At 63.2% G+C, this 53,279-nt stretch carries 63 protein-coding genes and 3 pseudogenes (1 of these 66 running past the window's edge); 27 read left to right on the top strand and 39 right to left on the bottom strand.

Features of this window, described 5'->3' with window-relative positions; genetic code table 11:
- From JQK88_RS23005 to JQK88_RS23030, 6 genes are all read right to left on the bottom strand, one after another.
- Positions 1-468: adenylate/guanylate cyclase domain-containing protein (locus tag JQK88_RS23005; RefSeq protein ID WP_203279533.1), on the bottom strand; the 468-nt coding region annotated here is incomplete at its 3' end.
- A gap of 316 nt (positions 469-784) precedes the next feature.
- Positions 785-1,030, bottom strand: coding sequence for a MoaD/ThiS family protein (locus JQK88_RS23010; RefSeq protein WP_192259254.1), 246 nt, complete (start codon positions 1,028-1,030; stop codon positions 785-787).
- A gap of 64 nt (positions 1,031-1,094) precedes the next feature.
- Complete coding sequence (locus tag JQK88_RS23015) at positions 1,095-3,365, bottom strand: xanthine dehydrogenase family protein molybdopterin-binding subunit (RefSeq protein WP_192259255.1); 2,271 nt, start codon at positions 3,363-3,365, stop codon at positions 1,095-1,097.
- Positions 3,366-3,368: 3 nt separating this feature from the next.
- Complete coding sequence (locus tag JQK88_RS23020; protein WP_203279534.1) at positions 3,369-3,845, bottom strand: (2Fe-2S)-binding protein; 477 nt, start codon at positions 3,843-3,845, stop codon at positions 3,369-3,371.
- A complete protein-coding gene (locus tag JQK88_RS23025; RefSeq protein ID WP_203279535.1) occupies positions 3,845-4,705 on the bottom strand; it encodes an FAD binding domain-containing protein in 861 nt (286 codons plus the stop codon). Before JQK88_RS23025 ends, JQK88_RS23020 begins: the two co-directional genes overlap by 1 nt.
- A 141-nt stretch (positions 4,706-4,846) precedes the next feature.
- Positions 4,847-5,803, bottom strand: coding sequence for an SDR family oxidoreductase (locus JQK88_RS23030; protein WP_203279536.1), 957 nt, complete (start codon positions 5,801-5,803; stop codon positions 4,847-4,849).
- A gap of 95 nt (positions 5,804-5,898) precedes the next feature.
- Between JQK88_RS23030 and JQK88_RS23035 the strand changes: the two genes are divergently transcribed.
- Positions 5,899-6,807 (top strand): LysR family transcriptional regulator, encoded by a 909-nt coding sequence (locus JQK88_RS23035; RefSeq protein ID WP_192259259.1) that lies wholly within the window; start codon positions 5,899-5,901, stop codon positions 6,805-6,807.
- Here the strand turns inward: JQK88_RS23035 and JQK88_RS23040 are convergent.
- The 3 genes from JQK88_RS23040 to JQK88_RS23050 form a co-directional block, all read right to left on the bottom strand.
- Entirely contained in the window at positions 6,771-7,928 is a 1,158-nt protein-coding gene (locus JQK88_RS23040) for an MFS transporter (RefSeq protein ID WP_210388369.1), read from the bottom strand. The genes JQK88_RS23035 and JQK88_RS23040 overlap by 37 nt on opposite strands.
- Before the next feature lie 449 nt (positions 7,929-8,377).
- Positions 8,378-8,686, bottom strand: a complete 309-nt coding sequence (locus tag JQK88_RS23045) for a DUF1244 domain-containing protein (protein ID WP_192259260.1) — start codon at positions 8,684-8,686, stop codon at positions 8,378-8,380.
- Positions 8,683-9,495: an N-formylglutamate amidohydrolase gene (locus JQK88_RS23050; RefSeq protein ID WP_203279537.1), complete on the bottom strand. Its 813-nt coding sequence runs from the start codon at positions 9,493-9,495 to the stop codon at positions 8,683-8,685. Before JQK88_RS23050 ends, JQK88_RS23045 begins: the two co-directional genes overlap by 4 nt.
- A 245-nt stretch (positions 9,496-9,740) precedes the next feature.
- On the opposite strand from JQK88_RS23050, the gene JQK88_RS23055 reads away from it, so the two are divergent.
- On the top strand, positions 9,741-10,229 hold the full coding sequence (locus tag JQK88_RS23055; protein WP_246501904.1) for a DUF1036 domain-containing protein: 489 nt from the start codon (positions 9,741-9,743) through the stop codon (positions 10,227-10,229).
- The gene (gene pyk, locus JQK88_RS23060) at positions 10,226-11,671 is read left to right on the top strand and encodes a pyruvate kinase (protein WP_192259263.1); all 1,446 of its coding nucleotides are present in this window, start codon (positions 10,226-10,228) and stop codon (positions 11,669-11,671) included. The genes JQK88_RS23055 and pyk overlap by 4 nt, the downstream gene beginning before the upstream one ends.
- A gap of 8 nt (positions 11,672-11,679) precedes the next feature.
- Here pyk and JQK88_RS23065 read toward each other — a convergent pair whose 3' ends face one another.
- The 4 genes from JQK88_RS23065 to ykgO all read right to left on the bottom strand — a co-directional run bounded on the left by JQK88_RS23065 (position 11,680) and on the right by ykgO (position 14,163).
- The gene (locus tag JQK88_RS23065) at positions 11,680-12,144 is read right to left on the bottom strand and encodes a hypothetical protein (RefSeq protein WP_203279538.1); all 465 of its coding nucleotides are present in this window, start codon (positions 12,142-12,144) and stop codon (positions 11,680-11,682) included.
- A gap of 7 nt (positions 12,145-12,151) precedes the next feature.
- The gene (locus JQK88_RS23070; protein ID WP_203279539.1) at positions 12,152-13,219 is read right to left on the bottom strand and encodes an alpha/beta fold hydrolase; all 1,068 of its coding nucleotides are present in this window, start codon (positions 13,217-13,219) and stop codon (positions 12,152-12,154) included.
- A gap of 118 nt (positions 13,220-13,337) precedes the next feature.
- The gene (locus tag JQK88_RS23075) at positions 13,338-13,925 is read right to left on the bottom strand and encodes a tetratricopeptide repeat protein (RefSeq protein ID WP_192259266.1); all 588 of its coding nucleotides are present in this window, start codon (positions 13,923-13,925) and stop codon (positions 13,338-13,340) included.
- 112 nt (positions 13,926-14,037) lie between these two features.
- Positions 14,038-14,163: a type B 50S ribosomal protein L36 gene (gene ykgO / locus JQK88_RS23080; protein ID WP_006203764.1), complete on the bottom strand. Its 126-nt coding sequence runs from the start codon at positions 14,161-14,163 to the stop codon at positions 14,038-14,040.
- 453 nt (positions 14,164-14,616) lie between these two features.
- On the opposite strand from ykgO, the pseudogene JQK88_RS37515 reads away from it, so the two are divergent.
- Positions 14,617-14,942 (top strand): annotated as a pseudogene (locus tag JQK88_RS37515) (lysozyme inhibitor LprI family protein).
- A 45-nt stretch (positions 14,943-14,987) separates the two neighbouring features.
- On the opposite strand, the gene JQK88_RS23090 reads toward JQK88_RS37515, so the two are convergent.
- From JQK88_RS23090 to JQK88_RS23140, 11 genes are all read right to left on the bottom strand, one after another.
- A complete protein-coding gene (locus tag JQK88_RS23090; protein ID WP_203279540.1) occupies positions 14,988-16,064 on the bottom strand; it encodes a 5-(carboxyamino)imidazole ribonucleotide synthase in 1,077 nt (358 codons plus the stop codon).
- On the bottom strand, positions 16,061-16,558 hold the full coding sequence (gene purE, locus JQK88_RS23095; protein WP_203279541.1) for a 5-(carboxyamino)imidazole ribonucleotide mutase: 498 nt from the start codon (positions 16,556-16,558) through the stop codon (positions 16,061-16,063). The genes JQK88_RS23090 and purE overlap by 4 nt, the downstream gene beginning before the upstream one ends.
- A 96-nt stretch (positions 16,559-16,654) precedes the next feature.
- Positions 16,655-17,539 carry an anti-sigma factor family protein gene (locus tag JQK88_RS23100; RefSeq protein ID WP_203279542.1) on the bottom strand — a complete coding sequence of 295 codons (885 nt, stop codon included), beginning with the start codon at positions 17,537-17,539 and terminating at the stop codon, positions 16,655-16,657.
- Entirely contained in the window at positions 17,536-18,075 is a 540-nt protein-coding gene (locus tag JQK88_RS23105) for a sigma-70 family RNA polymerase sigma factor (RefSeq protein WP_203279543.1), read from the bottom strand. The genes JQK88_RS23100 and JQK88_RS23105 overlap by 4 nt, the downstream gene beginning before the upstream one ends.
- 46 nt (positions 18,076-18,121) lie before the next feature.
- Positions 18,122-18,322 carry a hypothetical protein gene (locus JQK88_RS23110; protein WP_203279544.1) on the bottom strand — a complete coding sequence of 67 codons (201 nt, stop codon included), beginning with the start codon at positions 18,320-18,322 and terminating at the stop codon, positions 18,122-18,124.
- 140 nt (positions 18,323-18,462) lie between these two features.
- Positions 18,463-19,668, bottom strand: coding sequence for an aminotransferase class V-fold PLP-dependent enzyme (locus JQK88_RS23115; protein WP_203279545.1), 1,206 nt, complete (start codon positions 19,666-19,668; stop codon positions 18,463-18,465).
- Positions 19,669-19,689: 21 nt separating this feature from the next.
- A complete protein-coding gene (locus JQK88_RS23120) occupies positions 19,690-20,151 on the bottom strand; it encodes a RidA family protein (RefSeq protein WP_192259274.1) in 462 nt (153 codons plus the stop codon).
- A gap of 93 nt (positions 20,152-20,244) precedes the next feature.
- On the bottom strand, positions 20,245-21,039 hold the full coding sequence (locus tag JQK88_RS23125; RefSeq protein WP_203279546.1) for an amino acid ABC transporter ATP-binding protein: 795 nt from the start codon (positions 21,037-21,039) through the stop codon (positions 20,245-20,247).
- A 4-nt stretch (positions 21,040-21,043) separates the two neighbouring features.
- The gene (locus JQK88_RS23130) at positions 21,044-21,694 is read right to left on the bottom strand and encodes an amino acid ABC transporter permease (protein WP_203279547.1); all 651 of its coding nucleotides are present in this window, start codon (positions 21,692-21,694) and stop codon (positions 21,044-21,046) included.
- 1 nt (position 21,695) lies between these two features.
- Positions 21,696-22,361, bottom strand: a complete 666-nt coding sequence (locus JQK88_RS23135) for an amino acid ABC transporter permease (protein ID WP_192259277.1) — start codon at positions 22,359-22,361, stop codon at positions 21,696-21,698.
- 78 nt (positions 22,362-22,439) lie between these two features.
- Complete coding sequence (locus JQK88_RS23140; protein WP_192259278.1) at positions 22,440-23,309, bottom strand: transporter substrate-binding protein; 870 nt, start codon at positions 23,307-23,309, stop codon at positions 22,440-22,442.
- A gap of 116 nt (positions 23,310-23,425) precedes the next feature.
- Here JQK88_RS23140 and JQK88_RS23145 point away from each other — a divergent pair, with 116 nt between their 5' ends.
- On the top strand, positions 23,426-24,229 hold the full coding sequence (locus tag JQK88_RS23145) for an IclR family transcriptional regulator (protein ID WP_203279548.1): 804 nt from the start codon (positions 23,426-23,428) through the stop codon (positions 24,227-24,229).
- Between the two features lie 24 nt (positions 24,230-24,253).
- Here the strand turns inward: JQK88_RS23145 and JQK88_RS23150 are convergent, their stop codons facing one another.
- On the bottom strand, positions 24,254-24,457 hold the full coding sequence (locus JQK88_RS23150) for a YdcH family protein (RefSeq protein WP_112559568.1): 204 nt from the start codon (positions 24,455-24,457) through the stop codon (positions 24,254-24,256).
- Between the two features lie 239 nt (positions 24,458-24,696).
- On the opposite strand from JQK88_RS23150, the gene JQK88_RS23155 reads away from it, so the two are divergent.
- From JQK88_RS23155 to JQK88_RS23185, 7 genes are all read left to right on the top strand, one after another.
- A complete protein-coding gene (locus tag JQK88_RS23155; protein WP_095487303.1) occupies positions 24,697-24,876 on the top strand; it encodes a YdcH family protein in 180 nt (59 codons plus the stop codon).
- Between the two features lie 297 nt (positions 24,877-25,173).
- Entirely contained in the window at positions 25,174-26,427 is a 1,254-nt protein-coding gene (gene ispG, locus JQK88_RS23160) for a flavodoxin-dependent (E)-4-hydroxy-3-methylbut-2-enyl-diphosphate synthase (RefSeq protein WP_203279549.1), read from the top strand.
- 244 nt (positions 26,428-26,671) lie between these two features.
- A complete protein-coding gene (locus tag JQK88_RS23165) occupies positions 26,672-27,430 on the top strand; it encodes a transglycosylase SLT domain-containing protein (protein WP_376740445.1) in 759 nt (252 codons plus the stop codon).
- A 16-nt stretch (positions 27,431-27,446) separates the two neighbouring features.
- Positions 27,447-27,998 (top strand): chloramphenicol phosphotransferase CPT family protein, encoded by a 552-nt coding sequence (locus JQK88_RS23170; RefSeq protein ID WP_203279550.1) that lies wholly within the window; start codon positions 27,447-27,449, stop codon positions 27,996-27,998.
- 163 nt (positions 27,999-28,161) lie between these two features.
- Positions 28,162-29,298: a sterol desaturase family protein gene (locus JQK88_RS23175; protein WP_192259283.1), complete on the top strand. Its 1,137-nt coding sequence runs from the start codon at positions 28,162-28,164 to the stop codon at positions 29,296-29,298.
- 106 nt (positions 29,299-29,404) lie between these two features.
- Complete coding sequence (locus JQK88_RS23180; protein ID WP_203279551.1) at positions 29,405-30,151, top strand: Stf0 family sulfotransferase; 747 nt, start codon at positions 29,405-29,407, stop codon at positions 30,149-30,151.
- Positions 30,152-30,170: 19 nt separating this feature from the next.
- Positions 30,171-30,908, top strand: a complete 738-nt coding sequence (locus JQK88_RS23185; RefSeq protein WP_203279552.1) for a class I SAM-dependent methyltransferase — start codon at positions 30,171-30,173, stop codon at positions 30,906-30,908.
- 4 nt (positions 30,909-30,912) lie between these two features.
- Here JQK88_RS23185 and JQK88_RS23190 read toward each other — a convergent pair whose 3' ends face one another.
- On the bottom strand, positions 30,913-33,255 hold the full coding sequence (locus JQK88_RS23190; RefSeq protein WP_203279553.1) for a response regulator: 2,343 nt from the start codon (positions 33,253-33,255) through the stop codon (positions 30,913-30,915).
- Between the two features lie 128 nt (positions 33,256-33,383).
- Positions 33,384-33,599 carry a tautomerase family protein gene (locus JQK88_RS23195; RefSeq protein ID WP_192259286.1) on the bottom strand — a complete coding sequence of 72 codons (216 nt, stop codon included), beginning with the start codon at positions 33,597-33,599 and terminating at the stop codon, positions 33,384-33,386.
- 111 nt (positions 33,600-33,710) lie between these two features.
- Here JQK88_RS23195 and JQK88_RS23200 point away from each other — a divergent pair, with 111 nt between their 5' ends.
- From JQK88_RS23200 to JQK88_RS23215, 4 genes are all read left to right on the top strand, one after another.
- Positions 33,711-34,604, top strand: a complete 894-nt coding sequence (locus tag JQK88_RS23200; RefSeq protein ID WP_192259287.1) for a LysR family transcriptional regulator — start codon at positions 33,711-33,713, stop codon at positions 34,602-34,604.
- Positions 34,605-34,726: 122 nt separating this feature from the next.
- Entirely contained in the window at positions 34,727-35,206 is a 480-nt protein-coding gene (locus JQK88_RS23205; RefSeq protein ID WP_203279554.1) for a carboxymuconolactone decarboxylase family protein, read from the top strand.
- On the top strand, positions 35,206-36,063 hold the full coding sequence (locus JQK88_RS23210; protein ID WP_203279555.1) for a sigma-70 family RNA polymerase sigma factor: 858 nt from the start codon (positions 35,206-35,208) through the stop codon (positions 36,061-36,063). Before JQK88_RS23205 ends, JQK88_RS23210 begins: the two co-directional genes overlap by 1 nt.
- 126 nt (positions 36,064-36,189) lie before the next feature.
- Positions 36,190-37,083 carry an aminoglycoside phosphotransferase family protein gene (locus JQK88_RS23215; RefSeq protein ID WP_203279556.1) on the top strand — a complete coding sequence of 298 codons (894 nt, stop codon included), beginning with the start codon at positions 36,190-36,192 and terminating at the stop codon, positions 37,081-37,083.
- Positions 37,084-37,185: 102 nt separating this feature from the next.
- Here the strand turns inward: JQK88_RS23215 and JQK88_RS23220 are convergent.
- A pseudogene (locus tag JQK88_RS23220) lies at positions 37,186-37,392 on the bottom strand (hypothetical protein); the annotation flags it as partial.
- Positions 37,393-37,450: 58 nt separating this feature from the next.
- Positions 37,451-38,035, bottom strand: coding sequence for a TetR/AcrR family transcriptional regulator (locus JQK88_RS23225; protein ID WP_192259291.1), 585 nt, complete (start codon positions 38,033-38,035; stop codon positions 37,451-37,453).
- 102 nt (positions 38,036-38,137) lie between these two features.
- Between JQK88_RS23225 and JQK88_RS23230 the strand changes: the two genes are divergently transcribed.
- Both JQK88_RS23230 and JQK88_RS23235 read left to right on the top strand, forming a co-directional pair.
- Positions 38,138-38,953, top strand: coding sequence for an oxidoreductase (locus JQK88_RS23230; RefSeq protein ID WP_203279557.1), 816 nt, complete (start codon positions 38,138-38,140; stop codon positions 38,951-38,953).
- A gap of 105 nt (positions 38,954-39,058) precedes the next feature.
- Entirely contained in the window at positions 39,059-40,060 is a 1,002-nt protein-coding gene (locus tag JQK88_RS23235; protein ID WP_203279558.1) for an NADP-dependent oxidoreductase, read from the top strand.
- 99 nt (positions 40,061-40,159) lie between these two features.
- Here the strand turns inward: JQK88_RS23235 and JQK88_RS23240 are convergent, their stop codons facing one another.
- Positions 40,160-41,077, bottom strand: coding sequence for a polyprenyl synthetase family protein (locus JQK88_RS23240; protein WP_203279559.1), 918 nt, complete (start codon positions 41,075-41,077; stop codon positions 40,160-40,162).
- A 79-nt stretch (positions 41,078-41,156) separates the two neighbouring features.
- On the opposite strand from JQK88_RS23240, the gene JQK88_RS23245 reads away from it, so the two are divergent.
- The 4 genes and pseudogenes from JQK88_RS23245 to JQK88_RS23260 all read left to right on the top strand — a co-directional run bounded on the left by JQK88_RS23245 (position 41,157) and on the right by JQK88_RS23260 (position 43,975).
- Positions 41,157-41,915: a biosynthetic peptidoglycan transglycosylase gene (locus JQK88_RS23245; protein ID WP_203279560.1), complete on the top strand. Its 759-nt coding sequence runs from the start codon at positions 41,157-41,159 to the stop codon at positions 41,913-41,915.
- Positions 41,916-42,068: 153 nt separating this feature from the next.
- Positions 42,069-42,251 carry a 50S ribosomal protein L32 gene (rpmF, locus tag JQK88_RS23250; protein WP_008834724.1) on the top strand — a complete coding sequence of 61 codons (183 nt, stop codon included), beginning with the start codon at positions 42,069-42,071 and terminating at the stop codon, positions 42,249-42,251.
- Positions 42,252-42,468: 217 nt separating this feature from the next.
- Positions 42,469-43,411, top strand: a pseudogene (locus JQK88_RS23255) (arginase family protein).
- Between the two features lie 162 nt (positions 43,412-43,573).
- Positions 43,574-43,975 (top strand): hypothetical protein, encoded by a 402-nt coding sequence (locus JQK88_RS23260; RefSeq protein WP_192259296.1) that lies wholly within the window; start codon positions 43,574-43,576, stop codon positions 43,973-43,975.
- Positions 43,976-43,983: 8 nt separating this feature from the next.
- Here the strand turns inward: JQK88_RS23260 and JQK88_RS23265 are convergent, their stop codons facing one another.
- The 3 genes from JQK88_RS23265 to JQK88_RS23275 form a co-directional block, all read right to left on the bottom strand.
- Entirely contained in the window at positions 43,984-44,415 is a 432-nt protein-coding gene (locus tag JQK88_RS23265) for a GlcG/HbpS family heme-binding protein (protein ID WP_203279561.1), read from the bottom strand.
- Positions 44,416-44,595: 180 nt separating this feature from the next.
- Positions 44,596-44,835 carry a hypothetical protein gene (locus tag JQK88_RS23270; protein ID WP_142869345.1) on the bottom strand — a complete coding sequence of 80 codons (240 nt, stop codon included), beginning with the start codon at positions 44,833-44,835 and terminating at the stop codon, positions 44,596-44,598.
- Positions 44,836-45,040: 205 nt separating this feature from the next.
- Positions 45,041-45,553: a winged helix-turn-helix transcriptional regulator gene (locus JQK88_RS23275; protein ID WP_192259298.1), complete on the bottom strand. Its 513-nt coding sequence runs from the start codon at positions 45,551-45,553 to the stop codon at positions 45,041-45,043.
- A gap of 165 nt (positions 45,554-45,718) precedes the next feature.
- Between JQK88_RS23275 and JQK88_RS23280 the strand changes: the two genes are divergently transcribed.
- On the top strand, positions 45,719-46,489 hold the full coding sequence (locus JQK88_RS23280) for an alpha/beta fold hydrolase (RefSeq protein ID WP_203279562.1): 771 nt from the start codon (positions 45,719-45,721) through the stop codon (positions 46,487-46,489).
- Between the two features lie 93 nt (positions 46,490-46,582).
- Positions 46,583-47,239: a glutathione S-transferase family protein gene (locus JQK88_RS23285; protein ID WP_203279563.1), complete on the top strand. Its 657-nt coding sequence runs from the start codon at positions 46,583-46,585 to the stop codon at positions 47,237-47,239.
- Here JQK88_RS23285 and JQK88_RS23290 read toward each other — a convergent pair.
- From JQK88_RS23290 to JQK88_RS23305, 4 genes are all read right to left on the bottom strand, one after another.
- Positions 47,211-47,579, bottom strand: a complete 369-nt coding sequence (locus JQK88_RS23290; protein WP_246749991.1) for a hypothetical protein — start codon at positions 47,577-47,579, stop codon at positions 47,211-47,213. The genes JQK88_RS23285 and JQK88_RS23290 overlap by 29 nt on opposite strands.
- A 113-nt stretch (positions 47,580-47,692) precedes the next feature.
- Positions 47,693-47,956 carry an ArsR/SmtB family transcription factor gene (locus JQK88_RS23295; RefSeq protein WP_023706277.1) on the bottom strand — a complete coding sequence of 88 codons (264 nt, stop codon included), beginning with the start codon at positions 47,954-47,956 and terminating at the stop codon, positions 47,693-47,695.
- A gap of 32 nt (positions 47,957-47,988) precedes the next feature.
- On the bottom strand, positions 47,989-49,332 hold the full coding sequence (locus JQK88_RS23300; RefSeq protein WP_376740446.1) for an MFS transporter: 1,344 nt from the start codon (positions 49,330-49,332) through the stop codon (positions 47,989-47,991).
- An 8-nt stretch (positions 49,333-49,340) separates the two neighbouring features.
- The gene (locus tag JQK88_RS23305) at positions 49,341-49,535 is read right to left on the bottom strand and encodes a DUF1192 domain-containing protein (protein ID WP_112559543.1); all 195 of its coding nucleotides are present in this window, start codon (positions 49,533-49,535) and stop codon (positions 49,341-49,343) included.
- Between the two features lie 113 nt (positions 49,536-49,648).
- Between JQK88_RS23305 and JQK88_RS23310 the strand changes: the two genes are divergently transcribed.
- The 3 genes from JQK88_RS23310 to JQK88_RS23320 all read left to right on the top strand — a co-directional run bounded on the left by JQK88_RS23310 (position 49,649) and on the right by JQK88_RS23320 (position 52,042).
- Positions 49,649-50,659 carry an NAD(P)H-quinone oxidoreductase gene (locus JQK88_RS23310; protein WP_203279565.1) on the top strand — a complete coding sequence of 337 codons (1,011 nt, stop codon included), beginning with the start codon at positions 49,649-49,651 and terminating at the stop codon, positions 50,657-50,659.
- Between the two features lie 224 nt (positions 50,660-50,883).
- Entirely contained in the window at positions 50,884-51,024 is a 141-nt protein-coding gene (locus tag JQK88_RS23315) for a DUF1127 domain-containing protein (protein ID WP_023670143.1), read from the top strand.
- A gap of 322 nt (positions 51,025-51,346) precedes the next feature.
- Complete coding sequence (locus JQK88_RS23320) at positions 51,347-52,042, top strand: DUF1013 domain-containing protein (protein WP_192259304.1); 696 nt, start codon at positions 51,347-51,349, stop codon at positions 52,040-52,042.
- A 78-nt stretch (positions 52,043-52,120) separates the two neighbouring features.
- Here the strand turns inward: JQK88_RS23320 and JQK88_RS23325 are convergent, their stop codons facing one another.
- Together JQK88_RS23325 and JQK88_RS23330 are read right to left on the bottom strand one after the other, a co-directional pair.
- Positions 52,121-52,840, bottom strand: coding sequence for a helix-turn-helix transcriptional regulator (locus JQK88_RS23325; RefSeq protein ID WP_192259305.1), 720 nt, complete (start codon positions 52,838-52,840; stop codon positions 52,121-52,123).
- A 66-nt stretch (positions 52,841-52,906) separates the two neighbouring features.
- Positions 52,907-53,279, bottom strand: partial view of a hypothetical protein gene (locus JQK88_RS23330; RefSeq protein ID WP_203279566.1) — the 3' portion only. It continues 38 nt past the right edge of the window; 373 of the gene's 411 nt are visible here — the last part of the coding sequence; its start codon lies off the right edge, out of view; the stop codon is at positions 52,907-52,909.

Genomic DNA, 53,279 nt, shown 5'->3' on the forward strand with positions numbered 1-53,279 from the left:
GACCTGCTGGCTACCGAGGTCGGTGTAGGCATAATCCAGTTTGCCTTTGACCTGCTCGTAAACGTTGCTCGCGACGCAGACGCCGCCAGGTTCTGCAAGCTTCTCGAGCCGCGCGGCGATGTTCACGCCATCACCGTAGATCGTATCATCCTCTGCAATCACGTCGCCCAAATTCACGCCCATGCGGAAAGTCATGCGCCTGTCTTCGGGCAAACTTGCATTCTGAGCAGCCAATACCTCCTGGGCTTCGACCGCACACTGCACCGCGTGGACTGCGCTGGCGAATTCGACAAGAAGGCTGTCGCCAGCGGAACCGACGATGCGTCCGTGCGACTCCGTGATCTTGGGGTCAATCACTTCGGCGCGAAGCCTCTTCAGCTGTGCAAGCGTGCCAACCTCGTCGGCTCCCATGAGGCGGCTGTAGCCGACGACGTCGGCAGCAAGGATTGCGGTGAGGCGTCGCTCCATGCTTGTGTCCTGCCTCTTCCATAGGTCGAAGCTCCGGGCGGTGAGCGTATTCCAGTCCTACCTCGAATGCGAGCGTGCAGTGCCGGCGCCAGCAGCGATCAACTCACCACGTCCCTTTGGCCATCCCTCACATGGCGTGGTTTATGGTCCGATCGCGGGTGCTGCCGAAGGGCTACTTTTGGATCAGGTCACGACTATTTCCCCGTTCAACCGAGCGTCCGCTTTTTGAAGATCCATAGCCTGAACCTGCCAGTCCGATGTCGGCCCAACCACGACGTTCGAGGCCTTGATGCTAGCCGATGGCGGGGCGGTCCCGTCACCCCCCAGCCAGCCGCGGCAGCAGAAAAATCTCCGCCCCCTTTGGCAATTCTTTCGACCACGTATCGCGATAGATCGTGCCGTCGATGGCCACCGCGATGCCCTTCTCGATCCAGGGCTCTATCCCGGGATACTGTTCAGCCAGCTTCCTAAACAGCTCCCTTATGTCCTTGGCCTCGACCTCGACCTTGCTCTTGCCGCCGGCGAGTTGGCCCAGCGCACCCCAGAGGGTGACTTCGACCATTTGCCGGACCCCTATTCTTGACCGAGCATGATGTTATCCGAAAACCGCTGCGCTCTTTTCGGCATCATGCCCTGCCTTCGCGTTCCGCCTCGATCGCGGCGAGGACGCGGGGCGGTGACATCGGGATGTGGGTCATGCGCACGCCGGCGGCGTTCGACATCGCGTTGGCGATCGCCGCCAGCGGCGGCACGATCGAGGTCTCGCCGACGCCGCGCACGCCATAGGGGTGGTTGGGGTTGGGGATCTCGAGGATCTGCGTGTCGATCATCGGCAGGTCCGAGCAGACCGGGATGCGGTAGTCGAGGAAGCCGGCGTTCTGGAGTCGCCCGTCCTTGCCGTAAATATACTCTTCGTTGAGCGCCCAGCCGATGCCTTGTGCGGCGCCGCCCTGGTACTGGCCCTCGACATAGGTCGGGTGCACCGCCTTGCCGGCATCCTGGATCACCGTGTAGCGGATCACGCGCGCGGCACCCGTCTCGGGGTCGACCTCGATGTCACATATGTGGGTGGCGAAGGAGACGCCGGCGCCGTCGGCGACGAGCTCGCTGTGGCCGGCGATCGGCCCGCCGGTTTTGCCGGAAGCGGCGGCGATCTCCTTCAGCGACAGTGCTGCGAGGTTGCCGTATTTCTCGCCTTTGGCGATGGCGTGGCCGTTTTCCCAGACCACGTCGTCGACGGGGATGTCCCACATCTGCGCGGCGCGGTCGCGCAGGATTTTGATCGCGTTGCGGGCGGCCGAGATGGTCGCCATCGAGGACGAGAAGGTGCCGCGGCTGCCGTCGGTCATGTCGTTGTAGCCGAGAGAAGACGTGTCGGCGACAACAGCCTTGACCTGCTCATAGGCGATGCCGAGCTCTTCCGCCGCCACCAGCGACAGCGACGCGCGGGATCCACCCACATCCACCGTGCCGACGGCCAGCGAGACCGAGCCGTCCATGCCGATGTTGAGGTCGGTGCAGGTCTGGCCGCCGAAGTTGAACCAGAAGCCGCAGGCCATGCCGCGGCCCTGGTTTTTGCCCAACGGCGCTTTCATGTGCGGATGGGTCTTCGCCGCCTCCAGCGTTGGCCCGATGCCGATCGGCCCATAGACCGGTCCATAGGACGACCTTGTGCCTTCCTGAGCGGCGTTTTTGATGCGGAACTCGACCGGATCCATGCCGAGCTCCTTGGCGAGCTCGTCGACGGCACTTTCCACGGCGAACGCCGCCATGGGTGCGGAGGGGGCGCGATAGGCCGCGGTCTTCGGCCGGTTGACCAGCACTTCGTAGCCGACGGTCTTGACGTTATCGAGCTTGTAGCAGGCGAACGCCGTCATGGCGCCGATCTCGGCCCAGGTGCCGGCATAGGGGCCGCTGGAATAGCGCAGCGTCGCCTCGGCGGCGGTGATGGTGCCGTCCTTGCGGGCGCCGATCTTCACGTCGATCGAGGTCGCGCTGGTCGGTCCAGAAGCGCGGAACACTTCATCGCGGGTCATGACGAGCTTGACCGGCCGGCCTGCCTTGCGCGACAGCGCGAGTGCTACCGGTTCTGCCCAGACATGGGTCTTGCCACCAAAGCCGCCGCCGATCTCCGACGAGGTGACGCGCAGTTTCGAGGCTTCCAGCCCGAGCAGTTGCGCGCAGTGCTGGCGGTAGACGAAATGGCCTTGCGTGCAGACCCAGAGGTCGGCGGTGCCGTCGGACGAGACGTTCGCCACGCAGGCATGCGGCTCGATATAGCCCTGGTGCGTCTGCTCGGTCTTGAAGGAGCGCTCGACGATGAAATCGGCATGGCCGAAACCCTGATGGACATCGCCATGGCCGAACTGGCTGCGCTTGGTGACGTTGGAGGGCTTTACCGGCTTTTCCTCGAGGCCTTCGGTAAAGATCGTGTCGTTGATCAGCGGGGCTGTGTGTTTCATCGCCTCGTCGACATCGGTGACATGCGGCAAAAGCTCGTAGGCGACCTGGATGAGCTTCAGAGCCTGGCGCGCCGTGCTGGCATCGACAGCGGCGACCGCGGCCACGGCATGGCCGTCATAGAGCGCCTTGCTGCGCGCCATGCAATTGTCGAGGACGTCGTACATGGCGGCATCGCCATCGGTGAGGTCCGGCAGGTCGGCGGCGGTGATCACCGCTTTCACGCCGGCCAGCTTTTCCGCCTTCGAGGTGTCGATCTTCAGGATCTTTGCGTGGGCATGCGGGCTTCTGAGAATACGCCCGACCAACTGCCCCGCCATGTTGAAGTCGGCGCCGTAGCGCGCGCGTCCCGTCACCTTGTCGATGCCGTCGGGCCGGATAGGGCGGGTGCCGACGGATGCGAATTTGCGGCCTGAAAAGCGCGGATCGAAATTCATGGCTTACGCTCCCTTCATCACATTAGCCGCGTCCTGGACGGCGCGCACGATCTTGTCGTAGCCGGTGCAGCGGCAGAGATTGCCGGCGAGGCCGAAGCGGATTTCTTCCTCGGACGGATCGGGGTTTTTCGCCAGCAGGTCCTTGGCCGCGATCAAAAAACCCGGCGTGCAGATGCCGCATTGCAGGGCGGCATGTTCGAGGAATTTCTGCTGCAGCGTGTGCAGCTTCTCGCCATGCGCCATGCCCTCGACGGTCTCGACAATTCGGCCCTCGGCCTCGGCGCCGAGCACCAGGCACGAGCAGACCAGCCGGTTGTCGAGGATGATCGAGCAGGCGCCGCAGTCGCCGGTGCCGCAGCCTTCCTTGGCGCCGGTCAGCCCGAGCCGGTCGCGCAGGACGTCGAGCAACGTCTCGTCGGGTTGGCAAAGGTACTCGACGTGATCGCCGTTGATTGTCGTTGAAACTGCTACACCGGCCATCATTTGCCTCCTGCACGTGCATAGGCGGTCGTCGCGGCACGTCTCGCCAGCACGCCCGCAACTTTTCGTCTGAACTCGATGGTGCCGCGCTTGTCGTCGATGGGCCGGCAGGCCCCCGCGCAGACCTTGGCAAGCCGCTCGAGCGCTGCTTCGTCGAGCTTCCGGCCGATAAGGGCCTCGGCTGCCTCTGCGACCAGAAGCACGGTCGGGGCCGCGGCGCCCAGCGCCACGCGGGCGGCTGTTATGACGCCATGCTCGTCGATCGTCAGGTTCACGCCGGCGCTGACCACGGCGATGTCCATCTCGGTGCGTGGAATGAACCGGAGATAGGCGTCGCCCGAACGCGGCGCTTGGCTGTCGAGCAGGATCGCCTCGATGATCTCGCCCTTGGACAGCGACGTCTTGCCGGGCCCGATCGGCACGGCCTCCACGGCAATGGTGCGCTTGCCCGAAGGACCGGCAACCACAGCCTTGGCGCCGGCGGCCACCAAAGCCGGGACGCTGTCGGCGGCCGGGGAGGCGTTGCAGAGATTACCGGTTATCGTACAACGGCCCTGGACCTGCTTCGAGCCGATCAGCTTTGCCGCTTCGACGACGCCGGGCCAAGCCTTCTTCAGCGCTGAGTTTTCTCCCAGCACCGCGCAGGGAACAGCCGCGCCGATGCTGAAGCCGTCGGCCGTCTCCCGGATCTCGCTCAGGCCAGCGATCGCCTTGATGTCGACGATCAGGTCGGGCTCGACGAAGCCGCCCTTCATCCTCACCAGGAGGTCGCTGCCTCCGGCAAGAATGGCTGATGTGCCGGAAGCGCCGGCCAGCAGGCCAACGGCATCTTCGATTGAAAGCGGACGTATGTAACGCATCGTCTCCCCTTGGTCATCGTGATCTCGCCGACCGTTATAAACAGTCTCCTCATAATGACCATCCGGTTGCTCATTTCCGCGATTGGGCCAGGTGCGAGTTGGGTTCCATGCCAAGCATGGCTGACGCCCTACATTGTATGCCTACGCTGCATCTTTTGCACGAGGGGCGGTGATGCCGATGTCATCGAGCGCCTCTGCCACAGCCTGATCCTGCGGGGTGTGCGGAATCTCGCCGATGATGCCTTCCAGCCGGTCGGACACGAGCCGGTGCGGTTCGAAGCGCAGATAGGACATCGAGACGATCTCGCGCCACATCGCCACGAACGGGCTGCCGGCGCGCAGCACCCACCAGGGCATGAAGGTCAGTTTCAGCGGACGTCCCAGCGCCTTCTCGGCAGCTTCCTTGATGTCCATGTCGGTGACGGCATGGCCGGGGAAGTTGAGCGCCTCGTAGAAGCCGAGCTTGTCGAGGTTGCGCGCCAGCCCGACGAAGGCCACCGCGAAGTCCGGCAGATAGGCCCATTCATGCACGAGGTTGGCCGGGCCAGGCGCGGTATAGATGCCCTTGTTCATCTTGGCGGCGACGACGAGGTCGAACCACGATCCGCTGCCGGTGCCGCCGAAGAAATCGCCGGCCCGCAGGATAATGGTGCGCACCCGGCCGGCATCGGCCTCGCGGCGAAACAGCGCTTCCAAGGCGCAGCGGATGCGGCCCTTCTCGGTCGTCGGGCGGAAGGGGGTGTCCTCGGTGACCACCTGCGGCATTGGTGAGCCGTAGTTGTAGACGGTGCCGGGGAAGAGATGCAGCGCGCCATTGGTATGGCAGGCGGCCATGACGTTCTCCGCCATCGGCAGGCATTTGCCCCAGTCGGTGTAGATCGGGTTGAGGCCATTGAAGATGATGTCGACACCCTCGGTGGCGCGGATCAGCGCCTCGCGGTCGAGCGCATCGCCGGCAGTGGCGGTGGCACCGTTGAGTTCGGCCGGCACCTTGCCGGTGCGGGTGACGGCGCGGACGTCGAAGCCGGCGTCGATGAAGGCCTTGCCAACCACGCGGCCGAGCCGGCCATTGGCGCCCAGAATTGCGATCTTGGTCATTTTTCGTCTCCGTGTTTGTGTATGCACGCCGAATATGATGCCTCCACATTCGAATGAAAATTGACTGAGATTGGCATTCTGATATTCATAAATGAATGACTGAAATCGACTGGAACCTGATCAAGAGCTTCGTCACCGTGGCGGAAACCGGCAGCCTGTCGGCCGCCGCGCGAAAGCTGTCGGCCAGCCAGCCGACGCTTGGGCGCCACATCGGTGAGCTCGAACAGGCGCTCGGCGTCACCCTGTTCCGGCGCGGGCGGCGCGGCTATGCGCTGACGGAAGCCGGCGCCACGCTGTTCGAGCGCGGCAAACTGGTGAGCGAGCAGGCGAGCGCTTTTTCGCTATTGGCGCTGGGCTCGGTCGAGGCGATCGAAGGCACGGTGCGCATCGCCGCCAGCGAGGTGGTGGCTGCCTATGTGCTGCCGAAGATGACGGCGCGGCTCGGCATCGAGGAGCCCGGCATCGAGGTCGAGATCGTTGCCTCGAACCAGGTCGAGAACCTGCTGCGCCGCGATGCCGACATCGCCATCCGCATGGTCAAGCCGGCACAGAACGAGCTGACGGCGCGCAAGGTCTGCGACATTCCGCTGTGCTGCTGCGCGGCCAAATCCTATCTCGACCGGCATGGCCGCCCGCTTGTGCCCGCCGACCTTGTCGACCATCCGCTGATCGGCTTCGACCGCAGCGACGAAATGATCCGCGGCTTTACCCAGTTCGGCATCCCGGTCACCCGTGGCAATTTTCGTTTCAGGACCGACAATCAGATCGTCCTGTGGGAGGCACTGCGGGCGGGAAACGGCATTGGCCTCGGCCAGGAGCCGCTGGCCGACAGCGACCCATTGCTGGAAAAACTGCTGCCGGGCATGCCGTTGCCCAGCCTGCCGGTGTGGCTGGCCATGCATCGCGACGTGCGCACCAGCGTGCGCATCCGTCGCGTCGCCGATTTCCTCTACGAGGAGCTGAAGCGCTATTCGGCGGGAGCGGCCGCGAATTCGGCGCGGTGAGCGAGCCCGGCCATCAAGAGCACGACGATCAATAGCCCCGACATGGCGACAAAGATCGGCCCAAAGCTCAAATGCTCGGCGACGAAGCCGATCGCCGACGGCGCCACCAATATGCCGGAATAGCCCATTGTGGTGACCACGCTCATGCCGGTGCCCGACGACATGCCTTCCTGGTTGCCGCCGGCCGAAAAGATGATCGGCACCATGTTGGCGATGCCGAAGCCGCAGAGGGCAAAGGCCGCGATGGCGACCCAGGGCGAAGGCGACAGGCCGGCGATCAGCATGCCGGCGGCGGCCACAACCGCCGAGCCGCGCAGTGTCGCCACCGCGCCGAAGCGGTTGCGCACGCCGTCGCCGAAAAAGCGCATGATCGCCATGACGCCTGAGAAGGCGGCGTAGGCAAGACCGGCAATGGCGAGATCGGCGCCGAGTTCCTGCCGCAGATAAAGCGCCGCCCAGTCGAGCACCGCACCCTCGGAAATCATCGTCAGCAGCGCCATCAGCCCGACCAGATAGACCAACGGGTTGGCCGGCAGCGCGAATTTGTGATGTTCGGCGGCCTGCGGCTTGTCTTCGGCGATGAGGTAGCCGACCGCCACGGCTATGACGGCAAAGGCTAGCACCGTCACTACAGCCGCATGGGCAAGATGGCCATAGGTCTGGATGGCGTAGCCGCCCAGGCCGCCACCGGCGAAACCGCCAAGGCTCCAGAAGCCATGCGACGACGACATGATGGCGCGGGACAGCCTTCTTTCCACCACCACCGCATTGGCGTTCATGGCGACATCCATGCCGCCGATCGAGCCGCCGAAGATGACCATGGCGATCGCCGCCAGCGGCACGTTGGGCGCCAGCGCCACGACCAGCAGGCCGAGACTGCCGCACAGGCCGAACCAGCGCAGCACCGTGCGCGAGCCATGTTTCGAGATCAGATGGCCGCACCAGCTCATGGCCGCGACCGCGCCGACGCCGAACAACAGGATCAGCAGGCCGAGCGTGAATTTTGTGATGTCGAGCCGGGTCAGGAACACCGGAATCTGCGGCGCCCAGCTGCCAGTCAGGAAGCCGTTGGCGAGGAAGATGGTTGCTACGGCCCATCGCCCGCGAATGGCGCCCTGCATGGTGTTTTGCGCGTCTATGGGTTCGAATCCGGTCAAAAATGGCTTTGCGCGGCAAATTAGATCGATTCAATTTGCAGTCAAGCGCTGTGGTTGAGGAAATGCTTGGACCAAAGGGCCAATGGAGTCGGTACCGTTCGGTGGACCATCAGACGTTGGAGATTGGCGAAAACGCCCCATCCCTTCGTCATCCACGGGCGGAGCAAGGAGCGTAGCGACGCGGCGCAGACCCGAGGATCCATTCCGTGCCGTCTGTGCGATGCTACGGCGCAGAATCAGGCCTGGTGAGTGCAACCATCATTCTGAGCCGCTGTGTCCGTGCCGGCCGTCGCGGCATGGATCCTAGGGTTTCCGCGACGTCGCTGCGCGACTGCTCCACCCTAGGATGACGAAGTCGCGTAGGGCTCCGCCAATTGCGGGCGCGTGGACGCCTATAAGCGTTGCGCCGGGCGCTAATGATCCCTGGGTCGCCTCGCCTCGAACTCCGCCTTCTTGGCGTCCGAAGCCTCGGTCTGGTTGAGCGCCTGCCAGTCGGCATAGGGCATGCCGTAGACGATTTCGCGCGACTGATCCTTGGACAATGCAAGGCCTTCAGCCTCGGCGGCCTCGCGGTACCAGTTCGACAGGCAGTTGCGGCAGAAGCCGGCGAGGTTCATCAGGTCGATGTTCTGCACATCGCTGCGCTCGCGCAGATGGTCGACCAGCCGGCGGAAGGCGGCGGCTTCGAAATCGCGTTTCTGTTCGTCGCTGAGTTCCGTCATTTCCTGGGTCCTCGCAGCGGCCCGGTGCGCGAGCCGAACATTTTCACCTGATGTATATCGGGACGACGATCGATGGCGTCAACGATCGGCGCCAGCCGTTCAGCCCACGCGATCGCACCCTTCGGATCAGCGATCAGGTCCTGACGGATCTCGATCAGCGCATGGGCAAAGCCGTTGACGATGGCGTGCTTGAACATGGTGTCGCCGCGCAGCGCGCCATCATAGGGTTCGTTGTCGCCGACGACGAGGTTTCTGTCCTGCGCCAACATGTCGATCAGCGGCCGCGCCACGCGGTCGTCGAGGTCCCACAGGATGCCGATATGCCAGGGCCTTGCAATACCTTGCATGGCCGGGGTGAAGGAGTGCACGGAGAAGATGAAAGGCGCTTTGCCTGAAGCCTGCGCCACCGAGGCGATCATGGCGCCGACCGCGTCGTGATAGGGCCGGTAGAAGCCGTCGAGCCGCCTTTCGCGTTCTTCCGGTGCCATCGGGTAGTTTCCCGGCACCACGGTGCCGTCATAGAGCTGACGGATCAGCGTCGGGTCATCCTCGCCGCGATTGGGATCGATCAGCAGGCGAGAAAAATTGGCAATCACTGCCGGCGCGTCGAGCAATGCCGCCAGTTCGCGCGTCACCGTCTCGACGCCGATGTCGTAAGCGATATGACGCTCGAGTTGTGCCGCCGGCAGGCCGAGGCTGCCATACTCTTCCGGCAGGTCGCGGCGGGCATGGTCGGCGACAAGCACGATGCCTCGCTTGCGGTCGCCTTCGACAAGATCGAAAGGCGCGAAAACTGTGGATCGGATCATTGGCTGAAAAGGTCTGTTCGCTGGCTTCCGGGGAGGGTGGTATCGTCATTCCACGAAGAGGGCGCTGGCGCAATGCCGTTGTTTGGCCACGGTTTCTGCGAAAATCCGGTCACGCGCGGCAAATTGCGTGTCGGGGGCCTTTCTAAATCGATTGGAATTGGACAGAACGGCGCGTTGACATGCGCCCGGACTTTTCCGAAAAGGGGCGTTGAGAGATGCAGATGACGTTGTTGAGGGGTTTCGGGATGGGTTCCGCCGGCAGGCCGCGTGCGCGCAGCGCCTTTGCCGTGCCGCTCCTGGCCTTGACCGTGGGGCTTACCGCGCTGGTCGCGGCCTCGCCCGCCCGGGCCGATTTCCGCGTCTGCAACGCCACGCAGAACCTGGTCGGCGTCGGCATCGGCTACCGCGCCAAGGCCGGCTGGATCACCGAGGGGTGGTGGCACATCGAAGGATCGAGCTGCAAGACGCTGATCGAAGGGCCGCTGTCATCAAGGTTTTACTATCTTTATGCAGAAGACGCCGAGCGTGGCGGGCGTTGGGATGGCCCGATCAACATGTGCGTGGCCGAAAAAGAGTTCAAGATCGCCGGCGTTACCGATTGCGTCGCCCGGGGCTTCCAGCGCGCCGGATTCCAGGAATATGACACGGGCGAGCAGGCAAGCTGGATGGTCCAGCTGACCGATGAGTCCACAACGGGAGGCGCACCAGCCGCCCCGGGAACAAACAGTCAATGAGACGTAGCCGCAAGGTCAAGATCCTCGCCACCATCGGTCCGGCTTCCTCGTCCGAGGAGATGCTGCAGAAGCTGTTCGAAGCCGGCGCCGATGTCTTCCGCATCAATATGAGCCACACCGACCATGAGCTGATGCGCACGCTGGTAGGCCGCATACGCGCCGTCGAGGAAAAGGTCGGCCGTCCGATCGGCATCCTGGCCGATCTGCAGGGGCCGAAGCTGCGCGTCGGCAAGTTCGCCAACGGCAAGGAGGTGCTGACGGCTGGCCAGACCTTCACGCTCGACAACAATCCCGAGCCCGGCAATTCGACCAGGGTCTACCTGCCGCATCCCGAAATCCTGAGCTCGGTCGAGGCCGGCCACCGTCTGTTGATCGACGACGGCAAGCTGGAGCTGAAGGCTCTGAAGAGCGACGGCAAGTCGATCACCTGCACGGTGGTCGCCGGCACGACGATTTCCGACAAGAAGGGCGTCAGCCTGCCCGACACCGACCTGCCGGTCGGTGCGCTGACCGAGAAGGACCGCAAGGACCTCGATGCTGTGCTGGCGGCAAGCGTCGACTGGGTGGCGCTGTCCTTCGTGCAGCGGCCGGAAGATCTTGCCGAAGCCCGCAAGATCGCGCGCGGCCGGGCGCTGATCATGGCCAAGATCGAAAAGCCGCAGGCTGTCGCCCGGCTGGCCGAAATCATCGAATTGTCCGACGCGCTGATGGTCGCGCGCGGCGATCTCGGCGTGGAAATGCCGCTGGAAGCCGTGCCCGGCATCCAGAAGCAGATCACGCGCGCGGCGCGCCGCGCCGGCAAACCGGTTGTGGTCGCCACGCAGATGCTGGAATCGATGATCACCGCCCCGGTGCCGACCCGTGCCGAAGTGTCCGACGTATCGATTGCCGTGTTCGAGGGCGCCGACGCCATCATGCTTTCGGCCGAGTCGGCGGCCGGCGCCTATCCGGTCGAGGCGGTGGCGATGATGAACCGCATCGCGACCAAGGTCGAAACCGATCCGACCTATGCCGGCATCATCAACGCGCAGCGCTCGGAGCCGGAAGCGACCGGCGCCGACGCCATTTCGCTCGCCGCGCGCGAGATCGCCGAGACGCTGAAACTATCGGCGATCATCACCTATACGGCGTCGGGCACCACCGGCCTTCGCGCCGCGCGCGAGCGGCCGCAAGTGCCGATCATCGCGCTGTCGCCGATCCTCAACACGGCGCGGCGGCTGTCGCTGCTGTGGGGCACGCATTGCGTCGTCTCGCCCGACGCCATTGATCTCGACGACATGGTCGACCGCGCCTGCCGCATCGCTTTCGAAGAGGGGTTCGGCCAGCCGGGCGACCGCGTCATCATCACGGCCGGCGTGCCGCTGAGGACGCCGGGTTCGACCAACATGTTGCGCATCGCCTATGTCGGATCGGACGCGCAGGTCAGCCGCAACATAGGCTGAGAGAGGCTTCAACGCGTCACAGTTCGCAGCGCTCTTGCCGCGGCTTCGGCGTGATCGACGCGCCGCAGGAACCGGCGAGCCCGGGGAACGGGGTCGTGCAGGTACTGGTCCGGACCCAGTATCTTTCGCCGGTTGAGTTCGACCGTGTCGAGAAGATCGAAATCGACCCTGGTAATTGCGCAGTGCCATCCGGGGCTGTGCGATGCCCAGCCTCTTTCATGGTGTCCCAGCAGCCGCTCACGAGCTGAATAGCCATGGTAGTCGAACGCGATCACGCCGTTGGTCACGTAGATGTGGTTTCCGGAAAAGCCCTCGCCTGGAAGGATACGTTCGCCGTAAAATCCTTCCAGAGGGGGATGCTCGAGAAAGGCGCCGGCGAGAATGGCGCAGGCGCCGTGGCCGAAGAAGATGCGGTCCGGCAATGCCCATCGCTTCTCCGGGTTCTTCTTGATGCCGTGCTTCAGGACATACATGAGGCGATCAGGTCGGTGCGAGTTCCGCGTCGGGCACTGTGATGTCGGGGCATTGTCCCTCATTGTAGGCGTCGCCGGCGATCCGCGCCTCCACGGTTTTTGCCAGCGCCTTGAGGTCGACGTCCTTGCCGGCGACTTTCTCGATGGCGCCGACGACGAGGTCTGGTGCGATCCAGTCCGGCTTGTGGCCGAGATTGTGGACCCAGATCAGCTCGGCGCCCGGAATGTCCCTGACAAGGCCGACCGAATGGATCGAGGCATAGACCACCTTGTCACGATCGCCCGAGATGACGATCGTCGGCGCCTTGATGTCGCGGTAATGCGGCGCGGCCTTGACCGCATAGTCGTAGAGGCCGGCGACATCGATGGCATTGGCGCGGAAAGCGCCGGGACGCAGCACCAGCGGGATCGAGGCATTGTCGACATAGAAGCCCGGCACCTTGTTGGGGGAAAACACGCAAGCCGTGGCGCTATTCATCTGCAGCGTGCCGGCCGGATAGGCCAATGTCTCCGAGAACAGCCAGCCAATGATGGGGGTGGCGGTCAGCTTGTAGTACCAGGCGGTCGCGCCGCCCGGCCAGGGGTGGCTGACCGGCGACAGGAAGACGAGGCCGAGCGTCTTGTCGGGGTGCTCGCGACCAAAGGCGGCGGTGACCACGCCGCCGAAGGAATGGCCGACGACGATCGCCTTGTGGATGCCGAGACGGTCCATCAGCTCGGCGATGGTGTCGGCTTGCGCCGACGGGCTCTCATTGTTGCCGGGACCTCGCCCCGACCAGCCGAAGCCCGGCCGGTCGAGGAACACCATTTCGGCGCGGCCCTCGAGCAAAGGCCTGATCGGCAGCATTTGATCCCTAAGGTTGGCGCTGGCGCCATGGATGAAGACGATCGCCGGCAGCTCGGCATTTCGTGGCGCCGGCACGTGGACATAGTGGATGCGGGCGTCGTCAATGTCGGCAAATTCGCCGGCAGGCGGATTGCGCCACTCGATCAGCCATGCGCCGGCGCGGGTGACACCGGCAAGGGCAAAGACGAGCGCGAGGAGAAAGGCACAGGCGGCGTAGATGAGGTTCATGAGGAGAGGTACGGGGGTGGAGGGGGATAAGTTTTGGGCAGTAGGCAGTAGGCAGTAGGCAGTAGTGTGGGTTCAACCGCTTACCCTACTGCCTACGCCCTATTCCCTACTGCCTAGATTAAATTCCTTCGCCGGCAAGCTCTTCCGAAAGGGTTGCGACCTGATCCTGGGCGCTGCGCATCATCGGGTAGATGGCCAGCACCTTCTGCCAGGCTTCGAGCGCCGATTGCTTGTGGCCGGTGGCGGCCATGATCTGCGCCAGGCCAGAAAGCGCGCCGAAATGGCGTGGTTCCAGCTGCAGCGTCTGGTCGATGTCGGACATCGATTTCCCGAAATTCCTCATCATGTAGTGCACGGTGGCGCGCCGGTTCCAGCCCTCGGCATATTTGGGCTGCAGGGTGACGACCTGGTCGAGGAAGTCGAGGGCGACGTCGAACTTCTGGTCATCCATCGCCTTTTGCGACCATTGCATCATCAGATCGATCGAAGCGCTTCCGGACTGGAACCATTCGCCCCAGATGCGCCCGGCGATGCGCTCGGCAGCCTTTTCGTTGCGCTCGCGCTTCAGGTCGGCAAACAGCTGGTCGAGCCGGGCTTCCTTGGTCACGGCAACCGGCGGCGTCGTGGCGGCCGGTGGATCATCCGCTCGCGCCGCTGTGGCGCTGAACAGGAAGAGGGCCGAGAAAAATGCAAAAAGAATCCGCATCGTCCGAATCTAACCCCGGACGGCGGATCGTCAAACTGAAATTAGCGTGAAAGTGCCGGATCTCCGGCAAATAACATCACAGGGACGGAGGCAACAGCCTCCGGCCGAAAACTCAGCCCTGGCGCGCCTTGTAGCGCGGAGCGGTCTTGTTGATGATGTAGATGCGGCCCTTGCGGCGAACCAGCTGGTTGTCGCGGTGACGCGCCTTCAACGCCTTGAGCGAATTCTTGATCTTCATGGTCTTGCCCGTCGGTCTGGGCCCTGTCCGGGCCGAATTATTAAGGCGCGCCAGAAGACGCGCCTTTGAACTTGCGTGGCTCATAAACGAGGAGCCTTGCCCGTGTCAACCGCAAGCGTGCCGCATAGAGCCGGATGATTTCAGGTCTATTCGACCTGAAATCTGAATCCGTCTCTAAATCAAAGAGATAGAGCATGATGTCGTCCGAAAACCGCTTCACACTTTTCGGCATCATGCCCTAGAGGCTGAGAACGGCTTTGGCCATCAAATATCCGCCATCTCGGCTCGACGCCATTGCGCCGCCGAAGGCGGGCTGGAATGGTGCGGCGCCCGCAAGCTGATTTGGAGAGGTCCATGCGCCTGTTGTTTGTGTTCGCCTGTCTTGCCGTTCTGGCAGCGGCCACCACCGCACAGGCGCAGGAATGCGACCGCAACGACGACAGCCAGCAGATGATGAACATCTGTGCCGGCGAGGACTATCAGGCGGCTGACGCCAAGCTCAACCAGGCCTACAAGGATCTGATCGGCCGCAACGACGACAAGAGCAGGAAGCTGCTGCAGGTCGCGCAGCCTGGATCGCCTTCCGCGACGCCGAATGCGCCTATACGACGACAGACAGCGAAGGCGGCTCCATCCATCCGATGGAGGTTTCGCAATGTCTGACCGAACTGACGGACCAGCGCACCAAGCAGCTGACGTCCGGCGCCAATTGCCAGGAAGGCGACGTGAGTTGCGCCAGCCCTGACGAAGACGGGGATCTGAACAACGAGCTGCAATAGGGTGCACGCCCCTCAGGCAAAGCGCGCGCGCTTTCCTGGAATTGCTCAGCTACGCCGGCTGATGCGCGTGAAATGGCCCATCTTGCGGCCTGGGCGGGCTTCCACCTTGCCGTAGAGATGCAGCATCAGATCGGGCTCGGCGAGCAGAGCGGGTACGCGCAGGACGTCGTCGCCGATCAAATTCTCCATGACGCAGTTGGAATGCCGGCCGGGGTTGCCCAGCGGCGGGCCGGCAATGGCGCGGATATGCTGCTCAAACTGTGAAACGATGCACGCGGCTTCCGTCCAGTGGCCGGAATTGTGCACCCGCGGCGCCATTTCGTTGGCCAGCAGGGAGCCATCAGCAAGAACGAAGAACTCGACGCCGATGACGCCGACATAGTCGAGGGCCGACAGGATCTTTGCCGCCGCCGCTTGCGCCGCCGCCGCCGTTTCCAGCCTGATTTGGGCCGGCAGGGTCGAGGTATGCAAGATGCCGTCGCGGTGGACGTTTTCGGCCGGATCGTAGGCGGCGACCGCGCCGTCCAGCCCGCGCGCGGCGATCACTGAAATCTCTCGCTCGAAAGCGATGAAGGATTCCAGGATCAGCGGCACATTGCCCATGGCCTCGCAGGTGCCGGCAAAGCCGCCCGTCTCCATGTTGCGGAAGACGCGCTGGCCCTTGCCGTCATAGCCCATGCGGCGGGTCTTCAAGATGCCGCTGCCCGAGAACTCTCTCAGCGCCGCCGTCAGCTCGTCGTCATTGTCGACGGCGCGGAAATCCGCGGCTTTTATGCCGATGCCGTTGAGGAACTGCTTCTCCGCCACCCGGTCCTGCGCCACTTCCAGCGCACGCGGCGGCGGATAGACCGGCACCTTGGCGGCGAGCGCGCTGGCAGCCGCCACCGGTACGTTCTCGAATTCATATGTGACGACGGCGCTGGCTGCTGCAAGTTCGGCAAGGGCGTCCGCATCGTCATAGGCGGCGGTGATCTGGCGGTTAGCGACCTGAGCCGCCGGGCAATCGGCCTGCGGTTCGAGGATAATTGTGCGGTAGCCGAGGCGCGCCGCGGCAACAGCCAGCATACGGCCGAGCTGGCCGCCGCCGATGATCCCGATGGTCGATCCCGCGGGCAGGCTCACGGCGTGTCCGTCGGTTCGGCGGGGACCTTGGCGGTCTGGGCGGCGCGCCAGGCGTCGAGACGGGCGGCAAGCTTGTCGTCGTTGAGCGCCAGCACGGCGGCTGCCAGAAGGGCGGCGTTGGCCGCACCGGCCTTGCCGATGGCCAGTGTGCCGACCGGAATGCCGGCCGGCATCTGGACGATGGAGAGCAGCGAATCCTGGCCGGACAGCGCCTTGGATTCGACCGGCACGCCGAACACCGGCAGCGGCGTCATCGCCGCCGTCATGCCGGGCAGGTGCGCGGCACCGCCGGCGCCGGCAATGATCACCTTGTAGCCTGCCGCCTTGGCGCCCTTGGCGAAATCATAGAGCCGGTCGGGGGTACGGTGGGCGGAGACGATCAGCCGCTTGTGAGGGATGCCCAGCGCTTCCAGTGTTTCGGCGGCGTGGCGCATCGTCGCCCAGTCGGACTGGCTGCCCATGATGATGGCGACGTCGGCGCGGTGGTCGGTCAAGCGCATGCTCCCGGCGGCAAAGGCGCGCCTTAGCGGAATTCGCGCAAAGCCGCAAGGATAGGCGGTCGCCGCCGAGCTCGGTAGCCACAAGTCACTCTATACCGCTGCCTTGCGAAAGCGGGCGACGAAATCGTCGAGCTCGGGGCGCTCCGTGTCGGAGATCGCCCAGTAGGAGAAGGCGCCGTCGCTCCAGTGCACCATGGAGAAGCCGCCCGAGGAAACGTCCTTCGGTTCGGTGACGCGACCGCCTTGCTGCGGCTCGGCCACCAGCGTGATCAGGTGCTCGCGGTGGCGGTAGACCAGCGCCGGCACGGGACGGCCCGAGACCACCTCGACCCGGCCGCCGATCAGCGCGAAGCCATCCGTGGCAAGATCGGGCGCCGGCGGCGACACGCCGATGCGGGCATCGAGCCATGGTTTCACCGTGTGGCGGTCGGACGAGACGATGTCGATCGGGCTGGCGGCAAGCAGGCTGCGGCGATGGTCGCCGGCGATCTCAGCTGCGACGCCGTCCGATGCGGCATTGAACATCACCCATTGCGTGGCGCCGCTGGCCAGCACTGCGGTCATGACGATCGACGCCGCCATGGCGCGCCAGTCGAAGGAGCCGAAGCGGCGCACCCTTGGCGATGGCCTCGCCTGGGACGGCCGCGTATCGGTCGCTCGCCGTTGCTGGGCTGCACCTGCGATCAATCCCGGCAGCGCCGACGGTGCCTCGTCCTGCGGCCGTTGTGCCGATGCCGTACCGATCGCCGCGATGCGGGCCCGAAAGGCATCGCTGACATCGGGGCGCGGCAAGCGGCCGACCGCGCCTTGCAAGGCAAGGATGCGGGCATGTTCCGCGGCAAGCGCCGGATCGGCGGCGATGCGGCGTTCCACGGCGAGTGCGGCAGCCGCATCGAGTTCACCATCAACGAGAGCGTGGATCATCAGCCTGATGCCTTCGGGATCGTTGGGCAGTCCGTCATCATGGGCGGTCATGGCGCTCTCCCCAGTTCGGACGCAAGCAGGCCGCGAGCCCGCGCCAGCCGTGACATCACCGTGCCGATCGGCACGCTGAGCATCGTCCCTATATCGCGGTAGCTGAGGCCGTTAATGTCGCGCAGCACCAGCGTCTCGCGGAACGGCTGCGGCAGCGCGGCGATCGCGGCTTCCAGCGCCGCCGTATCGGCCTTGGCGATCAGGCTCGCCTCTGGACTTTCCTCGTCCGGCACACTCGTGCCGTGTGCAGCCGCCATCTCGTCGAGATCGCCGAGGTCGCCGACGGCCATCATGCCGCGCGACCGGTTGCGTGACATCCAGGTGTAGGCGGTGTTGCGCACGATGGTCAGCAGCCAGGCGCGCGAGTTGCCGCCTGCGTAGCCTGACATGCCGGCATGCGCCTTGATGCAGGCGTCCTGCACGACATCTTCGGCGTCGGCGGCATTGCCGGTCAGCCAACGCGCCAGCGCAAGCGCGTCGCCGAGATGCGGCAGCACCACTTCGTTGAAGCGTTCGGCCAAGGCCCTCTCGCTCAAGGCAGCACCATGATCGGACACTCCAGGACGAACAGGCCGTGCACTCTCAGCCAGCGCCGGTCTCGCCCTGCTTGTGCGGGCGAACCCCGCAGAAACAAGCAAAGCCGCCTGCAGTAGCGAAAGTGAATTCATCTGCGTCACCGGTGTCAAGCGCCATGGAAAGGGGACTGGTGACGCTCATGCGGTCCAGCGCATGACGACGGCTGGTGCCGTGGCCATGATCGCGATTCCAGTAATGATGCGGCATATCCGTCTCCTCAACGCCAGCGATGGCGTATGCCGAGAAGACCTGCTTTGACGGCGGTTTATTCCCGCAGTGTGCAAATCCGGCTGTTCACAGTCGCGTGATCGGCCGGAGTGTATGAGCTTTATTTGGCCTCGTGGCGATCAATCCGGCCAGCGCAGAGCGCCGGACGAATCCTTTCGCGGCTGTTTCATCGCATCCGCCGGACGCTCGGCCGCGGTCAGCACGGCGCGCAGGCGCTCGGCGACGATCTCGGCCTCGCCGGGGTGCAGATTGCACGGGTCGAGGAAGAAATGGCCGCGCTCGACCTCGTGGTTGCGCCCGATGATCGGCGGCGAGCCTGCGGCAAGTGCCGAGGCAAGGCCGGCGGCGGTGAAGCGGCTTTCGGGCGAGACGAAGATCTGCAGCCGGTCAAGTGGATTGGCGGTCGGGTCGGGAATGATGTGGGCGGCTATGCCCGGTATCCCTTGCAGCGCACCCTTCCAGAGATTGAGCGCCGCTTCCTCGCGCCGGCGGATGCCGGCATGGTCGCGCTTTTCCCAGGCTTCCAGTGCCGCCATTGTGCCGGCGATGCTTTCCTTGCCGACCTTCATTGCGCGGGCGACGCCGCGGTTCTGCAGATAGGCGGCGCGGACAAGATCCTTGCGGCCGGTGACGATGCCGCTGGTCGGCCCCGAGAGGAATTTGTGGCCGCTGTAGACGACGATGTCGGCGCCGCGCGCCAGGAAGCTGCGCAGATCATATTCGGAAGCCGCGTCGACGATCACCGGCACGCCCCTGGCGTGGCAGATCTCGCAGAACTCCTCGAGGGACAGCATGCCGTATTGCACGGTGTGGTGCGCCACGACGTAGAGCGCTGCCGCGGTGCGCTCGTTGATTGCCTCGCGCACGTGATAATCCTGGGTGACGCTGACGGTGCCGGCCGGAATGACCTTGGCGCCGGCCACGCGGATCGACTGGTCGATCGGCGCGCCGTAATTGACGATATGGCCAAGCTGGATGACGACTTCCGACTTCAGCCCTTCGGTGTCGTCGGGCAGCCGTTCGATCGCCAGCAAATTGGTGCCGGTCATCGCCCCGGCGATCGCCATGGTGATGCCCGAGGCGCAGCAGGCGGTGATGAAGCCGGCCTCGCCGCCGGTCAGCCGGGCGGTGATCACGCTCGCGGCGCGCTGCAGATCGTCCATTTCCACCCATTGCGAGGCGATCTCGGCCATGGCGCTGATCGCCTCGGGAACGATGATCGAGGCGCCCAGCGTCGTCATCGTGCCGGAGACGTTGATGATCGGCCGCAGCCCCAGCCGTTCGCGGATCGTGGTGTTGGAGCCGGTGTCGGAATAGGTTTTCATGTTCAGCAAATCCCTTGACTGTCAGGCGGCGATCTCGACGACCGCTTCGATTTCGACGGTGATGTTTCCAGGCAGCGAGCCGACGCCGATCGCCGAGCGGGCATGGCCGCCGATCTTGTCGAAGACGTTGGCGAACAGATCCGAGCAGCCGTTGACGACTTTCGGGTGGTCGCTGAAGGTCGGCGTCGCATTGACGAAGCCGAGCAGCTTGACGACGCGCACGATGCGGCCGAGATCGCCGGCAGCGGCATGCATGACGGCAAGCAGATTGAGGCCGGTGAGGCGGGCATGCTCATAGGCCTGCTCGACGGTGACGTCGTCGCCGACCTTGCCGGTGCACAGCGTGCCGTCGGCGCGCAGCGGCCCCTGACCTGAGAGAAAGATCAGCCGCCCGCTTTCGGCATGGGTGACGAAATTGGCGATCGGCGTCGGCGGCTCGGGCAGCGTCAGGCCGAGTTCGGCGAGCCGAATGTAAGGCGTCATGGAAGAATTCTCCTTGGGGCGGCCTGTTGTTTTACGCAATTCCGGACGGAAAACCGCTTACACTTTTCCTGGAATTGCTTTGGGCCGCCCATGTCAGAAATGCGAGGCGCGGAACCGCGCCAGGAAAGAGCGCAGGCGCTCATTGGTGGTCTCTTGGGCGAGAATTTCCTTCGGCGGGCCGACAGCGCTGACACCGCCATCGGCCATGAAGACGATGCGGCTCGAAGCGTCGCGGGCAAAGGCCATTTCGTGGGTGACCATCACCATGGTCATGCCGTCTTCGGCGAGGCTGCGCACAACGGCCAGCACCTCGCCGACCAGTTCGGGGTCGAGTGCCGAGGTGATCTCGTCAAGCAGCAGGATTTTTGGTTCCATCGCCACCGCACGGGCAATGCCGACGCGCTGCTGCTGGCCTCCGGAGAGTTCCGCCGGCAGGCTGTCGGCTTTGTGGGCCAGGCCGACGCGGCCCAGCCAATGCTCGGCGATCTGGCGCGCCTCGGCCTTGCTCTTGCCGCGCACCTTGATGAGGCCGAGCATGATGTTGCCGGCGGCGGTCAGGTGCGGGAACAGGTTGAAGCTCTGGAACACCATGCCGGTCTCGGCGCGCATGGCGGCCAGGTCGCGCTCGCTGCGCCGCTGGCGCGCGCCGGCTTCGCGAAAACCGACCTCCTTGCCGTCGATACGGATCGAGCCTGAGTCATAGCTTTCGAGGAAGTTGACGCAGCGCAAAAGGGTCGTCTTGCCGCTGCCCGAAGGCCCGATGACGGTGACCACCTCGCCCTTCTCAACCTTGAGGCTGACCGAGCGCAGCACCTCGACCGAGCCGAAGGCTTTCGAGACCCCGGCAATGTCGAGAAGGGCTGTAGTGTCGTTCAAGCTTGTGGCCATCGTGCTAGTCCCGGATGAACGCGAAGCGCTGTTCCAGCCGCCGGCTGGCGTAGGAAAGCGCATAGTTGACGGCGAAATAGATCAAGGCGCCGAGGATATAGAGCGGCATTGCCTCATAGGTGCGGCCGATCACCTGGTTGATGGCCTGCATCAGGTCGGTGATGCCGAGCAGCGAGACCAGCGCGCTGCCCTTCACCGCATCGGTCACGCCGTTGATCCAGGGCGGCAGGAAGCGCCTAAAGGCCTGCGGAAAGATGACGGAGGTGAGCCGCTGGCGAAAGGTCAGGCCGATCGCCATCGCCGCCTCGGACTGGCCTTTGGGAATGGAGCCGACGGCGCCGCGCACATATTCGACGACCTGCGCCGTCTTGAACAAGGTCAGCGCCAGCACGGCTGCCCAGAAGGATTGCAGGTGAAGCGCGGCGGCGGGCAGGCCGTAATAGACGAAGAACATCAGCACCAGGATCGGGATGCCGCGGATGGTGTCCGAGAAAATGCGCACCGCCCAACGCAGCGGCGCCGGGCCATAGACCAGGCCGACGCCGAGTGCGACGCCGGCAATCAGCGACAGCACAACGACCAGCAGCGACACCCACAAGGTCACCGCGAAACCCTGGGCGAGGAACGGCAAGGCGTAGAGGATCTGGCTCAGCATGTCAGCGCGCCGCCCTGAACCGCCGCTCGACCAGCCGCAGCCCGAACAGCAGGGCGTAGCCGGTCACCAGATACATTGCCGTCGTCACCAGATAGACCTCGACGATGCGGAAGGTGTTGAAGTTGATCCACTGGGCGCCATAGGTCAGCTCCGGCACCGAGATGACCGAGGCGATGGACGTGTCCTTGAACAGCGAGATGAAGGTGTTGGACAGTGCCGGCAAGGTGATGCGCAACATAGTCGGCAGGCGCACGTGAACCAGCCGCTGCCATGGGGTGAGGCCGATCGCCTTGCCGGCATCGAGCTGACCGCGCGGCACAGCTTCCAGGCCGGAGCGGAAAACCTCGACCAGATAGGCGCCGCTATAGACCGACAGCGTCAGCACGAAGGAGGTCGGCGCGCTGTAGGCGAGATCGACCACCGTCGGCACGCCGTAAAAGACGAGATAGACCAGAAGGATCAGCGGCACGTTGCGGATGAATTCGACGTAAGCCGCGATGATGGCGCGCACCACGCGACCGGCCGAGACGTACCAGACCGCCAGCACCAGGCCGATGACGATGCCTATGGCAATCGAAATCACGGCAAGCTCGAGGCTGAGCAGCAGCCCACCCCAGAGCTTGTCGAAATGCCGCCAGATCAGGTTGAAATTGAGCGTATAGCCCATGCGTCTCCCGCAATGGCCAAAGGGGCCGCAAACAAGACAAGGGGTGGAAGGGCGCCGAGCACCCTTCCACAGGCTGCGTTAGATGACCGGGAAACCAGGATGCCGCGCCGGCGGCTCCAACCCGAAATAGTCCTTGAATGCCGCGTCGTAGAGCGCCGTTTCATGACCGAACATTGCGGTCGCGAAGGTCGTGTTGACGAAGGTCAGCCAGTCGAGATCGCCTTGCCGGAGCGCGGCACCGTAAAGCATCGAGAACCAGCTCTTGCCGGCGTCGAAATATTTGTCGGGATTGCGCGAGGCGAGCCAGCGGACCGTCGAGAGATCGACGGCGGCCGCGTCGACGCGCTTCGATTCCAGCGCCTGGAGCACGTTGGCCTGGGTGTCGATCTGCATCACCTGCGACTGCGGCAGGACGAGATGGACGTTCTGCTCGGCGTCGACATTCTGCAGGATCGAGATGCGTGTCGCCGAACCGCCGGCGAGCAGCTTGTCGAATGTCTTGTTCTCGGCTGTCGGAAGCGTCAGCAGCGCGACACCCTCGACGTAGTACGGCCTGGAGAAGTTGATCAACTGCGAGCGCTGGGCAGTCATGGTCATGAACTGGATGGTGATGTCGACCTTGTTGGTGGTGACATTCGGAATGCGCTGCGCCGGGTCCTGCATGACGAACTCGACCTTGCTCGGGTCGTCGAAAAGACCCTTGGCCAGGATGCGGCCCATGGTGATGTCCATGCCCACCAGCTCGCCGGCATCGTTCTCGAAATGCCACGGCGCATTGGTGCTGCCGGTGCCGACGATCAGCTTGCCGCGGTCGAGCGCGGTGCGCAGCACGCTGTCGGATGCGGCTTGTGCTGCCGCCTTCTCGGCGCTGACCGCGGTCATAACGCCGGCCGTTGCCAGCCCGGCCATGCCCAGTTTCAGAAAATCTCGCTTGGATGTGTCGTTCACTGCGACCTCCTGTTCGTTTGAGTTCCCCTTACAGGCACATGTGTCGCATGCGATTTGTCTCTTACAAAAGACACATGTATCCTATACAAGACAGATACTAACATTAGGAATCGACAATGCAAGACGCCAATGACGTCACCGATCAGCCAGTTCTTGGCCCAGCCGCTGAACGGACATCAGGCTCGCGCGAAAAGGGTCTCAACCGGGTGCTGGAGATCCTGGAGTTCCTGCATGTCACGCAGCGCGCCATCGGCATTGGCGACCTCGCCAAAGGGGTGAATGCGCCGCGCTCCACCACCTACACGCTGGTGCGCTCGCTGGTCGATGCGGGTCTCCTGGAGATGGAGGGCGACGGCAACAGGGTCTATTTCGGCAAGAAGCTCTATCTCTACGGAATGGACTATGTCCGGGGCAACGACCTGCTCCGCAGGGGCCGGCAGGAGGTCGACAATCTGTCGCGCGAGACCGGCGAGACCTCCGAATTGTGCATGCTGCAAAGCGGCCGCTACACCATCGTCCATTCCAGCCCCGGCACCAGGCCGTTCCGCATCAGCTCGGCCACCGGCCTGCAGATCCCGCTGCCATGGACGGCATCAGGGCGGCTGCTTCTGGCCGGGTTTGAGAAGGCTACTATCCAGGACATGGTATCGGACGACGACCTTTTGCTGCCGGATGGCCGCAGGCTGCAGCTCGACGATTTCATCGCCGATATCGCGACGGCCAGGACGACCGGCTATTGCATCACCTCGGGGCTGGTCGACGCCTATACCAAATGCCTGGCCGCTCCGGTCTTTTCCGTCACAGGCAAGGTTGAGGCAACGATGTGCCTGGTGGTTCCGATCGACACCGCGAAGGAAAAGACCGACGAGCTTATTGCGCTGTTGCGTGAACGCGCCGCAAGGCTTTCGATCCCGGGGTAAGGGGTCAGGCTCCGAGGCTATCGCTCAGGCGATGATGTCCGGGATGATCTTGTCTTCCAGCGCCATCAGCCGGTCCTTGAGGAACAGTTTCTTCTTCTTCATGCGTTGGATCTGCAAGGGATCACAACCCATGGCGATCATCGCATTGATGGCCGCGTCGAAATCGGCATGCTCTTGTTTCAGCCGAGAAAATTCGAGGCGGATATCAGCCTGTTCCTGTTCGGACATTATCTACCGTCTGCACGTCTGCGGCGCCCAATGATGGGCCTGATTGGGCGGGACCGGCGGGGTTTTGTAGCCGGCGCGCAGCCCATACCACATTTCACATTGTCGTGGAATGCTACCACGCAGCATTCGACATCTCAGTTGGATGGTGGCAGAGTGTAATGGTGCCGTCACAGAACGACCTGCGGTGGACGTGCCTTTGACGGCTGCAATCGAGGAAACCATGAAAGGGAGAACCAATCATGTCTCTTGCATCCCATCTTGATGAGTTGCAGCGGAAACACGGTGATATCGAGCGCGAGATCGATGATGCCATGAATCATCCATCGGTCGACGACCTCGAAATCGTGAATCTCAAGCGACGCAAGCTGGCACTCAAGGACGAGATTGAGAAACTGAAGGCGAAACCGACGACGCACTGACGCCCTTCCTGGACTAGACGCGCCGCTCCGGCGCGCATCCATCGCTCCGGTGGCGACACGCCGCCGGAGGCGGTTACTTGTTACTATTTCCGACACTGTTGGCCGGTCGACGCCGTCTGTGACGGGTCGCCGCGCCGCTGCGATTTGGCGGCTCTGCCTGCCTGTCGCCATTGACAAGCCATCTTTGCTCCTCCACCTCATGCCCGAACCTCAGCGCAATGCGCTGATAACTGTTTGAGCGTAGGTTTGCGCGTCAACGCGAACGCAGGTCGCTCAGGAGCTCAAGAGGCTGCCGGCATGACCGGATATTTTTCCTCGCCCTTTCCGCGCCGCACCTCGGTCGGCGTCGATGTCGGCGGTGTGACCGTCGGCGGCGGCGCGCCGGTCGTCGTGCAGTCGATGACCAACACCGACACGGCCGATATCGATCAGACGGTCGCCCAGGTTGCGGCGCTGCACCGCGCCGGCTCCGAGATCGTGCGTATCACCGTCGACCGCGACGAGAGCGCCGCCGCCGTGCCGCGCATTCGCGAGCGGCTCGAACGGCTTGGCATCAATGTGCCGCTGGTCGGCGATTTCCACTATATCGGCCACAAGCTGCTTGCCGATCATCCGGCCTGCGCCGAGGCGCTGGCCAAATACCGCATCAATCCCGGCAATGTCGGCTTCAAGGACAAGAAGGACCGCCAGTTCGCGGCGATCGTCGAAATGGCGATCAAGCACGACAAGCCGGTGCGCATCGGCGTCAATTGGGGCTCGCTCGATCAGGAGTTGCTCACCCGGCTGATGGACGAAAACCAGCGCCAAGGCTTTCCGCTGACGGCGCAGGAGGTCACCCGCGAGGCGATCGTGCAGTCGGCGATCCTGTCGGCCGAAATGGCCGAAGAAATCGGCTTGGCCCGCGAAAAGATCATCCTGTCGGCCAAGGTCAGCGGCGTGCAGGATTTGATTGCCGTCTATACCGAGCTTGCGACGCGCTCCAACCATGCGCTGCATCTCGGCCTCACCGAAGCCGGCATGGGCTCCAAGGGCATTGTCGCCTCGTCGGCTGCCATGGGCATCCTTTTGCAGCAAGGCATTGGCGACACCATCCGCATTTCGCTGACGCCGGAGCCGAATGGCGACCGCACGCGCGAGGTGCAGGTGTCGCAGGAGCTCTTGCAGACCATGGGCTTTCGCCAATTCGTGCCGATCGTCGCCGCTTGCCCCGGCTGCGGCCGCACCACATCCACCGTGTTCCAGGAGTTGGCGCAGAACATCCAGGCAGACCTGCGCAAGAACATGCCGGTGTGGCGCGAAAAATATCCCGGCGTGGAAAACCTCAAGGTTGCGGTGATGGGTTGCATCGTCAACGGCCCCGGCGAATCCAAACATGCCGATATCGGCATATCGCTGCCCGGCACCGGCGAGACGCCGACGGCGCCCGTCTTCGTCGACGGCAAGAAGTCGGCGACGTTGCGCGGCCCGTCCATCGCCGCCGATTTCGAGAAAATGGTCGCCGACTATATCGAGCAACGGTTTGGGCAGCACGGCAAAGCCGCGGCCGAATGAGCCCATGCCGAAAATCTACTCCGGTGGCCACCTGAAGGCGTCTTCTGCGCTTCCGGTGCTCACGGACCTAATGTCCGCTCCGCTCCGGTTCTCGAAGCCACCATCATCTGGCTCACCGGAGCGATTTTCAACACGGGCTCAGCGTTCGGCGCGCTTCCTAGCGCTCCTCGTTTCCCTGGTTTGGCTTTTATGCGGCAACGCGGCGCTCGCCGATCCACCACAATCGCGCTCTGCGGCGAAACGATTGATCGGCCGCGTCTGCGACCTGATCGAGGCGCATGCCGAGCAGAACGGCCTGCCCAAGGATTTCTTCGCCCGGCTGATCTGGAAGGAAAGCCGGTTTGATCCCAATGCGGTGAGCCCGGTCGGCGCTGAAGGCATCGCCCAGTTCATGCCGGGTACGGCCAAGATGCGTGGCCTTGCCGATCCCTTCGACATCGACCAGGCGATCCCGGCCTCGGCGAAGTATCTCGCCGAGATGAAGGTCAGCTACGGCAATCTCGGCCTCGCGGCGGCCGCCTACAATGCCGGCGAGAACCGGGTGTCGCGTTGGCTCGGCTCCGGCGGCTTCCTGCCGATGGAAACCGAAGCTTACGTCTTCGACGTCATGGGCGAGCAGGTCGACAAGTTTTCCGACAGCGCCTACGCCGGAACGGTCGAGCCGCTCGATACGAAAACGAGCTTTGCCGTCGCCCGCCGCAAGCTGCCGGTGATCATGTCCAGAACCGTGGCGATGGCTTCGATCAATGTGAAGCCATGGGGCGTGCAGGTGGCAGGCAATTTCCGCCGCGGTGCTGCGATCAATCAATGGCTGCGAGTACGGAGCCGGTTTCCGGCGCTGCTTTCCGGGCATCATCCGGTGGTCAGCCGGGTGCGCACGCCAATCGGCCGGCGCGGCATTTATGCCGTCAGGATCGGTGTCGACGACCGTGCTGCGGCCAATGTCATCTGCCAAAAGCTGCAGAGCGTCGGCGGCGCCTGTATCGTCGTGCGCAACCGGTAGGCACGAGGGTGACGATATGACTGCCAAAATCGTCCTGCTCAATGGTGTCGGCAGCGCCGGCAAGAGTTCGATTGCCAGAGCCCTGCAGACGATCACCGCCACGCCCTTCCTGCATATCCAGATGGATGCCTTCATCGACATGCTGCCGGAGGCGCTTCAGGATCATGCCGACGGGTTTTCCTTTGAGACCGTGCTGGAAGACGGCAAGCCGTCGGTGGTGATCAGGAGCGGGCCGGTCGGCGCGCGCGCCATGCGTGGCATGCGCCACGCCATCGCCGCCATGGCCGGGCAAGGCAACGATCTCATCGTCGACGACGTGATCTTCAATGACGAGATAGCGGAGTATCGCGGGTTGCTGTCGGCTTTCGATTTGCATGTCGTCGGCGTCATGGCGCCACTGGAGGTGCTGGAAGCGCGCGAGGCCGCGCGTGCCGACAGGCTGCCCGGCCTGGCGCGCTGGCAGTATCCTCGCGTCCACACGGGCATAGGCTACGACCTCGAAGTCGACACCAGCCGACTGACGCCACTCGAATGCGCCCGTCGCATCCAGGAAAAGTTCGGACTATAGCGCCTGGCGTCTTTGCCACGATCGTAGCTTCCGCCGAGCTACCAAGACCCGATAGTCATCTCTAATGTTCAAGGTCGCGTCGACCGAATATTAATGCGCTACACTGTAGTAAGATGGGTCGATATCTCGGGCGAGAGCTTTGGGATCGTAAAAAGGGGGCATCATGCCGGTGGCAAATTTCCTGAGAAGAGTCGTCGGTGAGCTGGAAACGCCGCGCGCCAAGCGCCCGTTCGGTTCCGGCTGGCTGTCCGGCTCGATTGCCTTGCTTGCCGGGGTCACCGCCCTGTTGATGGTTGTCGTGCTGCGCTATCCGTCGCTGACGTCGATGCCGGATCTGGCGCCCATTCATCAGATGCTGTTCTTCAAGCCGGTGCTCTACTTCGTCCTGATCTCCGGCTATATCCTGGCCATACTGAGCATGATGCTGCGCAGGCAAAAGACGCTTGGCGCGGCGGCCATGTTCACCGTGCTTCTGGCGTCGCTGATCGGCATGCTTCCGGTGCATCATCAGCTGAATATCGACGGGGTGTTCTTCGGCCTCGATTTCTTCATCTTGAACGCCCTGTTCATGGGCGTGCTGTTTGTCCCGCTTGAGCGCCTGTTCGCCCGCAACAAGGATCAGACGGTGTTTCGCGACGAATGGCGCGAGGACCTGTTCTACTATCTGGTCTCGTCGCTGCTGGTGCAGATATTGACCTATCTGACCTTGGCCCCATCCAATCTCGTCAATGCCCAGGGCGGTCTCGGTTCCGTGCGTGCCTGGGTCCACGACCTGCCTTGGCTGGTGCAGTTGCTGGCGGTGATGTTCCTGACCGACCTTGCCCAGTATTGGGTGCATCGGGCTTTCCATCGCATCCCCTGGCTGTGGAACTTTCACGCGGTCCACCATTCAGCCAAGTCCATGGACTGGATTGCCGGCGCGCGCATGCATTTCCTGGAAATCATCGTGCTGCGCAGCCTGACCGCCACGCCGATGTTCGTGCTGGGTTTCGATGAATCGGCGATCCAGACCTATATATTGATCGTCTACGTCTATTCCTCCTTCATCCATTCCAACATCGGAACCAGTTTCGGCCCGGTCGAAAAGCTGCTGGTGTCGCCGCGCTACCATCACTGGCATCACGGCCTCGAGAAAGAAGCGATCGACGTCAACTTCGCCATTCATTTCCCGCTGCTCGACCGGCTGTTCGGCACCTATCATATGCCTGAAGGACGGTGGCCGAAGGGCTATGGCATTCATGGTCACCCGGTGCCGAACGGATATTGGCGCCAGTTCCTCTATCCATTCCGGCGCGGCTAAAGCGGTTCTACGAAGCGCCCGCATGTGAATGTGGCGGTCGCGTCCAGATGCGATTTGCGCTATTGGGCAACCGTGTTTCAGCTGGCTCTGACCTGGATGTGTGCGGATGTTCGACGCCTACATTATGTGCGGCACGCCGCGCACCGGAAGCACTCTGCTGTGCGGTCTTCTGGCGTCGACTAGGACGGCCGGCGATCCGCACTCATTCTACCAGGATGTTGCGGAATGGGCCGAAGAGTGGGCTTTGCCGCATCCCGAAACGATGACCGCGCATGAGTTCGATGTCGCCTATCTCGATGCGGCAATCCGGGCCGGGAAGGGCGGGACAAATGTCTTCGGCCTGCGCCTGATGCGGGAAAATCTGGATGAGCTGTCGGCGATCCTCGACGGGATTTTCCCGGACCTGCCGTCGGACAAAGCGCGTTTCGAAAAGGCCTTCGGCCGTGTCCTCTACATCCATCTTTCGCGCGAAAACAAGCTGGCGCAGGCGGTCTCGCTGATCAGGGCGGAGCAGACCGGGCTTTGGCATATCGCGCCCGACGGAACCGAGATCGAAAGGGTCGCACCGCCGCAGGAACCCCGATACGATTTCGAGCGGATCCAGCATGAGCTCGCTGAGGTCGAGACCTATCATGCGGCCTGGAACATCTGGTTCGCTAAGCAAGGGATCGTCCCGCTGCGCATCGGTTATGAAAGCCTGTCAGCCAATCCGGCTGCGACGCTGGCGTCGATATGCGAGGCCTTGGGCGTTCCGCCGCCCAACAGCGGCGATATAAAGCCAGGCGTCGCCAAGCTCTCGGACGAGACCAGCCTCGACTGGATGCGCCGCTTTCGCCGGGACGCGGCTGTTTGAACCAATGATAGAAGGGCAGATGACCGATCTCATCTACACCGATCCGAATTTCGTTCAGTTCTACGATATAGAAAACCAGGACCGCGCCGATTTTGAGTACTGTATCCGTCTTGCCAGGGATGCTGCCACGGTGCTCGATCTCGGTTGCGGCACCGGTCAACTGGCCGCCGAAATGGCCAGGGGACGCAGCGTTACTGGCGTCGATCCGGCGTCGGCCATGCTCGACGTTGCGCGCCGCAGGATCGGCGGCGACAAGGTCGACTGGATCGAGGTAGACGGGCGAACGGTGCGGCTCGGGAGACGCTTCGACCTGGTGCTGCTGACCGGTCACGTGTTCCAGGTTTTTCTGACAGAAGACGACCAGCGGGCGGTGCTGCGCACCATCGCCGAACATCTCGCTCCGGGCGGGCGCTTCGTTTTCGACACCCGCAACGCCGCCGCGAAGGCGTGGCTTGAATGGACTCCGCAGCGTTCCGAGCGGATGGTAGCGCATCCCGCTCTCGGTACCGTCAAGGCCTGGTATGATGCCGCATACGATGCCGCCACCGGCGTCGTGGCCTATTCGACCTTCTATGAAATTCCAGGCGGCAGACCCGTTCTGAGTGCCGCATCGAGAATCGCATTTCCGAAGAAGGAAGATCTCGCCGGGATGCTGGACGAAGCCGGCCTGCTGGTGGAGCAATGGCTCGGCGGCTGGCAGGGCGAACCCTATGTCGACGCCTCGTCGGAAATCATCCCCATCGGCCGGTTACGCTGACGGATCAAGCCGTCTTCGCCGCCACCGTCTCGCTGAGCCAGGTGCCGATCTTGCTGCCGAGGCGGTCGGGCGAAACGGGCTTGGGCAGATAGTCGTCCATGCCGGCCTCGATGCATTTGTCGCGGTCGCCCTTCAGCGCATGCGCGGTCACGCCGATGATCGGCGTATGGTTGCCTGTCGCCGCCTCCGCCGCCCGGATGGCGCGGGTCGCCTCATAGCCGTTCATCTCCGGCATGGAGACATCCATCAGGATCAGCTTCGGCCGCAGCGCGCGGTACATCTCGACGGCGGTGCGGCCATTGCCGGCGATGCGGTAGCTGAGGCCAAGCCCGTTGAGGATCTGGCCGAACACAAGCTGGTTCACGTCATTGTCCTCGGCAATGAGGATATCGATCGGGCCGTTCGGCGTGGTCATCGATTCGGGCACTGTGGCGGCAGGCATCACCGGGCCGCGAATGACGGTGAAGGCCGGCGGCGCCACGGGCGCCGCCTGCGCAACCACGGGTTCGCGAACGAAGTGGGCCTTGCCGATCTGGGCTCGCGCCTTCTGGATGACCGAGATGACGGTGCCGAGCAGGATGGCCGAGCGCGCCGGCTTGGTCAGATGCGCGGCAATGCCGAAATCGATGACCATCTTACCGAAATCGACCTGGTCGACCGAAGTCAGCAGGACCATCGGTATGGCGGAGAGACGGCTATCGGCGGCAATCGCCTTGGCGACGTCGGCGCCGTTCATGCCGGGCATCTGGTAGTCGAGGATAATGCAGTCGACCGCCGCACCGAGTTGGCTGGCCCGGTCGAGGAAGGCGAGGCCGACCGCGCCGCTTTCGGCGGCGGCACAGTCGAAGCTCCAGCTTCTGAGCTGTTCCAGCAGGATCTCGCGGTTGACCGGGTTGTCGTCGATGACCAGCACGCGGGCGCCGGTGACGTCGACGGGCACGATCTCGTCGCGGGTGTCCTGCTGATGCGCCGGCAGCGGCACGGCGAACCAGAACACCGAGCCGCGGCCGATCTCGCTTTCGACGCCGATCTTGCCGCCCATCAGGTCGACGAGGCGGGCGGCAATGGCAAGGCCGAGGCCCGTGCCTTCATGGCGGCGCGTCGACGAGCCGTCGACCTGGGCGAATTTTTCGAACACGTTCTCCAGCTTCTCGGCCGGAATGCCGATGCCGGTGTCCTCGACGCGAACCTTGAGCTGGACAAGACCGTCGACCACCTCGCCGCCGACATCGATCAGCACATGGCCCTTTTCGGTGAACTTCACCGCATTGCCGAGCAGATTGGTGACGATCTGGCGGAAGCGTCCGGCATCGCCCACGACATGGGCCGGCAGGCGCGGGTCGACACGAACGATCAGCTCGAGATTCTTTTCAGCGACGCGTGCCGACACCAGCGTCGCCACGTCCTCGACCGCTTCGGCAAGCCGGAAGGGCGCCGGATCGAGCGTCAGCTGGCCGGCATTGATCTTGGAGAAATCGAGGATGTCGTTGATGATGGTGAGCAGCGCATTGCCGGATTTGACGATGACGTCGGTGAAGGTTTTCTGGCGCGCCGTCAGGTCGGTTTTGGCGAGCAGCTCGGCCATGCCCAGCACGCCGTTCATCGGCGTGCGGATCTCGTGGCTCATATTGGCCAGGAATTCCGATTTGGCGCGGTCGGCCGCTTCGGCCTTGAACAAGGATGCGGCGGATTCGGTGAAAGCGCGGCGAATCGCCTTTTCCATCGGCCGGAAGATCCACAAGGCGGCAATGGCAAGAACCGCAAACAAAAGGCCGCTTGCCCACAAAAGCAGCCGGTCGCTGGAGGCGTCGGCCAGATGGCGTTCACTGTCCATGGCGGTGCGCACCCGCACCAGCATCGGCTGGACGAACAGATCGTTCTGGTTGAGGATTTCGCGCGAACTCCATTCGTCGGTCTTTTGCGCCGCCGACATCAGGTTGAAATTGCGCACCATATCGCGCGACGACCAGAACAGGTCGCCGTTGACGGAAGCGGAGGAGAGTTCGTTGAGGGTCCTGGCCGACAGGCTCGGCCTGATCGCGGCAAGCTGGGCCGAGAGCGTTTCGATCTCTCCGGTCAGGCGTTGCGAATGGCCGCGCGCGGCGGCGGCAAGGCCGTCACGGGTTTCCGTGCGCCATGCGGTGCTGGCGGTTTCGGCAAAACTGGAAGCATTGCGCAGATCGCGGGTGAAGACGACGAGATTGCTGCTCAGCGCGTCCACGTCGTGACGAAAGGAATTGACGCGATTGAGCGCAAACATCACGGCGGCGGAGGCCAGCGCGAAGATCAGCAATCCCGAGATATAGCGGATCCGGATCGAACGGATGAAGGAAGAGTATTCCGGCATGCGCAACCCCAACACATACGCATCATTTTAATGGTCGGGATTACGCTTGATTTACATTAAAATTTCGTTCGCGCCGGATCCGTTGCATTCATATGTGCCAAGCACGGACTGGATGCGATATCCCGAACTCAGGCGTCCTTGGCCCGGTAGGCATCCGGAATGACGAAGACTTCGTCAGCGCGACCGTAGCCTCCGTCGGCGACTTCCTCGATCAGCACCATAGTGTAGGGGCGAACGCCTTCGCCGAAATACTCGACGAACATTTGCGTCGTCCTGTGAACGAGTTCTTCCTTCTGTGTCTTCGTCAGAGCGGCCTGCGGTGTCTTGAAGCTGGCAAACGGCATTTTTCAGTTTCCTTCAGGTTGAATGCTGCAGGAATGGATATAGCCTGCCACGTTATCCGAATAATCGGGGAACTCTTGACAGCAGTATTCGGACAGAGCGAACAATAGGCTATGGATCGACTCGACAGGATGCGGCTGTTCGTTCGCGTGGTGGAACGGCGCAATTTCACGGCGGCGGCGGCCGATCTCGGCTTGCCGCGTTCAACCGCGACCGAAGCAATCAAACACCTGGAGGATCATCTCGGGACGAGGCTGTTGGACAGGACCACGCGCCACGTGGCCACGACGCTTGATGGACAGGCCTATTACGAGCGCTGCCTCTCGATCCTGGGTGAAGTGGAGGATGCCGAGGCGGGATTCCGCAGCGCCGAACCGCGCGGCCTGTTGCGCATCGACGCGCATCCGCTGCTCACGCAGAGGTTCCTGTTGCCGGAGTTGCCTGCGTTCCTCGAACGCTATCCCCAGATCGATCTTCATATCGGCCAGGGCGACCGGCTGGTCGATCTGGTACGCGAAGGGGTCGATTGCGTCATCCGTGCGGGCGAACCACAAGACAGCGGCATGATCATGCGACGGCTGGCGATGATCGGCGAAATCACTTGCGCCAGCCCGATCTATCTGAAGCGCCAGGGGATGCCCGCATCGCCTGACGCCCTGGAAGGCCACCAAGCCATCGGTTTCGTCTCCTCGCGCACAGGCGAAGTCCTGCCGCTGGAGTTCACGATCGGCACAAGGGTGCATCGGGTCACGCTGCCGGGCCGGGTGAAGGTCAACAATTCGGACACCGCGGCCGCGCTGGCGCGCCTGGGCTTCGGGCTTCTGCAAGCACCACGCTATCGGCTCGAAAAAGATCTGGCGGACGGGACACTGGTCGAGGTGCTGCAGGATTTTCCGCCGACGCCGACGCCATTATCGGCGCTCTATCCGCAGAACCGGCAGCTTGCTCCCCGGCTACGCGCTTTCCTGGAATGGGCGTCCCGCATCTTCGCCGAGGCGACACTGTGAAGGCCGGATCGGCGTCATCCCCTGCGCCAATCTCAGCTGTTGCGCAAAAAAATCTGGCCTGATGTCACACCAGCCGATCCTGTCTCGTCATGAGAGTGTACCCAACAACAAGGACTGCAATCATGACCGCCAAACTGGACCTCTTCGCCGCTGCCCCTGCGCTGATCAAGCAGTGGCAGCGCGCATCGACCGAGCTCTCTGTCGCCGCGGGGCTCGAGCACAGCCTCAACGAGCTGGTCAAGCTTCGGGCGTCGCAGATCAATGGCTGCGCCAACTGCATCAATCTGCATGCGACCGAAGCACGCGAGAATGGCGAGACCGAGCAGCGCATCTACCTGCTGCCGGCCTGGCGCGAGGCGCCCTGCTACAGCGACCGCGAACGTGCCGCGCTCGGCTGGACCGATGCGCTCACGCGCCTCTCGGAAGGACAGGACCGCGAACGCGCCTATGATGATCTGAAGGCGCATTTCACTGACGAGGAGCAGGTGAAGCTCACCGTGTTGATCAATATCATCAATGGCTGGAACCGCATCGCCGTCGGCTTTGGGCTCTACACCGATGCTGCGGCGATCCGCTCCAGCGCCAAGGCGGCCGCGGCCTGATGACGGAGGCGGCTTCTGAAGATACGGCAGCGGGCTTCGGCCCGCTGCGGCCGAAGCTGATGCGGGTCGCATACCGCATGCTCGGTTCGGTGACCGACGCAGAGGATGTCGTGCAGGAGGCCTTCATCCGCTGGATGGGAACCGACCGGTCGCAGGTGCGCGAGCCCGAAGCGTTCCTGCGCCGTACGGTGACGCGGCTTTGCCTCGACCAGCTCAAATCCGCGCGGCGCCAGCGCGAAACCTATATCGGTCCTTGGCTGCCCGAGCCGATCGTGGAAGAGGACGACCTGGAAGACGTCACCTTGCCGCTGATGCTGGTGCTGGAGCGGCTTTCGCCGCTGGAGCGGGCGGCCTTTCTGCTGCACGATGTGTTCGGGCTGGAATTCGAGGAGGTCGCGACCGCCCTCGAGCGCGACGCAGCCGCCTGCCGCCAGCTTGCCGCCCGCGCACGCGGCCATGTCCGTGAGGCGCGGCCACGCTTCAAGGTGGAGAAGCAACGCGGCCTCGAGATCGCCGAAGCCTTCTTCGCGGCCTCGCGCAGCGGCGACATGCAGGCGCTCGGCGTGCTGTTGACGGAAGATGTCAGCGCCCATGCCGATGGCGGCGGCAAGCGTCCAGCAGCCATGCAGCCATTGCTCGGCTTCGATGCCGTCATGAAGCAGTACGAGCAGGTGGCGGTCTGGTTACGCGAGAACGGCTCGACGCTGGTGCGCGTCGGCTTCATCAACGGATTGCCAGGGTTCATCACGCTGGAAGCCGATGGTGAATTGCAGACGACCGCGCTCGACATCGAGGGTGGAAAGATCGCGGCCATCTATGTCATGCGCAATCCAGACAAGCTCCGGCATCTGCATTAGGTAGTAGCGCGCAGCCACGGGCAGTGGCAAACGCCCTCATTCCGGCTATTGATCACCTGCCAACAGGGCAAACAGAGGACATACAGTCACTGCACATGTGGTCAAACCACTTGGGAGCGGCAGCTCATGCATAGCGACCAGATGCGCATCGAAATCGACCTCGCACGAGACCTGATCCGCGATCAGTTCCCTCAGTACGAAGATCAGAAGATCGTGCCGCTCGTAACAGCAGGTACCGTCAACGCAATTTTCCGCATCGGCTCGAAATACGCCGCACGCTTCCCCTTGCGATTGATGGACCAAACCCAATGCACCATCCTGCTGAGGGCGGAAGCGGCTGCGATGAACGAACTGAAGGAATATTGCCCGTTTCCAACTCCTCAACCGATTGGGCTAGGCAGACCGAGCCCAGCCTACCCCATGCCTTGGCTGGTACAGAGTTGGATAGAGGGCGAAACGGCGACGCCCAACGGGCTGAGCGGCTCAACAGCCTTCTCACTCGATCTTGCCCGTCTCGTAACCTCGCTTCGCAGGGGAGATGTGAAGGGGCGACGTTTCGATGGGCGAGGGCGAGGCGGGAACCTCTCAGATCATGACGATTGGATGGAGGTCTGCTTCTCCAATAGTGAAGACCTTCTCGACGTCGCGCGTCTTCGGCACCTATGGGCTGTCCTACGCGAACTGCCTCCTGCAGGTTCCGAGGTAATGAGCCATAAGGACCTCATCCCGGCAAACCTCTTGGTACAAGGGCAAAGTCTGGTCGGAGTTCTTGACGGTGGCAGCTTCGGCCCAGCCGATCCGGCGCTCGATCTCGTCGTTGCATGGCACCTACTCGACCGTGCCCGTCGGGCAGTCTTTCGCGAAGCCACTCAAGCCGGTGAGTTGGAATGGAGGCGCGGCGCCGCATGGGCTTTCCAGCAGGCGATGGGTCTCGTTTGGTACTATCGGGTGACCAATCCGACCATGAGTGCTCTGGGGCGGAGCACGATCTCTCGTCTGCTTGAGGATCTCGCAGTCTAGTCCGCGAATTCGGTTTCAGTATGGCCGCATCTGGCCGGTTCGCTCCCAGCTGACCGACTGCTCCCACTAATCTCAGTTTGTTCGCGTTTATGGGTTCACCGCCTAGCTCGCCGCTAAATCGAATGGCGGTTCGAATCGCAGAAGACGTCGGTTGTTGCGGATTGTCACGAAACTTGCCGCAGCCTTCAGCAAGGCTGCCTGTTCGCCGTAAGGCTCAAGCAATTCATGCGCCTGGTCGACGAGGCCGTGCAACTGCTTGCGGGCACGGGCCGCGCCGTGCAGCGCCACCAGCGTCGCCTGACGCGAAGCGAAGCCCTATTGTGCTGCGGCCGTCATGATGTTGTCATCCTTGTTGCCGCTCCGATCTCTAGGATGCCTTCTCATCCTCACCTGGCTGGATCAGCCTGCGCGCCGCATCTGTTCCTGCCGCAAGGATGCGATCCGACAATTCCGTCCCTGCCACCGCGCGGGCCAGTTGAAGCGCGCCGATGAGGGTCGCAAAGACACCCATGGCGGCGCCTTCCGGATCCCTGGTCTGCGGAAGCGCTGCAGACAACTGGCGCACCAAAACCAGCAAGCGTTCGGTGTAGATTTCGCGCGTTTCGAGCGGCTGACGCGCGAGTTCCGGCAGCAGCGCGGCATTGGCGCAGCCCGTTCCCGGATTATCCCGATGCTCAGCCGACAGATACGCCGCTATGCCCATCTCCGGACCACCGGCGGCCAATACCTCGTGCAGTTGCTGCGACTGGGTCTCCAGGGCCGCCACCAGGCTTTCACGCACGAGCTCCGCCTTGGATCGAAAGTGCGGATAGAAGGCTCCGTTCGTCAGCCCGGCATCGCCCATGATGGTTGCCAGTCCCGACGCGGCGATGCCGTCACCGCGAAAACGCTGCGCGGCGACCTCGACGATCCGATCGCGGGACGCGTCCTTCCGGCCCTTTTCGTAGCGCATGGCTGCTATTCCTTTCTGCTATTGCATTATGCTCGTAATGTGGTATTATGATCGTAATTCAATCGCCGGCAAAAAGCTAGCCCCATGCATCTGGAGTATCAAATGAGTGCCTTTTCGGGAAGAACCGCAATCGTGACCGGAGCCTCTTCGGGCATCGGCCGTGCCACCGCCGAGGCTCTGGCGCGCGCGGGATTTACCGTCTTCGGGACAAGTCGCCGCAAGGTCGGCAACGGCACAGCACAAGTGTCCATGCTGACGTGCGACGTGACCGATGAGGCCTCGGTGGCAAAACTTGTCGATGAGGTGTTAGCCAAGGTCGGGCGCATTGACCTGCTCGTCAACAATGCCGGCATCGGCTTACTCGGAGGTGCGGAGGAATCCTCAATCGCCCAAGCTCAGGCGCTCTTCGATGTGAACGTCTTCGGCGTCCTCCGGATGACGAACGCGGTGTTGCCGATCATGCGGCGTCAAGGAAAGGGCAGGATCATCAACATGAGTTCAATTCTGGGCCTGATCCCGTCTCCCTTCAACGCACTGTATGCGTCGACGAAGCATGCCATCGAAGGCTATTCCGAATCGCTCGACCACGAACTGCGCACCTTTGGAATCCGGGTGGTGCTGGTCGAGCCCGGCGTTACCCGTACATCCTTCGAAGAGAATGTCACCAAACCTGATCGGCTGCTTCCCGTCTACGATTTGGTGCGCCCTCGCATGGAGGCGTTGATGCGGAAATGGGTAGAGAGCGGCGACGCCCCCGACATTGTGGCAAGTGCGGTGGTGAAAGCCGCGACGGATGCAACACCGCGCAGGCGCTACACTGCTGGAAAACAGGCGGGTCAGGTCCGCTTCCTGCGCCGTTTCCTTCCTGAATCCGTGGTCGACAAGAGCCTCCGGAAGATCAACGAATTGCCGGTCTGACCCAGGATGAGCTTGCGCAAAGGGGTTCCGTCTACCAGCCTGAACAAGAGGGGTCGAGGGGTTCCGCCCATGCGGCACATCAATCACTTTCAGAAAGTCACTGCCATGAAGGCATTCGTTGTCGATAAATATAACAAGAAAGGCATTCTGCGGCTGGCCGAGATGCCGGAGCCGGAGTTGCAGGACAATGATGTCCTGGTTGAGGTCCATGCCGCAGCGGTGAACCTGCTGGATTCCAAGGTTAGGACCGGCGAATTCAAGCTCATCCTGCCCTATCGCCGGCCCTTCATCCTTGGCCACGACGTGGCTGGGAGGGTTGTCAGGGTGGGCTCGAAAGTCCGCAAATTCAAACCCGGCGACGCTGTCTATGCGCGGCCGCGCGACGGTCGGATCGGGACATTTGCCGAATTCATCGCAATCGATGAAGCCGATGTGGCCCTGAAGCCCGCGAACCTCAGCATGGAAGAAGCGGCTTCAATCCCTCTGGTGGGTCTGACCGCCTGGCAGGCTCTCGTCGAGAGGGCAGGCCTGAAGAAAGGCCAGAAGATCTTCATCCAGGCTGGCTCCGGCGGCGTGGGGACATTCGCCATCCAACTGGCAAAGCACCTCGGCGCGACCGTTGCGACAACGGCGAGCGCGGCGAGTGCCGACCTGGTCAAGGGTCTCGGCGCCGATGTCGTCGTCGACTACAAGAAAGACGACTTCGAGAACGTCTTGTCGGGCTACGACGTCGTCCTGAACAGCCAGGACGCCAAGACGCTTGAAAAATCCCTGAATGTGCTGAAGCCGGGCGGCAAGCTCATCTCCATTTCCGGTCCGCCGGATCCCGAATTTGCCAGGACGCAGGGGCTGAACGTGGTGCTAAGGCTCCTGCTGCGCCTGCTGAGCCGCGGTATTCGGACCAAAGCCAAGCGCCGAGGCGTGGGATTTTCGTTCCTGTTCATGTGGGCGCAAGGTGAGCAGCTGAGCAAAATCACGTCCCTCATCGAAGATGGGGCGATCCGCCCGGTTGTCGACAGGGTCTTTCCCTTTGAAGCGACCAATGAGGCGCTGGCTTACGTCGAAACAGGACGTGCCAAGGGCAAGGTCGTCGTCAAGGTCAGGTAGCGCACCCACTTGCTTCGCGGCGATCAAGTGACCCTGGGCAAAGCAGCGCAAAGCGGACAAATTTCGAGAACGGTGTCAGCTGTCCGATTGGCCAAAAGGTTAGCTGTTGCGGATTGCCACGAAGCTTGCTGCTGCCTTCAGCAAGGCTGCCTGTTCACCGTAAGGCTCGAGCAATTCATGCGCCTGCTTGACCAGCCCATGGAGCTGGCTGCGCGCCCAGTTCGTGCCGTGCAGCGCGACCAGCGTCGCCTTGCCGGCGGCAGCGTCCTTGCCGGTCGCCTTGCCCATCTGGCTGGCATCCGCGGTCAGGTCGAGCAGATCGTCGGCAAGCTGGAAGGCAAGCCCGACCGCCGAGCCGAATTCGGCCAGCCGGTCGCGGTCCTGCGGGGCGGCGCCGGCAATGATGGCGCCGGCTTCGCAGGCGAAGCGGATCAGCGCGCCGGTCTTCATCGCCTGCAGCCGGATGATGCCGGCCTCATCAGGCCTGTCGCGCTCGGCCTCGAGGTCGAGCGTCTGGCCGCCGACCATGCCGCCGGCGCCGGCCGCGCGCGCCAGCGCCAGCACCAGGGCTGCGCGCCGCTCCGCCGGCAAGGCCGTCGCCTCATCGGCGAGGATATCGAAGGCAAGCGTCAACAGCGCGTCGCCGGCCAGGATGGCGGTGGCCTCGTCGAAGGCCCTGTGCACGGTGGGCTGGCCGCGACGCAGATCGTCATCGTCCATAGCAGGCAGATCGTCATGGATCAGCGAATAGCAATGCACGCATTCGAGCGCGGCTGCCACGCGCGATGCGGCCTCGCCATCGGCGCCAAAAAGAGCGGCACTTTCCATGACCAGGAAGGGGCGCAGCCGCTTGCCGCCGTTCAGCACGCCATGCCGCATGGCGGCCATCAGGCGCTCCGGCCGGGCGATCTCGCCGGCAAGCGTGCGGCCGTCGAGCAACAGCCTGAGCTCGGTCTCGATCGCCGCCGCCCGCACCAAAAGTGCGGCTTCAAAGGCCATTTGCTCGTCTTTCGTCATGGCCGGGAGCGGTAGCCGACACTCAGACGTTGCGCAAGAAGCCTCGCGCCATTATGCCGGAGGCGGGAGAGTGGCGCGGGTGGGCGGCTTGACGGAACCGATCGTCGATCATGAAACCGAAGGGCTGGACATGGCGCGACCGAGGCGCGTGAACCGCGCCGGTCTGAAGCGCCTGGCTCGGCGCTGCCTGGTCGTCGCCGCCGTGCTGGTGGCGATCCCCATTGTGCTGACCTTCCTTTATTTGCCGTCCTTCGTGCATCCGATATCGACCTTGATGGTGAAGGACCTGGCGACGTTTTCCGGCTACGACCGGCGCTGGGTGTCGATCGACGATGTGTCGCCGGTGCTGGCCAATTCCGTGATCATGTCGGAGGACGGGCAGTTCTGCTTCCATCGCGGCGTCGACCTTGGCGAGTTGCGCGGCGTCGTCGACGATGCGCTGGCCGGCGAGGCAACGCGCGGCGCCTCGACCATCACCATGCAGACGGTGAAGAACCTTTTCCTGTGGTCGCGGCCGCTGGGCTCGGTGCGCAAGGTGGTCGAACTGCCGCTGGCCGTTTATTTCGACGCGGTGATGTCGAAACGGCGGATCATGGAGATCTACCTCAACATCGCCGAGTGGGGACCGGGCATTTACGGCATCGAGGCCGCCGCCCAGCATCATTTCGGCGTTTCGGCAAAACGGCTGTCGCGGCGGCAGGCGGCATTGCTCGCCGTCTCGCTGCCCAATCCGATCGCCCGCAATCCGGCCAAGCCCGGTCCGGGTCTGCGGCGGCTGGCGTCGCTCATCGAACGCCGCGCCGGCCGTTCCGGCGCCTATGTCGGTTGTCTTGATTAGGATGAACCGCTGCCGGCTCAAAAAAATTCGCCGCAGTGCTGGCCAAAACGGCGCAGGGCGTGTATAGGCACCCGACTTTCTCAGATTATGGCCCTGACGCGGCCCTTTCACGAGGGCTATCGGGGCATTTTGACCATGTAGTGGAGCATATCCATGGCCGTTCCGAAACGAAAAACCTCTCCGTCCAAGCGCGGCATGCGCCGCTCGGCCGACGCTCTCAAGGCCCCGACCTATGTCGAGGACAAGAATTCCGGCGAAATGCGCCGCCCGCACCACATCGACCTGAAGACCGGCATGTATCGCGGCCGCCAGGTTTTGACGCCCAAGGAAAGCTGAGACCAGCTTTTCGAAGGTCGAATACCCAAAAGACCGGCCATTGGCCGGTCTTTTTGCGTTTGATGGCCGCCTGGCTGCTTTGCGCCGTTCTCTATGCCAAAGGCCGAACCGTCGCTGGCGATACACGCAGCCGTCGCGGTGCTGTATTGCGTTGCGTCGCCGCGATTGCGGCTGAAGCACGTGCCTGCACCGTTGGTGGGGCGACAGAGGAAACCGCATGACCAAGCTCACCACAGCGCCGCGCGATGTGTTTCAGACCTTCGTGAATTTCCCGCTGGTCGAGGATATCGATGCGCTGAAGGCCGATGTCGCCATCATCGGCATGCCTTACGGCAGTCCCTACACGATCGACGAGCTGATCAACGACTAGACCAACGCGCCGACCGCGGTGCGGCGCGCCTCGCAGCGCATCAGTCTCGGGCTCGACCGTTATGATTTCGACATTGGCGGGACCCTGTTCGACGGACAGGACGTCAAGGTGGTCGATGTCGGCGATGTCCCCGGCGATGCCGCCGGCGGCCACTACGGGCTGGCCGAAGTAGCGATCCGCAAGATCCGCGCCGCCGGCGCCTTGCCGATCACCATTGGCGGCGATCACGGCATTCCGATCCCGATCTTCCGCGCGTTTGACGGCGAAGGGCCGATCACCCTGGTGCAGATCGACGCCCATCTCGACTGGCGCGACAACGTCAACGGCGTCAGGCTATTCCAGCCCGATCCGCCGCGCCTCGGAGATGGCGCATATCGCCGAGATTTTCCAGCTCGGCATCCGTGGCCAGGGCAGCGCCCGCGTCGAGGAGGTGGAGGCGGCCCGCGCCTATGGCTCCAACATAATCACTGCCAATGAATGGCAGGACATCGGCACGGCGGCGCTGCTCAAGCGCATCCCGGATGGCGGCCGCTACTACCTGACCATCGACGCCGACGGCCTCGATCCCGCGGTGATGCCGGCAGTCGAAGGGCCGGCACCTGGCGGCATCAGCTACCGGCAGACGATCGAGCTGATCAAGGGGCTGTTCGCCAAGGGGCGCGTGGTCGGCATGGACATTGTCGAGATCGCACCGGCGCGCGACGTCAACGAGATCACATCATTGACCGCCGGCATCATCATCCTCAATGCCATCGGCGCTGCCGTACGCACCGGCCAGTTCAGGCGCTGAGCCGGGTGACACGGTTGTTGCACCCGGTCTTCGACCGTGTTCATGGCTGTTAGCGAAAAATCTTGACGGCGTGCTTGCGGGGCATTCTACAGAAGGTGCCCCCATTGTTTACGCAATTCCGGACCGCTCACACTTTCCTGGAATTGCTAGAGGAGACGCCTGATGTTCGGTGCCATCCCGCTGCTGATCGTGCCCTTCGTGGCCTACAATCTCGGACTCCTCGGAATATTCGGCAGCGGCGACGATCCGTGGGCCACCGAAATCTTCTCATTCCGCATGATGTCTGGCGGGGTGTTTTCGATGACGCTCGGCGACCTGATGGTGGTGATCGGGCTGATGTTCCTGTTCCTCGAAATGGTGAAATCGGTGCGCACCACGAACGCCTCGATCATGGACCATCTGTTGTCGACGCTGGTCTTCGTGGCGTTCCTGGTCGAATTCCTGCTGGTGAAGGGCGCGGCGCACTCCGTCTTCTTCACGCTGATGGTGATCGCCCTGTTCGACGTGCTGGCCGGTTTCTCGGTCTCGATGCGGTCGGCGAGCCGGGATATCAACCTGAACTAGCCGAAGCCTTAGCCCGGATCGGCGGTGAAGCCGGCGGCTTCGATGCCGGCGATGGCGGCGGCTTCGTCATTGTCCGACGTATCGCCCGATATGCCGACGGCGCCGATGACGGCGCCTGACTTGTCGCGGATCAGCACGCCGCCGACGACCGGCAGGACGCGCCCACCCGAGACGTCGGAAATGCCGGCAACGAGATGCGGCCGCTCCTTGGCGAAGGCCTCGACGCGGCGCGAGCCCATGCCGATGGCGAGCGCGCCATAGGCCTTGCCGGCCGACATTTGCGGGCGCAGGAACGAGGCGCCGTCCTGACGCTGGAAGGCGACGAGATGAGCGCCGGCATCGAGCACGGAGACGCCGAGCGGCTTCAGCTTCAGTTCAGCGCCCTTGGCGAAAGCGGTGTCGATGATGTGCTTGGCCTTTTCGAGGGTCAGTGCGGTCATGGCTGTCTCCTGTTCAAAACGCGTCAATCATCGGCCTGACACGCGAGATGCGAAATCCCGGTTGCGGTTGAAATTGCTTCGCGTGGGAAAGCGGAATGGCAGGCGGTCATAGCGGCGTGCCGTTGACCGGCATCCGGCCGATATGCTCGGCCGCTAGTCTGCCATCGACCATGGGAATCGTCAGGCGATTTTTTTCTTGGCCCGCGCGGGCTTCTTGACCGGGGCGGCGGGTGCGTTGGCGAGGTCTTCGGCTTCCTTGGCGAGGCGCAATGCCCGCAGCTTGTTGGTCTTGGCCTGGCGGGCGTCGGCCTCGGCGACATACTCCGCCATCGCCTTTTGCCGCACCGTGGCTGCCTCTTCCTGCTTCTTGAAACGCATATCTGCCCGGGCGCGGGCAGTATCCTTAGAGTTCTCAACCAAGAGCGTTATCCAATCCCATAAATTATGTTTTTCAGCCCCTTGATAGCAGAGCCGCCCTATAAATGGGAAAATAAGTTGGTCAGGAGGCGGCGGCCTAGAGCCGGATGACTTCAGGTCGAATCGACCTGAAGTCATCCGCCTCTAAATTAAAGAAGTAGAGCATGATGTCGTCCGAAAACCGCTTCACACTTTTCGGCATCATGCTCTAGGCGGCGCTCGACGCCTTGCGAGCAACCACCGCCTCATATCCGGCCTGCAATGTGGCGCGGACGGAAGGCCGCCCCGGCGCTGCAACTGGCGTACCCAGATGCTCGTGGCGCAGCTCGTCCATGAACTGATCCCACATCGCCGGCCCGCCTTTTTCCAGGAGCTCGGCGCGGATCGAAAGTTCTTCGCTGACCGGCAGCCAGACGCGCCCCCAGGCGCCGAGATGGGCCATGATCGGCACCAGCGTGATGGCCATTTCGGTCAGGCTGTAGATCGCCTTCTGCTTGTGCGAGGGGTCGTCGGCCTTGGTCAGCATGCCGAGTTCCATCAGCCGCTTCAGCCGGTCGGCCAGGATGTTGGAAGCGATGCCCTCGATCGAGCCGTTGAGCAGCTCGCGAAAGTGGCGTTTGCCGCCAAAAATCATGTCGCGCAGGATGATCAGGCTCCAGCGGTCGCCGAATACCTCCAGCGACAAATTGATAGGGCATCCCGAACGGTGTTCGGTTTTCATCCGACTCTCCCCAAAAAACTGGTTGCATTATCGTATCAGTTTTATTATCGTGCAACCGATTGCAAAATGCAATCAGTTTGAAGCTTAAGCGACGAGACTCCCATAACAAAGGCCGCAGCACCCGAAATCGTCTCCCAGACGTTTGGCGATCCCCGGGATCCAGCCATGCTGCTGATCATGGGCGCCATGGCCTCGATGCTGTGGTGGCCGGAGGCGCTTTGCAAAAAACTTGCCGGCGAAGGTCGTTTCGTGATCCGCTACGACAACCGCGACACCGGCCTGTCGACCAAATATGCGCCGGGTGAACCGCCCTACACGTTCGACGACATGGCGGACGATGCCGTCGGCGTCCTCGACAGCCATGGTATCGGGAAGGCGCACGTGGTCGGGATGTCGATGGGCGGCATGATCGCGCAACGACTGGTGTTGAAACATCCCTCGCGTGTCATCTCGCTGACGGTGATCAGCAGTTCGCCGGTGGGCATCGACACATCGCATCTGCCGGGGACGACCGAGGCCTATATGGAGCACTCGGCCGACGGCGCCAAGGTCGACTGGTCGGACCGCGACCAGGTGATCGACTTCGTCGTCAAGGACGCCCAGGCCATCGCAAGCACCGCGCATCCGTTCGACGAGAAGGCGATGCGGGCGTTCATTGAACGGGACTATGACCGATCCGGCGGCTTTTTGAGCGCGACCAACCATTTCATGCTGAAAGGCGGCGAGGATATGAAAAGGCGCCTGCACGAGATCAAGGCCCCGCTGCTCGTCATCCACGGGACATCGGATCCGATCTTTCCAGTTGAGCATGGCGCGGCCCTTGCCGATGCCATCGCCGGCGCACGGCTTGTCCGCATCGAAGGCGGTGGCCACGAACTGCATCCCCAGGATTGGGGCACGATTGCCGCAGCTATCATTGCCCATACCAAGCCCTGACAGAGGCTTGACAGGCTCCCCTGCGGAAATAGCCAGGTGACATTTCGGTGTTGTCAGGCAGTGTCAACGAATTCGAAAACAAGCGAGCAAAGCATGTCCCTGACGTTCCATTTCCATCCGCTGGCATCGTTCTGCTGGAAACCGCTGATTGCGTTTTACGAGAACGACACGCCCTTCACCCCGGTCATCGTCGATCTCGGCAACGAGCAGTCGCGCGCGGCGTTCCGGAAGGTGTCGCCGACCGGCAAGATGCCGGCGCTGCGTGACGAAGCGCGCAAGCGCACCGTGCTGGAATCGACCATCGTCATCGAATATCTCGCCGCGCACTATCCAGGTCCGGTCGAGCTCATCCCCACAGACATCGATCTGGCGCTGGCCGTCCGCCAAGCCGACCGTTTCTATGATTTCTACGTCCAGGCGCCGATGCAAAAGATCGTCGGCGACAGGCTGCGGCCGCAGGACAAGACCGATCCGTTCGGGGTCGAGGACGCGCGCGCGCAACTGCGCAACGCCTACGCGATCGTCGAGGAGGAGATGCGCTCGAAAATCTGGGCGGCCGGCCATAGCTTCACCATGGCCGACTGTGCGGCCTCGCCGGCACTCTTCTACGCCAACAAGGTCGAGCCGTTCGGCGACAGCTATCCCGCCGTGAAACGCTATCATGATCGCCTGCTCAAGCGGCCCTCTTTCGCCAGGGTGGTCGAGGAGGCGCAGCCCTACTTCAAATTCTTCCCCTACAATAACGGCTGATCTGCACGATCTCGCCTAGGGTGCGATCAACTTCTCGCGCCCTTCCGGCTCCACCATCTTGAGCCGGGTTTCGGGTCCGTCGGCTTCGAGGATCGCCGCCAACGAAGCTCAGCCCGGCGCTGGCGGTCGAGGCGGCGATCTTGACCGAGGGCTGGCCGTTTTCGGGGATCAGCCGGAACAGCACGGTCTCGGCCTCGCCTGCCGTCGCCGGCAGGATCGAAATGCTGGAGCGCAGCCGGCCTTCGCTGTCGACGATTTCAAGACCGCTGCCGCGCAAGATGCCGGTGCCGTCTCGCGCTTTGGCCGGGAGAATCTGCATCAAACCGGTGGCGGCGACCAAAACCAGATTAACCGCAGTCACGGCGCCAAGAAGCGTTTCGCGTCGCATCGGTGGTCCTCCTGTCGTAAGGCAAGGGGGCAAGGACCGGCTGTATTTTCCGCGTCGCGCCCAGCCTATGCTTCCCAGAACTGGTCTAGCCAAATATTGAGCTTGAGGAAGCCGGCACTGCTGACCGTATAGACCCGCCTCGTGCCTTCGGCCTTGGCCTGAACCAGACCGGCGTCCAGCAACACTTTCAAATGCTGGGACACGGCCGGGCGAGAGACTGGCAGGCCCGAAGCCAGTTCGTTGACGGTTTTCGGGCCGCGCCGGAGCTCTTCCAGGAGATAGCGCCGGTTGGGATCGGCAATCGCCATGAAGGCGTCAGAAAAGATCATGCCTATACTTGTGGGGCAAAGCTTTTCAAATCTCAACCGTCAGCTTCCGCTTTTCTGAGCCGCAATGCTTCAGGGGTGACCGAGCGATCGGCCGGCTGGGTCTTGAATGCGTCGCGGTCTTCGATCGGCACCGGCGCGCGGCGGCTGATGCGCAGCAGCGTGTAGGCGGCGAGGCTGAGATGCGCCAACGCGGTGGCCAGGAAAAGGCCTTCGGGGCGGAACCAGCCCATCAGGGCGGCGGCCAGCAAGGGCCCGATCATGGTGCCGAACCCGTACAGAAGCAGCAGGCCGCCGGAGACCTTGACGAAATCCTCGGCGCGCGCGTGGTCGTTGGCATGCGCCACGGCGATCGAATAGAGCGTGTAGGCAAAGGCGCCATAGGCGGCGGTGAAGACGATGACGAACAGGGAGGAGCGCGGTTCCAACAGGAAGATCAGGATGGCGAACAGTGCGGCGCCGAAGGCGGCGCCCGCCAGCACGAAACGACGGTCGGTCTTGTCGGAGAGGCGCCCGGCCGGAAGCTGCATGGCGGCACCGGCAACAACGACAAGGCTCATCATCAGCGCGATCTCGGCGGTGGAAATGCCGATGCGGGCGCCATAGACGGCGCCCAGCGTGCCCCAGGCGCCGTTGGCAATGCCGACCAGAAGGCAGGCGATCGCCGACACCGGCGAGTTGGCATAAAGCCCTTTGACGTCGAGCTTGACGTCCTGCAACGGCTTGGGAGACGAGGCCGACGACACCGCGGTCGGGATCAGCGACAGGCAGAACAAGATGCCGGTGATCATGAACAGCGATGCCGATCTGACGTCGCCGCCGGCAACGATCATCTGGCCGCCCATGATCGAGGCATAGGTAACCATCATGTAGAGGCCGAAGACGGTGCCGCGGTTCTCGTTGGTGGCCTTTTCGTTGAGCCAGCTTTCGATGACCATGAAGGCGCCGGCCATGGTAAAGCCGGTGAAGGCGCGCAGCAGGATCCAGACATATTCGTCGATGATCAGGCCGGTGAGCAGGGCGACGATCGCGCCCGACGCGGCAAAGGCGCCGAAGGCCCTGACATGGCCGGCGCGGCGCACCAGGCGCGGTGCGAAGAAGCAGCCGGTGACGAAGCCGCCGGCCCAGGCGGTGCCCATCAGGCCGAGCGATGCCGTCGAAAACCCTTCGATCTGGCCACGCAGCGGCAACAGCAGGCCGTGCAATCCCGAAGCCGCGAGCAGGAAAGCAGTGCCGCGAAGCAGCGAGAGGATCGGTCTGTAACTTGCAAACATTGTTTGATCCGGCTGGAGGGGCATGTCAGTTCTGAAGACGGGAGCAGCTCTGAAGACAGGCGCATTCGGGCTTTTCGGCGGCGGATGCTCCGACGCCGAAACCAACGCGAAAATTAGCCGCGGCGAAACAGGGCTTCGGCCGCCGATTTGGTGCTGCCCTTGGTCTGCAATTCGGCTTCCAGCCGGGCGATCTCGTCGCGCAGGATGCCGATCCGCTCGGTCAGGTCACCGACCGACAGCAGCGACAGATCCTGTCCGATTTCATGCGGCCTGGATTTCTTTTTGGGTTCGTCGTCGAAGATCGCCATCGTCGCTCCTCCCTGATTCAGCATTTGCCTGATCCGGCAATCAGCATACATAGGGCAGGGGTGCTGATGCAAACAGCCGGCGACAGACCGGCAGGATCGGGACGGAAAACTTCATGGCGAGCGGACATAAAATTCCGACCAGGATGACGGCCATTGCAATTTCGCAACCGGGCGGACCGCGGGTGCTGAAACCGGAAACGCGCGACGTGCCGGTGCCCGATCCCGGCGAAATCCTGATCCGGGTGCGTGCGGCCGGCGTCAACCGACCCGACGTGCAGCAGCGCAAGGGCGCCTATCCGCCACCGCCCGGCGCTTCGGACCTGCCCGGCCTCGAGGCATCGGGCGAAGTGGCAGCACTTGGCGACGAGATATCGCGCTGGCGCCTCGGCGACCGGGTCTGCGCGCTGACGCCGGGCGGCGGCTATGCCGAATACGTCAAGGTTCATTCCGGCAGCGTGCTGCCGTTGCCCGCCGGCTTCACCCATACGGAAGCGGCCGCGGTGCCGGAGAACTATTTCACCGTCTGGCACAATGTGTTCGAGCGCGGCGGCCTGAAGAAAGGCGAGACGCTGCTCGTCCATGGCGGCTCGTCCGGCATCGGCACCACGGCGATCCAGCTGGCATCGGCCTTCGGCGCCTATGTCGTCACCACCGCCGGCAGCAAGGAGAAGTGCGACGCCTGTCTGAAGCTCGGCGCCGACCGGGCGATCAACTACCGCGAGGAGGATTTTGTCGCCGCGGTCAAGGACGCCACCGGCGGCAAGGGCGCCGACGTCATTCTCGACATGGTCGGCGGCGATTACGTCCAGCGCAACTATGAGGCGGCGGCAGTCGAGGGCAGGATTGTCCAGATCGCCGTCCAGGCCGGCGCGGTGGCGAGCGCCGATTTTTCAAAAATCATGGTCAAGCGGCTGACCCATACCGGCTCGACGCTGCGGCCCCGCACGGTCGAGTTCAAGGCAGCGATCGCTGCGGCGCTGGAAGCGCAGGTGTGGCCGCTGCTCAGCACACGCAAAGTGTCGCCGGTCATGGACATGATCTTCCCGCTGGCCGATGCCTGGCGTGCGCATGAGCGCATGGAAGAGGGAGAGCATATAGGCAAGATCGTTCTCGACGTCGGCTAGGACGGACGTACCGGTATTCAGGTGAGGCCGGCCTGCAAACGGCGGCTGCCTGCGCTTCCGGCCTTCCTGGGGCGTGCAATCGCTACCAGCAATATGAACAGAGGCTTAATGGTGCAATGCAGCATTTGCATTGCGGCTATGCAAAGACGTCTGTTCAATTTGTGGGCAGCACTGCCTATCTAAGCGTCATCGAAACGATTTGATCCAACAACTGGAGGAATACCGTGAACCCGATCCGCGCTTTCCGTAACTGGCGTATGTACAACGAAACCGTGCGCGAGCTGAACAAGCTCAACGCCCGTCAGCTCAGCGACCTCGGCATCAGCCGCGGCGACATCGAGCGGATTGCCCGCAAGGCCATCTAATTCGGAGCATGGCCGGCCGTAAGGCCTGGCCATGTGCTGGAAGCAAGAGCCGCAGCAGACGTTTACCGTCGCCGGTTCCGAGCCCGCTGGACCCTGTCCGGCGGGTTTTGTCGTTTTGGACCCTCTTTTTATGACTCGGCATCAACGAGCGCCGAGGCCGAGGCTTTTCCGGTCTCCACGCAGTCTGGGTCCGGCGGGCACCTTGCGCCAAAAACATTGCGAAACGGCGGCGGAGCGGTTATACAGGCCGCGAATTTCCCATTTTGGTGGCTCTAAACCACCGCCCGCGCGGGAACGCGGGCGAACGAGAAGGATTTTGAAAATGGCCAATACGCTGCTGATGCCCAAGGCGACCGCCGTCTGGCTGGTCGACAACACCGCGCTCTCCTTCGAACAGATCGCGCAGTTCTGCGGACTGCATCCGCTCGAGGTCAAGGCGATCGCCGACGGCGAATCGGCGCAAGGCATCAAGGGCATGGACCCGATCATGACGGGACAGCTGACCCGCGACGAGATCGCGCGCGCCGAGAAGGATCCGAACCAGCGCCTGAAACTGTCCGACCCCAAGGTGCGGGTGCCGGAATCCAAGCGCAAAGGTCCGCGCTACACCCCGCTGTCGAAGCGCCAGGACCGGCCCAATGCCATCCTGTGGCTGGTGCGCAACCACCCGGAATTGAAGGACGCGCAGATTTCCCGCCTGGTCGGTACGACCAAGTCGACGATCGAACAGATCCGCGAGCGCAAGCACTGGAACTCGGCCAATCTGCAGCCGATGGATCCGGTGACGCTGGGTCTCGCCTCGCAGATCGACCTCGACATGGAAGTCAACCGCGCCTCGCGCGGCCGCGAACAGGCGCAGCCGGTCGGTGACACGCTGCTGCCGGCGGCCCTGACCGAGCGGCTGGTGCCGGCGCCGGAGAAGCCGAAGGATGAGGATGCCGAGCTCGACGCCAATGCCGTGTTCGCCAAGCTCTCGGCGCTGAAGTCCAAGAACGGCGACACCAACGACGACGAGTAGGGTTCGCGACGAGTAAGGTTCCCATGCCAATAAAAAAGCCCGCTTCGCGCGGGCTTTTTGCTGGTGGCTGCCGTTAGCTCAGCTGCGCGCCGCCCGATCCGGCGTCATGCCGTAATCCTCGGAGCGTTCGACCGCGCGGTAGAAATCGGCAAGCTGCTTGCCGCGCTCCGGCTTGAAGATACGGCCGGCGATGACCACGGAGCCGATGCGGTCGATGCGGAAGGCGCGGAAATCGTCGCGCATCTCGCACCAGGCGACCAGTGTCCATACCTTGCCCCAGAACCACAGGCCGAGCGGACGGATATCGCGCGCGGTGCCGCGACCGGCCTCGTCGCGATAGTCGATGGTCAGCACCTGGCGCTTCTCGACGGCGCGCTCGATCAGGTCGATCGCCTCGCGGGCGGCGTCGCTCACCACCCACATCGGCGTGTGGATCTCGGTGCGGGCGATGCGGTCTTTCTCGGCGTCGGGCAGCACGGCGCCGATCTTGACCAGCGCCTCGTCGGCGGCACGCGCCATGGCCGCACCACCAAAGGCGCGCACCATGCGGGCACCTGCGACCAGCGCGACGATCTCGTCACGCGTGAACATCAGCGGCGGAAGGTCGAAACCCTCCCTCATCATGTAGCCAACGCCCGCCTCGCCGTCGATCGGCACCCCGGTCGACTGCAGGTCGGCAATGTCGCGGTAGATGGTTCGCTCGGAAACCTCGAGCCAGGTGCCGAGCTTCTGGGCGGTGACCAGCCGGCCACCGCGCAGATGCTGCACGATCTGGAAGAGCCTGTCGGCACGGCGCATCGTATGGTCCCTCGGCTGCGTTTCTATGAATGTCGTGGTCCCCAAACCGGTTCCGGGCGACATCCATTATGGTTTCAATCCTTCGCGCTTGCGCTGCGCGGCGACGAATTCCGCGCCGAAGGACAGTTTCTTCGTCGTCGGCGCGTTGGTGTCGAGCACGCGCCAGAACGGCGCAATCGCTGACAATTCCAGGCCGCGCTCGAGATCCTCATTGGCGGCTTCTGCAACAGTGCGCAGATGATAGCCGATGGTGACCGGACATGTCACTTGCACCCCGTGCTCGATGGCGAGAGCGGTGCGCAAGGCGCGGACGTCCATCTCGACGCCGTTGGGTAGGGAGCGGATGAAATCATCGACCTGGCGGGCCGTCGGCACCAGCATCGGCTGACCCTCGACGACGTCACCTATCGTGCGCGGCGTCGGTTTCACGCCATTGATG

The sequence above is a fragment of the Mesorhizobium caraganae genome (assembly GCF_016836705.1).
Classification (GTDB): domain Bacteria; phylum Pseudomonadota; class Alphaproteobacteria; order Rhizobiales; family Rhizobiaceae; genus Mesorhizobium; species Mesorhizobium caraganae.

Bases quoted from the DNA above. Each gene is read 5' to 3' on its own strand.
- JQK88_RS23010 (WP_192259254.1), bottom strand. From the start codon at position 1,030: ATGGTCGAAGTCACCCTCTGGGGTGCGCTGGGCCAACTCGCCGGCGGC.
- JQK88_RS23015 (WP_192259255.1), bottom strand. From the start codon at position 3,365: ATGAATTTCGATCCGCGCTTTTCAGGCCGCAAATTCGCATCCGTCGGC.
- JQK88_RS23020 (WP_203279534.1), bottom strand. From the start codon at position 3,845: ATGGCCGGTGTAGCAGTTTCAACGACAATCAACGGCGATCACGTCGAG.
- JQK88_RS23025 (WP_203279535.1), bottom strand. From the start codon at position 4,705: ATGCGTTACATACGTCCGCTTTCAATCGAAGATGCCGTTGGCCTGCTG.
- JQK88_RS23030 (WP_203279536.1), bottom strand. From the start codon at position 5,803: ATGACCAAGATCGCAATTCTGGGCGCCAATGGCCGGCTCGGCCGCGTG.
- JQK88_RS23035 (WP_192259259.1), top strand. From the start codon at position 5,899: ATGACTGAAATCGACTGGAACCTGATCAAGAGCTTCGTCACCGTGGCG.
- JQK88_RS23040 (WP_210388369.1), bottom strand. From the start codon at position 7,928: ATGCAGGGCGCCATTCGCGGGCGATGGGCCGTAGCAACCATCTTCCTC.
- JQK88_RS23045 (WP_192259260.1), bottom strand. From the start codon at position 8,686: ATGACGGAACTCAGCGACGAACAGAAACGCGATTTCGAAGCCGCCGCC.
- JQK88_RS23050 (WP_203279537.1), bottom strand. From the start codon at position 9,495: ATGATCCGATCCACAGTTTTCGCGCCTTTCGATCTTGTCGAAGGCGAC.
- JQK88_RS23055 (WP_246501904.1), top strand. From the start codon at position 9,741: ATGGGTTCCGCCGGCAGGCCGCGTGCGCGCAGCGCCTTTGCCGTGCCG.
- pyk (WP_192259263.1), top strand. From the start codon at position 10,226: ATGAGACGTAGCCGCAAGGTCAAGATCCTCGCCACCATCGGTCCGGCT.
- JQK88_RS23065 (WP_203279538.1), bottom strand. From the start codon at position 12,144: ATGTATGTCCTGAAGCACGGCATCAAGAAGAACCCGGAGAAGCGATGG.
- JQK88_RS23070 (WP_203279539.1), bottom strand. From the start codon at position 13,219: ATGAACCTCATCTACGCCGCCTGTGCCTTTCTCCTCGCGCTCGTCTTT.
- JQK88_RS23075 (WP_192259266.1), bottom strand. From the start codon at position 13,925: ATGCGGATTCTTTTTGCATTTTTCTCGGCCCTCTTCCTGTTCAGCGCC.
- ykgO (WP_006203764.1), bottom strand. From the start codon at position 14,163: ATGAAGATCAAGAATTCGCTCAAGGCGTTGAAGGCGCGTCACCGCGAC.
- JQK88_RS23100 (WP_203279542.1), bottom strand. From the start codon at position 17,539: ATGACCGCCCATGATGACGGACTGCCCAACGATCCCGAAGGCATCAGG.
- JQK88_RS23110 (WP_203279544.1), bottom strand. From the start codon at position 18,322: ATGCCGCATCATTACTGGAATCGCGATCATGGCCACGGCACCAGCCGT.
- JQK88_RS23115 (WP_203279545.1), bottom strand. From the start codon at position 19,668: ATGAAAACCTATTCCGACACCGGCTCCAACACCACGATCCGCGAACGG.
- JQK88_RS23120 (WP_192259274.1), bottom strand. From the start codon at position 20,151: ATGACGCCTTACATTCGGCTCGCCGAACTCGGCCTGACGCTGCCCGAG.
- JQK88_RS23125 (WP_203279546.1), bottom strand. From the start codon at position 21,039: ATGGCCACAAGCTTGAACGACACTACAGCCCTTCTCGACATTGCCGGG.
- JQK88_RS23130 (WP_203279547.1), bottom strand. From the start codon at position 21,694: ATGCTGAGCCAGATCCTCTACGCCTTGCCGTTCCTCGCCCAGGGTTTC.
- JQK88_RS23135 (WP_192259277.1), bottom strand. From the start codon at position 22,361: ATGGGCTATACGCTCAATTTCAACCTGATCTGGCGGCATTTCGACAAG.
- JQK88_RS23145 (WP_203279548.1), top strand. From the start codon at position 23,426: ATGCAAGACGCCAATGACGTCACCGATCAGCCAGTTCTTGGCCCAGCC.
- JQK88_RS23150 (WP_112559568.1), bottom strand. From the start codon at position 24,457: ATGTCCGAACAGGAACAGGCTGATATCCGCCTCGAATTTTCTCGGCTG.
- JQK88_RS23155 (WP_095487303.1), top strand. From the start codon at position 24,697: ATGTCTCTTGCATCCCATCTTGATGAGTTGCAGCGGAAACACGGTGAT.
- ispG (WP_203279549.1), top strand. From the start codon at position 25,174: ATGACCGGATATTTTTCCTCGCCCTTTCCGCGCCGCACCTCGGTCGGC.
- JQK88_RS23170 (WP_203279550.1), top strand. From the start codon at position 27,447: ATGACTGCCAAAATCGTCCTGCTCAATGGTGTCGGCAGCGCCGGCAAG.
- JQK88_RS23175 (WP_192259283.1), top strand. From the start codon at position 28,162: ATGCCGGTGGCAAATTTCCTGAGAAGAGTCGTCGGTGAGCTGGAAACG.
- JQK88_RS23180 (WP_203279551.1), top strand. From the start codon at position 29,405: ATGTTCGACGCCTACATTATGTGCGGCACGCCGCGCACCGGAAGCACT.
- JQK88_RS23185 (WP_203279552.1), top strand. From the start codon at position 30,171: ATGACCGATCTCATCTACACCGATCCGAATTTCGTTCAGTTCTACGAT.
- JQK88_RS23190 (WP_203279553.1), bottom strand. From the start codon at position 33,255: ATGCCGGAATACTCTTCCTTCATCCGTTCGATCCGGATCCGCTATATC.
- JQK88_RS23195 (WP_192259286.1), bottom strand. From the start codon at position 33,599: ATGCCGTTTGCCAGCTTCAAGACACCGCAGGCCGCTCTGACGAAGACA.
- JQK88_RS23200 (WP_192259287.1), top strand. From the start codon at position 33,711: ATGGATCGACTCGACAGGATGCGGCTGTTCGTTCGCGTGGTGGAACGG.
- JQK88_RS23205 (WP_203279554.1), top strand. From the start codon at position 34,727: ATGACCGCCAAACTGGACCTCTTCGCCGCTGCCCCTGCGCTGATCAAG.
- JQK88_RS23210 (WP_203279555.1), top strand. From the start codon at position 35,206: ATGACGGAGGCGGCTTCTGAAGATACGGCAGCGGGCTTCGGCCCGCTG.
- JQK88_RS23215 (WP_203279556.1), top strand. From the start codon at position 36,190: ATGCATAGCGACCAGATGCGCATCGAAATCGACCTCGCACGAGACCTG.
- JQK88_RS23225 (WP_192259291.1), bottom strand. From the start codon at position 38,035: ATGCGCTACGAAAAGGGCCGGAAGGACGCGTCCCGCGATCGGATCGTC.
- JQK88_RS23230 (WP_203279557.1), top strand. From the start codon at position 38,138: ATGAGTGCCTTTTCGGGAAGAACCGCAATCGTGACCGGAGCCTCTTCG.
- JQK88_RS23235 (WP_203279558.1), top strand. From the start codon at position 39,059: ATGAAGGCATTCGTTGTCGATAAATATAACAAGAAAGGCATTCTGCGG.
- JQK88_RS23240 (WP_203279559.1), bottom strand. From the start codon at position 41,077: ATGACGAAAGACGAGCAAATGGCCTTTGAAGCCGCACTTTTGGTGCGG.
- rpmF (WP_008834724.1), top strand. From the start codon at position 42,069: ATGGCCGTTCCGAAACGAAAAACCTCTCCGTCCAAGCGCGGCATGCGC.
- JQK88_RS23260 (WP_192259296.1), top strand. From the start codon at position 43,574: ATGTTCGGTGCCATCCCGCTGCTGATCGTGCCCTTCGTGGCCTACAAT.
- JQK88_RS23265 (WP_203279561.1), bottom strand. From the start codon at position 44,415: ATGACCGCACTGACCCTCGAAAAGGCCAAGCACATCATCGACACCGCT.
- JQK88_RS23275 (WP_192259298.1), bottom strand. From the start codon at position 45,553: ATGAAAACCGAACACCGTTCGGGATGCCCTATCAATTTGTCGCTGGAG.
- JQK88_RS23280 (WP_203279562.1), top strand. From the start codon at position 45,719: ATGCTGCTGATCATGGGCGCCATGGCCTCGATGCTGTGGTGGCCGGAG.
- JQK88_RS23285 (WP_203279563.1), top strand. From the start codon at position 46,583: ATGTCCCTGACGTTCCATTTCCATCCGCTGGCATCGTTCTGCTGGAAA.
- JQK88_RS23295 (WP_023706277.1), bottom strand. From the start codon at position 47,956: ATGATCTTTTCTGACGCCTTCATGGCGATTGCCGATCCCAACCGGCGC.
- JQK88_RS23305 (WP_112559543.1), bottom strand. From the start codon at position 49,535: ATGGCGATCTTCGACGACGAACCCAAAAAGAAATCCAGGCCGCATGAA.
- JQK88_RS23310 (WP_203279565.1), top strand. From the start codon at position 49,649: ATGGCGAGCGGACATAAAATTCCGACCAGGATGACGGCCATTGCAATT.
- JQK88_RS23320 (WP_192259304.1), top strand. From the start codon at position 51,347: ATGGCCAATACGCTGCTGATGCCCAAGGCGACCGCCGTCTGGCTGGTC.
- JQK88_RS23325 (WP_192259305.1), bottom strand. From the start codon at position 52,840: ATGCGCCGTGCCGACAGGCTCTTCCAGATCGTGCAGCATCTGCGCGGT.